At 66.5% G+C, this 57,671-nt stretch carries 29 protein-coding genes, 1 tRNA gene and 1 pseudogene (2 of these 31 cut by a window edge); 27 read left to right on the top strand and 4 right to left on the bottom strand.

What is annotated here, in order from left to right; genetic code table 11:
• From F4827_RS08700 to folE2, 3 genes are all read left to right on the top strand, one after another.
• Nucleotides 1-382 carry the 3' portion of a polyprenyl synthetase family protein gene (locus F4827_RS08700; RefSeq protein ID WP_183723586.1) on the top strand. The gene continues 500 nt to the left of window position 1, outside the view, so only the last 382 of its 882 coding nucleotides appear in the window; its start codon lies beyond the left edge, outside the window; it ends in the stop codon at nucleotides 380-382.
• Nucleotides 383-467: 85 nt separating this feature from the next.
• Nucleotides 468-2,375 carry a 1-deoxy-D-xylulose-5-phosphate synthase gene (gene dxs, locus F4827_RS08695; RefSeq protein WP_183723585.1) on the top strand — a complete coding sequence of 636 codons (1,908 nt, stop codon included), beginning with the start codon at nucleotides 468-470 and terminating at the stop codon, nucleotides 2,373-2,375.
• 170 nt (nucleotides 2,376-2,545) lie between these two features.
• Nucleotides 2,546-3,352: a GTP cyclohydrolase FolE2 gene (folE2, locus tag F4827_RS08690; RefSeq protein ID WP_183723584.1), complete on the top strand. Its 807-nt coding sequence runs from the start codon at nucleotides 2,546-2,548 to the stop codon at nucleotides 3,350-3,352.
• A 66-nt stretch (nucleotides 3,353-3,418) separates the two neighbouring features.
• Here folE2 and tsaD read toward each other — a convergent pair whose 3' ends face one another.
• On the bottom strand, nucleotides 3,419-4,447 hold the full coding sequence (gene tsaD / locus F4827_RS08685) for a tRNA (adenosine(37)-N6)-threonylcarbamoyltransferase complex transferase subunit TsaD (RefSeq protein WP_183723583.1): 1,029 nt from the start codon (nucleotides 4,445-4,447) through the stop codon (nucleotides 3,419-3,421).
• Between the two features lie 163 nt (nucleotides 4,448-4,610).
• Here tsaD and F4827_RS08680 point away from each other — a divergent pair, with 163 nt between their 5' ends.
• The 5 genes from F4827_RS08680 to dnaG all read left to right on the top strand — a co-directional run bounded on the left by F4827_RS08680 (nucleotide 4,611) and on the right by dnaG (nucleotide 10,032).
• Entirely contained in the window at nucleotides 4,611-5,843 is a 1,233-nt protein-coding gene (locus tag F4827_RS08680; protein ID WP_183723582.1) for an NAD(P)/FAD-dependent oxidoreductase, read from the top strand.
• A 120-nt stretch (nucleotides 5,844-5,963) separates the two neighbouring features.
• Nucleotides 5,964-6,941: a universal stress protein gene (locus F4827_RS08675; protein WP_183723581.1), complete on the top strand. Its 978-nt coding sequence runs from the start codon at nucleotides 5,964-5,966 to the stop codon at nucleotides 6,939-6,941.
• A 161-nt stretch (nucleotides 6,942-7,102) separates the two neighbouring features.
• Nucleotides 7,103-7,315, top strand: coding sequence for a 30S ribosomal protein S21 (gene rpsU / locus F4827_RS08670; RefSeq protein WP_027819095.1), 213 nt, complete (start codon nucleotides 7,103-7,105; stop codon nucleotides 7,313-7,315).
• A gap of 259 nt (nucleotides 7,316-7,574) precedes the next feature.
• Nucleotides 7,575-8,021, top strand: a complete 447-nt coding sequence (locus tag F4827_RS08665) for a GatB/YqeY domain-containing protein (protein WP_183723580.1) — start codon at nucleotides 7,575-7,577, stop codon at nucleotides 8,019-8,021.
• Between the two features lie 118 nt (nucleotides 8,022-8,139).
• Nucleotides 8,140-10,032, top strand: a complete 1,893-nt coding sequence (gene dnaG / locus F4827_RS08660) for a DNA primase (protein ID WP_183723579.1) — start codon at nucleotides 8,140-8,142, stop codon at nucleotides 10,030-10,032.
• Nucleotides 10,033-10,071: 39 nt separating this feature from the next.
• On the opposite strand, the gene F4827_RS08655 is transcribed toward dnaG, so the two are convergent.
• Complete coding sequence (locus F4827_RS08655; protein WP_183723754.1) at nucleotides 10,072-10,281, bottom strand: hypothetical protein; 210 nt, start codon at nucleotides 10,279-10,281, stop codon at nucleotides 10,072-10,074.
• Here F4827_RS08655 and rpoD point away from each other — a divergent pair.
• Together rpoD and F4827_RS08645 are read left to right on the top strand one after the other, a co-directional pair.
• Nucleotides 10,208-12,616, top strand: a complete 2,409-nt coding sequence (rpoD, locus tag F4827_RS08650; protein ID WP_183723578.1) for an RNA polymerase sigma factor RpoD — start codon at nucleotides 10,208-10,210, stop codon at nucleotides 12,614-12,616. The two genes, F4827_RS08655 and rpoD, sit on opposite strands and share 74 nt — an antisense overlap.
• 168 nt (nucleotides 12,617-12,784) lie before the next feature.
• Nucleotides 12,785-12,872 (top strand) — tRNA-Ile (locus tag F4827_RS08645).
• Nucleotides 12,873-13,071: 199 nt separating this feature from the next.
• Here F4827_RS08645 and F4827_RS08640 read toward each other — a convergent pair.
• On the bottom strand, nucleotides 13,072-14,730 hold the full coding sequence (locus F4827_RS08640) for a cyclic peptide export ABC transporter (RefSeq protein WP_260175065.1): 1,659 nt from the start codon (nucleotides 14,728-14,730) through the stop codon (nucleotides 13,072-13,074).
• Between the two features lie 238 nt (nucleotides 14,731-14,968).
• On the opposite strand from F4827_RS08640, the gene F4827_RS08635 reads away from it, so the two are divergent.
• The 15 genes from F4827_RS08635 (at nucleotide 14,969) to F4827_RS08565 (ending at nucleotide 55,659) form a co-directional block, all read left to right on the top strand.
• Nucleotides 14,969-17,125: an AMP-binding protein gene (locus F4827_RS08635; protein WP_183723577.1), complete on the top strand. Its 2,157-nt coding sequence runs from the start codon at nucleotides 14,969-14,971 to the stop codon at nucleotides 17,123-17,125.
• Nucleotides 17,125-25,464: a non-ribosomal peptide synthetase gene (locus F4827_RS08630; RefSeq protein ID WP_183723576.1), complete on the top strand. Its 8,340-nt coding sequence runs from the start codon at nucleotides 17,125-17,127 to the stop codon at nucleotides 25,462-25,464. The genes F4827_RS08635 and F4827_RS08630 overlap by 1 nt, the downstream gene beginning before the upstream one ends.
• A gap of 245 nt (nucleotides 25,465-25,709) precedes the next feature.
• Nucleotides 25,710-27,917 carry a TonB-dependent siderophore receptor gene (locus tag F4827_RS08625; protein WP_183723575.1) on the top strand — a complete coding sequence of 736 codons (2,208 nt, stop codon included), beginning with the start codon at nucleotides 25,710-25,712 and terminating at the stop codon, nucleotides 27,915-27,917.
• 51 nt (nucleotides 27,918-27,968) lie between these two features.
• A complete protein-coding gene (locus tag F4827_RS08620; protein WP_260175064.1) occupies nucleotides 27,969-28,763 on the top strand; it encodes an ABC transporter ATP-binding protein in 795 nt (264 codons plus the stop codon).
• On the top strand, nucleotides 28,760-30,802 hold the full coding sequence (locus tag F4827_RS35160) for an iron ABC transporter permease (RefSeq protein ID WP_260175063.1): 2,043 nt from the start codon (nucleotides 28,760-28,762) through the stop codon (nucleotides 30,800-30,802). The genes F4827_RS08620 and F4827_RS35160 overlap by 4 nt, the downstream gene beginning before the upstream one ends.
• Nucleotides 30,802-31,716, top strand: a complete 915-nt coding sequence (gene fhuF, locus F4827_RS08610; protein ID WP_183723574.1) for a siderophore-iron reductase FhuF — start codon at nucleotides 30,802-30,804, stop codon at nucleotides 31,714-31,716. The genes F4827_RS35160 and fhuF overlap by 1 nt, the downstream gene beginning before the upstream one ends.
• Complete coding sequence (locus F4827_RS08605) at nucleotides 31,661-32,659, top strand: iron-siderophore ABC transporter substrate-binding protein (protein WP_183723573.1); 999 nt, start codon at nucleotides 31,661-31,663, stop codon at nucleotides 32,657-32,659. The genes fhuF and F4827_RS08605 overlap by 56 nt, the downstream gene beginning before the upstream one ends.
• A 348-nt stretch (nucleotides 32,660-33,007) precedes the next feature.
• A complete protein-coding gene (locus F4827_RS08600) occupies nucleotides 33,008-41,236 on the top strand; it encodes a non-ribosomal peptide synthetase (RefSeq protein WP_183723572.1) in 8,229 nt (2,742 codons plus the stop codon).
• A gap of 55 nt (nucleotides 41,237-41,291) precedes the next feature.
• Nucleotides 41,292-50,144 (top strand): non-ribosomal peptide synthetase, encoded by an 8,853-nt coding sequence (locus F4827_RS08595; protein WP_221303636.1) that lies wholly within the window; start codon nucleotides 41,292-41,294, stop codon nucleotides 50,142-50,144.
• A complete protein-coding gene (locus F4827_RS08590) occupies nucleotides 50,141-51,559 on the top strand; it encodes a lysine N(6)-hydroxylase/L-ornithine N(5)-oxygenase family protein (RefSeq protein WP_260175062.1) in 1,419 nt (472 codons plus the stop codon). The genes F4827_RS08595 and F4827_RS08590 overlap by 4 nt, the downstream gene beginning before the upstream one ends.
• Nucleotides 51,560-51,679: 120 nt before the next feature.
• Complete coding sequence (locus F4827_RS08585; RefSeq protein WP_183723570.1) at nucleotides 51,680-52,783, top strand: GNAT family N-acetyltransferase; 1,104 nt, start codon at nucleotides 51,680-51,682, stop codon at nucleotides 52,781-52,783.
• Between the two features lie 227 nt (nucleotides 52,784-53,010).
• A complete protein-coding gene (locus F4827_RS08580; protein ID WP_183723569.1) occupies nucleotides 53,011-53,745 on the top strand; it encodes a thioesterase II family protein in 735 nt (244 codons plus the stop codon).
• Between the two features lie 13 nt (nucleotides 53,746-53,758).
• Complete coding sequence (locus F4827_RS08575) at nucleotides 53,759-54,745, top strand: TauD/TfdA family dioxygenase (RefSeq protein WP_183723568.1); 987 nt, start codon at nucleotides 53,759-53,761, stop codon at nucleotides 54,743-54,745.
• A 107-nt stretch (nucleotides 54,746-54,852) separates the two neighbouring features.
• The gene (locus tag F4827_RS08570; protein ID WP_183723567.1) at nucleotides 54,853-55,383 is read left to right on the top strand and encodes a sigma-70 family RNA polymerase sigma factor; all 531 of its coding nucleotides are present in this window, start codon (nucleotides 54,853-54,855) and stop codon (nucleotides 55,381-55,383) included.
• A 63-nt stretch (nucleotides 55,384-55,446) separates the two neighbouring features.
• Entirely contained in the window at nucleotides 55,447-55,659 is a 213-nt protein-coding gene (locus F4827_RS08565; protein WP_183723566.1) for an MbtH family NRPS accessory protein, read from the top strand.
• A 104-nt stretch (nucleotides 55,660-55,763) separates the two neighbouring features.
• Here F4827_RS08565 and F4827_RS35155 read toward each other — a convergent pair.
• Nucleotides 55,764-55,881 (bottom strand): annotated as a pseudogene (locus F4827_RS35155) (AsnC family transcriptional regulator); the annotation flags it as partial.
• Between the two features lie 279 nt (nucleotides 55,882-56,160).
• On the opposite strand from F4827_RS35155, the gene F4827_RS08560 reads away from it, so the two are divergent.
• Together F4827_RS08560 and F4827_RS08555 are read left to right on the top strand one after the other, a co-directional pair.
• On the top strand, nucleotides 56,161-57,081 hold the full coding sequence (locus F4827_RS08560; protein WP_183723565.1) for a nucleoside-specific channel-forming protein Tsx: 921 nt from the start codon (nucleotides 56,161-56,163) through the stop codon (nucleotides 57,079-57,081).
• A 43-nt stretch (nucleotides 57,082-57,124) separates the two neighbouring features.
• Nucleotides 57,125-57,671, top strand: partial view of a NupC/NupG family nucleoside CNT transporter gene (locus tag F4827_RS08555; protein ID WP_183723564.1) — the 5' portion only. Its footprint extends 728 nt past the window's final position; only the first 547 of its 1,275 coding nucleotides appear in the window; its start codon is at nucleotides 57,125-57,127; its stop codon lies off the right edge, out of view.

Below are 57,671 nucleotides of genomic sequence, written 5' to 3'. Positions count from 1 at the left end.
GCGCGAGCAGCTCGAAACCATGCACCGCCTGAAGACCGGCGCGCTGCTGCGCGCCTCGGTCCGCATGGGCGCGCTGGCGGGCGAGACGCCCTCGGCCGACGCGCTCGCCGCGCTGGACAAGTACTCTGCGGCGGTGGGCCTCGCCTTCCAGGTGGTGGACGATATTCTCGACGTGACCGCCGATTCGGCGACTCTGGGCAAGACCGCTGGCAAGGACGCGAAGGACGGCAAGCCGACCTACGTGTCGATCATCGGTCTGGATGCCTCGCGTGCCCTCGCGCAGCAGCTGCGCGCCGATGCACACGCGGCACTCGAACCGTTCGGTGCACGCGCCCAGCGCCTCGCCGAACTCGCAGATCTGGTTGTGAACCGGGTCAGCTGATTACGCCAACCCGCCCGCGCGCATGAACGGGAAGTAATGCGCGATAGAAGTGCGGGAGCGCCCGATTTCCTACAATGGAACGACGATGTACGACTTGCTGAAAACCATTGACGACCCGGCGGATTTGCGCCGCCTCGATCGCCGCCAGTTGCAACCGCTTGCCGACGAACTGCGTGCCTTCGTTCTCGACAGCGTGTCGCAAACGGGCGGCCACCTGTCGTCCAACCTCGGCACGGTCGAACTGACGATCGCGCTGCATTACGTGTTCGACACGCCGCGCGATCGCATCGTCTGGGACGTGGGCCATCAGACCTACCCCCACAAGATCCTGACGGGCCGCCGCGACCAGATGTCCACGCTGCGCCAGCTCGGCGGTATTTCCGGCTTCCCGAAGCGGGACGAATCGGAATACGACACCTTCGGTACCGCGCATTCGAGCACGTCGATTTCGGCGGCGCTCGGCATGGCCGTCGCGAGCAAGCTCAAGGGCGATAACGCCATGGGCATCGCCGTGATCGGTGACGGTGCGATGACCGCAGGCATGGCCTTCGAGGCGCTCAACAACGGTGGCGTCGAAGACGACGTGCCGCTGCTGGTGATCCTCAACGACAACGATATGTCGATCTCGCCGCCGGTCGGCGCCCTGAACCGCCACCTCGCGCGTCTGATGTCGGGCCGCTTCTACGCCGCCGCTCGTGCGGGCGTCGAACGCGTGCTGCGTCATGCGCCGCCGGTGCTCGATCTCGCCCGCAAGCTCGAAGAGCACGCCAAGGGCATGATCGTGCCGGCCACGCTGTTCGAGGAATTCGGCTTCAACTACATCGGCCCGATCGACGGTCACGACCTCGATTCGCTGATCCCCACGCTGCAGAACATCAAGGAGCTGCGCGGCCCGCAATTCCTGCACGTGGTGACGAGGAAAGGCCAGGGCTACAAGCTCGCCGAAGCCGATCCGGTCCTGTACCACGGTCCCGGCAAGTTCAACCCGGCCGAAGGCATCAAGCCGTCGACGACGCCCGCCAAGAAGACCTACACGCAGGTGTTCGGCGAATGGCTGTGCGACGCGGCGGAACTCGATTCGCGCGTGATCGGCATCACGCCGGCCATGCGCGAAGGTTCGGGCATGGTCGAGTTCGAGAAGCGTTTCCCGGATCGCTACTTCGACGTCGGCATCGCCGAGCAGCACGCGGTGACGTTCGCGGGCGGTCTGGCCGCTGAAGGCATGAAGCCGGTGGTCGCGATCTACTCGACCTTCCTGCAACGCGCGTATGACCAGCTGATCCACGACGTGGCGCTGCAGAATCTGCCGGTCGTGTTCGCGATCGACCGCGCGGGTCTGGTGGGCGCGGACGGTGCGACGCACGCGGGCGCGTACGATCTCGCCTTCATGCGCTGCATCCCGAAGATGATGATCATGGCGGCATCGGACGAAAACGAATGCCGTCAGATGCTCTACACGGCGCTCCAGCAGGACTGCCCGACGGCCGTGCGTTATCCGCGTGGTGCGGGCACGGGTGTCGCGACCGTCAAGCAGATGGCCGCGCTGCCGGTGGGCAAGGGCGAAGTGCGCCGCGAAAGCAACGCGCCGGCAGGCAAGCGCGTGGCAATTCTCGCGTTCGGCACGATGGTGGCTCCGTCGCTGGCTGCAGCGGAACAACTGGACGCTACCGTGGCGAACATGCGCTTCGTGAAGCCGGTCGACGCGGAACTCATCAAGCAGCTCGCCGAGACCCACGATTACCTCGTGACCGTCGAAGAAGGCTGCATCATGGGCGGCGCCGGTTCGGCCTGCGTGGAATCCCTGCTTGGAAGTGGGGTTATCAAGCCCGTACTACAATTGGGTCTTCCCGACACCTTCATCGATCACGGCGATCCGGCGAAGCTGCTGGCGGGCGTCGGCCTCGACGCGGCAGGCATCGCGAAGTCCATTCGCGAGCGCTTCCTCGATGGCGCGGCGAACGCGTCGGGCAAGTCGGTGATGCGCGTCGCCTGAGGGGCGGCGAACATCGAACCAGCCTGAAGCTGCGCTCTTTTTCAGGCGCAGCCGCTCAAACACCTTGAACCGTCGGAAGGGGCCTGTCGCCCCGTTCCGCCAGCAAGCGCCGGCTCATGCCGGCGCTTGCCATTTGCGCGCCACATTCTGCGCGACTTGAGGATAAGAATATGAATCAGATGAACCCGGCTTTCGTGATGCCGGACGTCCAGAGCTCCGTCGATACCCGTCAGATCCCGATCCAGCGTGTGGGTGTGAAAGGCGTGCGCCATCCGCTCACCGTGAAGACTGGCTCGGGCGACGTCCAGCCGAGCGTCGGCACATGGAACCTCGATGTTCATCTGCCTGCGGACCAGAAGGGCACGCACATGTCGCGCTTCGTGGCGCTGCTCGAAGAGAACAAGGCGCCGCTCGAACCGGCAACCTTCCGCGCGATGCTCACGGCAATGCTCGCGAGGCTCGAATCGCAGGCAGGCCGTATCGAAGTGTCGTTCCCGTACTTCGTGAAAAAGGTCGCGCCGGTGTCGGGCGTGGAAAGCCTGCTGGACTACGAAGTGACGCTCACGGGCGATGCGCGTGATGGCGTGACGCGCCTGTTCCTCAAGGTGCTCGTACCGGTGACGAGCCTGTGCCCGTGCTCGAAGAAGATCTCGCAGTACGGCGCGCACAACCAGCGCTCGCACGTGACGATGGATGTCGAGTTCGAAGGCGATCTGCCGGTGGAAGAACTCATCGTGATCGCCGAGCAGGAAGCGTCGTGCGAACTGTGGGGCCTGCTCAAGCGTCCGGACGAAAAGTTCGTGACCGAGCGCGCGTATGAGAACCCGAAGTTCGTGGAAGACCTCGTGCGCGACGTGGCCGTGCGTCTGAACGCCGATGCCCGCGTGATCGCCTATACGCTCGAAGCCGAAAACTTCGAGTCGATTCACAATCACAGCGCCTATGCGGTGATCGAGCACGACAAGCGCGTCGCTTGATCGATCTGCTTATGACGTAAAAAAGCCGCCTGAAAAGGCGGCTTTTTAATTTGAGCGATCGCGGCCTTACTGCTGCGAAAGCGCCGTCAGATCCCAGCGCGGCTTCACCGTGAAGGCATAATCGCGCGTGGCCTGATCGGGCCAGCGTTGCAGACGCAGCGCGCCCGCCAGTGCGATCATCGCGCCGTTGTCGGTGCACAGCGACAGATCGGGGTAGTGCACTTCGAAGCCGCGCTTTTGCGCCGCCGCCGATAGTTTCTCGCGCAACTGCTTGTTCGCGCCCACGCCGCCCGCCACCACGAGGCGCTTCATCTTCGTCTTCTTGAGCGCCGCCAGCGATTTCGCGGCCAGCACGTCCACCGCGGCATCCACAAACCCGCGCGCGATATCGGCCTTGCCCTGTTCGCCGATATTCGGCCCGAGCTTCTTCACATGCGTGAGCACGGCGGTTTTCAGGCCGCTGAAGCTGAAATCGAGATCGCCCGAATGCAGCATCGGGCGCGGCAGTTCGATTGCGCCCGGCGTGCCGAATTCGGCCAGACGCGAGACTTCCGGCCCACCCGGATAACCCAGGCCCAGCAGCTTGGCGGTCTTGTCGAAGGCTTCGCCGGCAGCGTCATCGAGCGTCTCGCCGAGCGTTTCGTACTCGCCCACGTCGGTCACGCGCATCAACTGCGTATGCCCGCCGGACACCAGCAGCGCCACGAACGGGAAGGGCGGCGGCGCGTCCACGAGCAGCGGCGAGAGCAGATGCCCTTCCAGATGATGGATGCCAACGGTCGGACGATTCCACGCCATCGCCAGCGCATTGGCGATGCTCGCGCCCACCAGCAGGGCGCCCGCGAGACCGGGGCCCTGAGTGAAGGCGATGGCGTCGATGTCGCTGCGCGCGGCGCCGCTTTTTGCGAGCACCTCTTCGAGCAGCGGCAGCGCGCGGCGGATATGGTCGCGCGAGGCCAGTTCGGGCACGACGCCGCCGTACTCGCGGTGCATGGCGATCTGCGAATGCAGCGCGTGCGCGAGCAGGCCGCGCTCGCTGTCGTAGAGCGCGAGGCCGGTTTCGTCGCAGGAGCTTTCGATGCCAAGAACAAGCATGGTGTGGCGTGCAACGGCGTCGTTTCGACAAAAACCGTCGCTAAATCAAAGTGAAAGGTAACCCCAAAGTATAGCAGCGTGCGTGAATCCTGGCGGAGGGCGGCCGGTGTGCGAAGGTCGAGGGCGGGCCACCGCGGCGCGGCGCGCAGGTAGAATGCGCGCCATGGAATCTTTCGACATCGCCGTGATCGGCGCAGGAGCCGCCGGCATGATGACCGCGGCGGTGGCGGGCCAGAAGGGCCGCCGCGTGGCGCTGATCGACCACGCCCCGCGTCTCGCGGAAAAAATCCGCATTTCGGGCGGGGGCCGCTGCAATTTCACGAATCTGCACGCCAGCCCGGCCAATTACCTCTCGAACAACCCGCATTTCTGCCGTTCCGCGCTCGCGCGCTACACGCCGCGCGATTTTCTGGCGCTGCTGCGCCAGTATCGCGTGACCTGGCACGAGAAGCACAAGGGCCAGTTGTTCTGCGATCAGTCCAGCGAAGCGATCATCGACGTGTTGCGCACCGAATGCGACGCGGGCAAGGTCGCGTGGCGTCGCCCGCTGCCCGTCGAGGACGTTGCGCATGCCGACGGCGCGGGCTTTACGCTTGGCACGCCGCAAGGCCAGATCCGCGCGAAGGCGCTCGTGATCGCCACTGGCGGTCTGTCGATCCCGAAGATCGGCGCGACGGATTTTGCCTATCGCGTCGCCAAACAGTTCGGCCACAAGCTGATCGACACGCGCCCGGCGCTGGTGCCGCTCACCTTCGCGGCGCAGGAGTGGGAGCCGTATGTGCCGCTCTCGGGCGTGTCGCTCGACGTTCATGTGGCGACCGGCGAGCGCAAGACCGGCGGCGCGTTCGACGAAGATCTGCTGTTCACGCATCGCGGTCTCTCGGGGCCGGGCGTGCTGCAGATTTCGAGCTACTGGCAGCCGGGGCAGCCGATCCGCGTCAACCTGCTACCCGATCGGGATGCCACCGAAGCGCTCATCGAGGCCAAAGGTTCGACTAAACGCCAGATCGGCAATCTGCTCGCCGAGTGGGTGCCCGCGCGCCTTGCGCACGCGTGGCTCGAAACGCATGGCGTGCCGCTCGACGCGCGCCTGGCCGATCTGCCGGACAAGACGCTGCGCCGCATCGGCGAGGGTCTGTCGCAGTGGACGCTCACGCCCACCGGCACAGAGGGTTACAAGAAGGCCGAAGTCACGCGCGGCGGCGTGGATACGCGCGAGCTGTCCTCGGCGACGATGATGAGCCAGCGCGTGCCGGGGCTTTACTTCGTTGGCGAAGCGGTGGACGTGACCGGCTGGCTGGGCGGCTACAACTTCCAGTGGGCCTGGGCGTCGGGCGTGGCGGCCGGCGAGGCCGCGGCGGAGTTCGCGCTCGCGGGCGCCGCTCGATTGTCGTAGCGCCTGCCACCTTCTGACGCACGCCTCGCAATCCCTTTGCGGCATTTGATGCCCGTCATGGCTGGCGCGGCATGCGAGGTCCACGCTTGAGAGTTCTTCCACTCAGGCAAGGACCAGAACGTGAACCAGAACGACCAGAACACTCCCGGCGTCAGGCCGATGCGGCGCATCATGATCGCGGTGGACGATTCGAACGCCTCGCGCCAGGCGCTGCGCTTCGCCGCGCGCATTGCGTCGCCGCAGGCCGAAGTGCGCATCGTCTGCGTGGCGGACCAGCCCGGAGCGTGGATCGCGGGCGGTGCGTTCACCGCCGGGGATGCGTGGATCACGGACACCATCGCCACCGCGCGCAAAAGCCTGCACGCCGAAGCCGAACTCACGCTCGAACAGGCGCTGGCCGCGTTCAAGGGGCGCTGCGCGGCGGTCGAAGGGCTGGTGGTCGGTCAGGGCGGCGAGAGCGGCGCGGTGGTGCAGGCGCTTGTCGCTGCGGCGCGCGACTGGCGCGCCGATCTGCTGGTCGTCGGCGCACGTCATCGCGGGCGCGTGAAGCGTTGGGTGGACGGCTCGGTGTCGGGGGCGCTGGCGGTTGCCGCGCCGTGTCCGCTGCTGGTCGTGCCGGATGAATATGCGACTCACGAGTCTCGCGCAGAGCTGGGTCTCGCGCGGGTGGTGCTGGCGACCGATGGCAGCGAGCCATCGGTCCATGCGATCGGCGCGGCCATGCGTCTGCTTTCGCCGCCCACGATTTTGCGCGCGGTCTATGTGGTCGATCGCAGCGGCGTGGCGGCCGATCCGGTGCCCGGCTCCGCTTTGCAGGAGGCGATGTCCGCGCAGGGCCGCAAGGCGCTCGCCGCCGCCGTCGGGCAACTGGCGCCATCCGGCTGCACCACTGAAACGCAACTGGTTGCGACCGCTCTCATTCGTGACGACGTCGCCCACGCGGTCCTGCGCGACGCGCAGGCCTGGGACGCCGATCTGGTGGTGCTGGGCACGCATGGCCGCCGTGGCGTGGCACGCTGGCTGCTGGGCAGCGTGGCGCAGCGCGCGGTGGAAGTCACGCACCTGCCGCTGTTGCTGGTTGGGCCTGCGCAAGCTTGAATCACGGCGCGTGGCGCAGCCGCGAATCCCGCCACCGGTAAGGCTGTGCGGGAAGTTGCCGGGGGCGCGTCTGGATTCGGGTTTTCCTGCCGGCGGCCTCACGATGCACAGGTATAGTTTTGCTATACTGACTCCCTTTACCCCCGATCCGTTATTGGAAAATGACGACCATCCGCGTAAAAGAAAACGAACCGTTCGAAGTTGCCATGCGCCGCTTCAAACGCACGATCGAGAAGAACGGTCTTTTGACCGAACTTCGCGCCCGTGAGTTTTACGAGAAGCCCACGGCTGAACGCAAACGCAAGAAGGCAGCGGCGGTAAAGCGCCATTTCAAGCGTATTCGCAGCCAGACGCTGCCAAAGAAGATGTACTGATTTCGGCGTCACTGTGGTTTCTCCGCCTTTGTCGGAAATCCCACAGCGACGCAAAGCAGCCGGTAGCCTGTGTGCCGCGCTGTCCTTCTGGTGTGGTCGCAACCAGCCGAACCCGCACCGACCCGCCTGGAAACGCTTCCAGGCGGGTTTTTGCATTCCTGCGATGCTTCGGTGTGAATTCGGTGCCAAATTCTGGCCAAGCGGCCGCGCTGCCCGGTGAATCCGGGATTGTGCAACCCCAACGCATTTCAGGTGAGTGATGAGCCTCAAAGACCGAATCAACGACGATATGAAAACCGCGATGCGCGCCCGCGAAACCGAGCGCCTCGCCACGATTCGTCTGCTGCTCGCCGCCATCAAGCAACGTGAAGTCGACGAGCGCATCACGCTCGACGACGCCGCCATCACGGCGGTCATCGACAAGATGATCAAGCAGCGCAAGGATTCGATCAGCCAGTTCGAAGCCGCGGCCCGCGCCGACCTCGTGGAAAAGGAGCAGGCCGAGCTGGCCGTGCTGAGCACCTACATGCCCGAGCAGCTTTCGGACGCGGAAATCGCCGCCGAAGTGCAGGCAGCCGTGGCTGAAGTCGCCGCCGCGGGCCCGCAGGATATGGGCAAGGTCATGGGCGTGCTCAAGCCGAAGCTCGCCGGTCGCGCCGACATGACGGCCGTTTCCGGCCTCGTCAAGGCCGCGCTTACGAAGTAAGGGCCCCGCGCGGGCTCCATGCGCTGCCTTCAACGGCGGCGTGCGGGGCTTGCGTCGGGCGCGCGCCGAACAGGCCAACGCACCCAGCCCATCAGAAACAAACGAGCGACCCAGCCCAATGATTCCGCATTCGTTCCTGCAGGATCTGCTTAACCGCGTCGATATCGTCGACGTGGTGGGACGCTTCGTGCAGCTCAAAAAGGGCGGCGCGAATTTCATGGGCCTGTGCCCGTTCCACAACGAGAAGAGCCCTTCCTTTACCGTTAGTCCAACGAAGCAGTTCTATCACTGCTTTGGTTGCGGCGCGCACGGTACGGCCATCGGCTTTCTCATGGAGCACGCGGGCCTGTCGTTTCCCGAAGCCGTCAACGATCTCGCCCAGTCGGTCGGCCTGAGCGTGCCGCAGGAACCGTCGCCCGTGCGCGGCGGCTACGGCGGCAGCCGCGGCGGTCAAGGCGAAGGCGGCGCTTACGCGCCCGGCGTCTCGAAAGCCGTATCCAACGCGCTGTCCGACGTGATGCAGACCGCCTGCGATTACTACCGCAAGCAGCTGCGCAGCGCGCCCAATGCGATCCAGTACCTCAAAAAACGCGGCCTGACCGGCGAAATCGCGGCCCGTTTCGGGCTCGGTTACGCGCCGGATGGCTGGCAGAACCTCGAATCCGCCTTCGAGGACTATCGCGACGATTCGCTGGTCGAATCGGGTCTCGTGATCGTCAGCGAAAAGCAGGACGCGCAAGGCCAGGCACGCCGCTACGACCGCTTCCGCGACCGCGTGATGTTCCCCATCCGCAACGTGAAGGGTCAGGTGATCGGCTTCGGCGGCCGCGTGCTGGACGGCGGCGAGCCCAAGTATTTGAATTCCCCGGAAACGCCGCTATTTAACAAAGGTAGCGAACTGTACGGGCTGTTCGAGGCACGTCTGGCGATCCGCGAACAGCATTACGTGCTGGTGGTGGAAGGCTATATGGACGTGGTGGCGCTGGCGCAACTGGGCTTCCAGAACGCCGTGGCGACCCTGGGCACGGCCTGTACGCCGATCCACGTCCAGAAGCTGATGCGTCAGACCGATACGGTGATCTTCAGCTTCGACGGCGATTCGGCGGGCCGCCGCGCCGCGCGGCGCGCTCTGGACGCCTGTCTGCCGCACGCGGCGGACAACCGCACGATCCGCTTCCTGTTCCTGCCGTCCGAGCACGATCCGGACAGCTACGTGCGCGAATACGGCGCCGAAGCCTTCAAGGAACAGGTCGAGCGCGCCATGCCGCTCTCGCAGTTCATGCTGAATGAAGTGATGGCCGGCAAGGAGCTGGACCAGCCCGAAGGACGCGCCCGCGCGCTGTTCGACGCCAAGCCGCTGTTGCAGGCGCTGCCGGCGAATGCGCTGCGTGCGCAGATCATGCACATGATCGCGGACCGTCTGGACGTGCCGTTCGAGGAAGTGGCGGGGCTGTGCGAGGTCGACGCCCGTATCGCCCAGGCGGCGCGCCGTGCGCCTGCCCGCAAGGACCGCCATCTGGTGACCGGGATCGAGCGCAAGGCGCTGCGCAACCTCGTGATGCACCCGCGCATCGTGGCGCAGCTCGACGAGGAAGCCGAACAGGCGCTGATTACGCTCACGCGACACGGCGAACTGTTCGAGGAAGTCACCACGCATGCCCGTGCGCTGGGCGAGGCGGCTGAATTCCAGCTGTTGTCGGACCTCTTGAGAAATGGGGCCAATGCCCCAACCTTCGAGGAGATTTTTCGGGAAATTCTGGACTATGATGAAAACGTTCGGGATCTGCTGATGAAAAACCCCGAAGATGGCGCCGTGCTGGAGGAGCGCCGCGAGCAGGAGCGGCTCGTTAGCGAGGAATTGGCGGCGGCAATCCTGAAGATGCGTTTCGACGCCTGCAGCGAGCGCCTCAACGTACTGACGAAGCAGTCGCGGCATACGCCGGAAGAGATGTCGGAACTCGTGAAGTTGAATCAGGTGCGGGCTGACATGAAGCGTCAGCTCGGGCTGTAGGCAGGGAGGATCGCGCTCGGGCAGAGATTTCCGTGCGTGCTAAACTCGAAGGTTTTCAGCGGTTTGTTTTTGTTGTTTTTGTTTTTTCCGGGCGGGCAGCACACGTATCACTCGGAGGCCATTTCGCCGGGTGATGCCGAAAGGTGTCCAGTTTCCAGCAAGGGGCGGAATGGCAATGGCAAAGACTACAGGCGCAAAGAAGGCGGCAGGCGACAGCTCGACGGAGCAGACCATCAGGTCACAGGCCACGCATCCCTCTTCCGCCGGTTCCCGTCGCAACGCGGCAACCGCCAGTCATGAAGTTCCCGCAGTCCCGAAGAAAACCCGGACTGTTTCGGCCGCGAGAGCGGTGCCTGCGAAGGCGGCGAAAGCTGTCGCGCATCCGGCAACGAAGCGCTCCGGTGGTCCGAGTAGTGCAAGGCAAGTGCCTGCCGTTGCGGACGATGCGGCAGAGCGCGAGGCTCCAGTATCCACGGTTCAAGAGGCTGTTGTCCAACAGCCCCGAGTCGAGACTACAGCCGGTACGGCGAACTCCATGACGAAAAAGCTGAATGAAGTGTCCGTCGATGACGACGCAAACCAGAGCGAAGAAAGCACGCCCGCCGCGGGCAAGGGTGAGAAAACCACCCGTGCGCGCGACCGGCGAGCGAAAGAGAAGGCGCTGCTGAAAGACGCGTTCGCCTCCTCGCAGCCCGGGACCGTCGAGGAACTCGAAGAGCGGCGCAACAAGCTGCGCGCGCTTATCAAGCTTGGCAAGGAGCGCGGCTACCTCACCTACGCCGAAATCAACGATCACCTTCCGGACAACTTCACGGAAACCGAGGCGATCGAAGGCATCATCAGCACGTTCAACGACATGGGCGTAGCCGTCTACGAACAGGCGCCCGATGCCGAAACGCTGCTGCTCAACGACAACGCCCCCAACGCCTCTTCCGACGACGAAGTCGAAGAAGAAGCGGAAGTGGCGCTCTCCACTGTCGATTCCGAATTCGGCCGCACGACCGACCCGGTGCGTATGTATATGCGCGAAATGGGCACGGTCGAACTCCTCACGCGCGAGGGCGAAATCGAAATCGCCAAGCGCATCGAAGACGGCCTCATGCATATGGTCATGGCGATCTCCGCCTGTCCGACCACCATCGCCGATATTCTCGCCATGGCCGAACGCGTCGCCAACGACGAGATTCGCGTGGATGAACTGGTCGATGGCCTGATCGATCCGAACGCCGAAGACACCGATGGCTTCAACGCCAAGGAAGCGGAAGAGATCGAGAACGAAGAGGCGAGCGCCGAAGAGGAAGAAGAGGAAGAGGGCGAAGAAGAGGAAGACGACGGCGCGGCGCAGGCGACGGCCAATGCGGCGCAGCTCGAAGCCCTCAAACGCGCCTCGCTCGAAAAGTTCGCGCTCATCAGCGAATGGTTCGACAAGATGCGCCGCGCTTTCGAAAAGGAAGGCTACAAGTCGAAGGCCTACCTGAAGGCGCAGGAAACGATCCAGGCCGAGCTGATGTCGATCCGCTTCACGGCGCGTACCGTCGAGCGTCTGTGCGACACGCTGCGCGCGCAGGTGGATGAAGTGCGCCAGGTCGAGCGTCAGATCCTGCATACGGTGGTCGACAAGTGCGGCATGCCGCGCTCGGAGTTCATCACGCGCTTTCCGGGCAACGAAACCAATCTGGACTGGGCCGACAAGGTCGTCGCGGAAAGCCACCCGTACAGCGCGATTCTTTCGCGTAACGTGCCGGCGATCCGCGAACAGCAGCAGCGCCTGCTCGACCTGCAGGCGCGTGTGGTGCTGCCGCTCAAGGACCTCAAGGAAACCAACCGCCAGATGGCGGCCGGTGAACTGAAGGCGCGCCAGGCCAAGCGCGAAATGACCGAGGCCAACCTGCGCCTCGTGATCTCGATTGCGAAGAAGTACACCAATCGCGGCCTGCAGTTCCTCGACCTGATCCAGGAAGGCAACATCGGCCTGATGAAGGCGGTGGACAAGTTCGAATATCGCCGCGGCTACAAGTTCTCGACCTACGCGACGTGGTGGATCCGTCAGGCCATCACGCGCTCGATCGCGGACCAGGCGCGCACGATCCGCATTCCGGTTCACATGATCGAAACGATCAACAAGATGAACCGCATTTCGCGGCAGATCCTGCAGGAAACCGGTCTTGAGCCGGACCCGGCAACGCTGGCCGAGAAGATGGAAATGCCGGAGGACAAGATCCGCAAGATCATGAAGATCGCGAAGGAGCCGATCTCCATGGAAACGCCGATCGGCGACGACGACGATTCGCATCTGGGCGACTTCATCGAGGACAACAACACGGTGGCGCCCGCCGACGCGGCGCTGCATGCGTCGATGCGCGATGTCGTGAAGGACGTGCTCGACTCGCTCACGCCACGCGAGGCCAAGGTGCTGCGCATGCGCTTCGGTATCGAAATGAGCACCGATCACACGCTGGAAGAAGTGGGCAAGCAGTTCGACGTCACGCGCGAGCGGATCCGCCAGATCGAGGCGAAGGCGCTGCGCAAGCTGCGTCACCCGAGCCGTTCGGACAAGCTCAAGTCCTTCCTTGAAGGCAATTGATGGCGCTTGCTTGCGCTTTGTGCGTGGCGGAACGCATGCGGCGCAAGTAAAGGCGTGTGATGGATGGCCAGGCCGGCCCAGTTTCGTGTAGTATGTCGGCCTGCCGTCGGAAAGCCCGGCTCTAATCAGACCGGGCTTTTTTGTTGGCAACTCTTGCTTTAACTCCGTGGGCTGGACGCCGTGTTGGTTGCAGGCAGTGGACTCATAATCCACCGGAGAAATCCCATCGTGGGTTCGAACCCCACCCGGCCCACCAGTCTATATTCCACTGAAATCCAGGCTGTTCTGCTCGACTGCCTGAGATCCTTATCCAGCGCGCTCTTCCTTGGACCGCGCATCTGAGAACGGTCCTCAAGTCCAGGACTTCACAGTCCACTCGATGAGTTTTCGCGGCGCGCGTCCACGGCGAGCCGCAATCGCTAGCCGCCCGCTCCAGCCGCAAACAAACGCCAACCTCAAACCGTCGCCTGCTCCCTGACCCGCACGTTCTCGACGATTTGCCCATCCTCCAGCTTGATGCGCCGGTCGGCGAGATGGAAGTAACGGTCGTCGTGACTGATGGCCAGCACCGTCTTGCCGCGCGCGCGCAGGTCCGGCAACAGCACCTGATAGAACACATCCTTGAATGCCGGGTCCTGATCGGCGGCCCATTCGTCGAATACATAGAACGGCCGGTCTTCCAGATACGCGACCACGAGCGCGAGCCGTTTGCGCTGACCTTGCGACAGATCGCGCGTCGAAAACGCGCCGTCGTTTACGCGCACCTTGTGATCCAGATGCAGACGCTTGAGCAATTCGTTGCCGAGTCGATCGAGCCCTTCGCGCGGCAGGCCGACCAGCGAATCGAACAGATGGAAGTCGGAGAAAATCGCGCTGAATTGCTGCCGATACGCGTCGCGCGACGTATCGTCGACGAGATGGCCGTCGATGCGCAACTCGCCTTTCTCCGCGACATATAGCCCGGTGAGCAGCTTGGCGAGCGTCGTCTTGCCGCTGCCGTTGCCGCCGACGAGGAACACGATCTCGCCCGGCGTGAACGACAGTTCGATCGGCCCAAGCTGGAAGATCTCGTCGGCGCGCTCGTGGTAGTAGCTGTGCTGCAAACCGTTCACGTCGATGCGCGAGAACGCCGGCGCGGCACCGTTGTCGAGCGCGGGCGTTTCGGCATTGCGCATCTGCTGCACGGCGTTTTCGATGCGCTCCAGCGCGACGCGCGCGAGCTGCACCTGTGGCAGGTTGTTCAGCAGACTGTCGAGCGGCACCATCAGATAGAGAAACACGACCACGAAGCCGGAGCTCGTATGCGCGTCGAGCCCTGCATAGCGCGTGAAAAAGAACGTCGTCACGCCGATGATCACGTACAGCAGAAACAGCCCGAAGTTGCTCGCGCCGCTATAGATCAGCATGCCGCGCACGCGGGTCGAGCGCACCGATTCGAGCGCGGGGCTCAGCACCTTGTCGAGAAATTCGTCGCCGCGCTTGCGGTTGAGCTTCAGCTCTTTGGCGCCGGCGATCAGCGAGCCGAAGTAACCCAGCGATGCATCCTGCAACGTGCCCGCCTTGCGCAGATAGACCATCGCGCGGCCATGCGCGAGGTGGAACGCGAGCGAGCCGAGGCCGAGCGCCGCCGCGACGAACAGCAGCGTGCGCCACGACAGCATGCCGAGATACACGAGACTGCCCGCGACGATCGCGCCGTTCATCACGATGATCGGCAGGCTGGCGAACAGGGTCGCGACGAGCGCGGCGTCGTCGCTGGCAAGCGACTGCAGGCGTGCCGCACCGATCGTTTCGATCTGCCGGTACGGCGCGCTGCGGATATGCGTCGACAGATGGCGGCGCAGGCTCGCGAGCGTCGTCTGCGTCAGGTTGACGAACACCGACACCGCGACGAGCCGCAGCACTAGCGCCGCGCTGCAGACCACAAGGAAGCGCCAGCCGAGGCCGGGCAGCTCGGCGGCCTGGACGTTGAGCGCCGTGTTCAACAGCGCGACGAGCGCGACGCCCGCGAGGCCGCTCAGAATGCTGGCGCCGGTGGCAAGCGCGAGCCGGCCGCGCACCTGGCCGATCAGCATGGCCAGCGTGCGCGGGGGATTAGGTGCGTTGGATCTCATCGAATTCCTGTCTGCTGAGGGTGGGACGCCATGCCTGCATGGCCTGCTCGCGGCCCGTCCATCACGTCCAGGACCTTCGGAGCGGCGTTAAGCGCAAGCCAGACGCGGCGTGTTGCTCATTAGACGAACGAGCGCGAAAAAAAAATAGGCCCCGGCCGGGCTGTACATTTTTGCCCGCCGTTCGTCATGAGGATGTCGCTGCTAACTTGCTCTCTTGCCGGCCTTGCGCCGGACTGACATGGCCATCCAAACCGCACCCACCGCACCCACCGCATCCACGCATCTCTCGTCGGGCTCTACGATTTCCGGCGCTGTCACCATGAACGCCATGAACGCCGGGTCGCCGCGCCCGCGTCCGCGGCCGGTCCACGAACTGATCCGCGAGCGCGCGCGGCAACGCCCGGACGCGCTTGCCATCGTCGACGGCGAGCGCCGTCTGAGCTTCGCCGAACTCGACGCCGCCTCCGACGCACTGGCCGCACGGCTGGCCGCGCGCGGCGCAGGGCCCGAAGTGCCGGTCGGCGTCAGCGTCAAGCGCTCGGCCGAGCTGTTTGTCGCGCTGCTCGCCGTGATGAAGTCCGGCGCGGCCTTCGTGCCGCTCGATTGCGCGTATCCGCGCGAGCGCCTCGACTACATCGCCGCCGATGGGGGCATCGCGCTGTGGCTGGTCGGGCCTGGCATCGCGGCGTCGGAGGGTTTCGATCCGGCGCGCGTGATGGCCTTCGAGACGCTCGACCCGGGCGCATCGAAGACCGCGTATTCCCCGACCGCTGACGCTGCCACCGCTCACGCGCCCGTCGTCGCCGATATCCACGAGCGGCAACTGGCTTATCTGATCTACACCTCGGGCTCGACCGGCGCACCCAAGGGCGTCGCTGTCGAACACGGCCCGCTGTCGATGCATTGCCAGGCGATCGTCGAGCGCTACGGCGTCGTGGATAACGACGTCGTGCTGCACTTCGCGTCGGTCAATTTCGACGGCGCGCACGAAGGCTGGCTCGCGCCGCTGATCGCGGGCGCGGCGATCGTCGTTAGCGGCGACAAGCTGTGGGACGCCGCGCAGACCGTCGATGCGGTGCAGCGCGAAGGGATCACGGTGCTCGCGTTCCCGCCGGCCTATCTGCGCCAGGTCGCCGAATGGTGCGCGGCGCGCGCGATCCGGCTGTCGGGCGTGCGTTCGTACACGACGGCCGGCGAGGCGATGTCGCGCGAGACGCACGCGGTGATCGAGGCGGCGCTCGCGCCGCCTCGTCTGGTGAACGGATACGGTCCTACTGAAACGGTGATCACGCCGCTGCTGTGGACCAGCGACGATGTCGATGGTCTTGGCGACAGCGCCTATCTGCCGATCGGCACGCCGGTTGGCGAGCGGCATGTCGCGCTCGATCCGCAGGACGATGGCGAATCGCGAACGGCCGGCAAGCGAGCGGCTGGCCCAGGTCAGCCGGCGCAAAGCAGCAACGATGCGAACGGTTCGCGCAACGCGGGCCTTTCGAGCGCGGCAGGCGTCGCACAGGCTTCGCTTCAAACAGCGGCGACGCCAGCCGACCCCGGCCGCCGCGAGATCCGCCGAGGCGAACTGCTGATCGGCGGCTACGGCCTCGCGCGTGGCTACCACCGCCGCGCGGCGCTGACCGCCGAGCGCTTCGAACCGGACCCGGACGGCGCGCCGGGCTCGCGACGCTATCGCAGCGGCGACATCGTCGAAGCGTTGCCGGGCGGCGGCTATGCATACCTCGGCCGCACCGACGACCAGATCAAGCTGCGTGGCCTGCGCATCGAGCCGGGCGAGATCGAACGTTGTCTGCTCGGTTGCGAAGGCGTGCGCGAAGCGGCCGTCGTGGTGCGCGAAACCGCGGCGGGCCGTCAACTGGTCGGCTATCTGGCCGCGGGCGTCGCCACTTCCAACGAAGCCGAAACCGAAGTCGCATTGCCCAACATCGAAGCCGTCCGCGCGCGCCTCGAAGCCCAACTTCCCGCGCACATGATCCCCGCGAGCCTCGTCGCGTTGCGCGCGTTGCCGCGCATGCCGAACGGCAAGCTCGATCGCGCCGCGCTGCCCGCGCCGGAGTTGCCGCGCGCGCCGTATCGCGCGCCGTCAGGCGAAGTCGAGCAGACGCTCGCCGGTTTCTGGTCGACCCTTCTGAACGTCATGCCGATCGGCGCCGAAGACCATTTCTTCGAACTCGGCGGCAATTCGCTGCTGGCCGCCAGCTTGCAGGCGCGCGTGCGCGAGCGTCTGCAGGCGGACTTCGCGATCGAAACCTTGTTCGAAGCGCCGCGGCTGGCCGATCTCGCGCGCCGCATCGACGGTAAACGCGATGTCGCGAACGACGAGCAGGCGCGTGCGCTGGCCGAGATCGATGCCCTGTTGAGCGAAGAGGAGCGCAACTGATGCAGCAGTTCGATAAACACGCGCTGGCGCATCGTATCGCCGCGCTCGCGCCGGATGCGCGCGGCCGTTTGCTGACCGCTCTGGCGCAAAGAGGCATCGATTTCGCGATGCTGCCGATCGTGCCCGCGAAGACGCTGCACGCGCAGCGTCCGCTGTCGTTCCAGCAGCAGCGGATGTGGTTCGTATCGCGCCTCGGCGGCGCGGAATCGGCATTCCATATCTCCGGCCTGCTGCGCATGGACGGCGCGCTCGATCGCGCCGCGCTGCAACGCAGTCTCGATCTGCTGATCGCGCGTCACGACACGCTGCGCAGCCGTTATGCGGAAGACACGGCCGGCGTGCCGTGGCAGACGGTCGTGCCGCAGGTCGACGCGCCGCTCGCGTTCAGCGATCTGCGCGCGTTGCCCCAAGCGGAGCGCGAGGCGCAAGCCGAGGCGCTCGCGCGCGAAGACGCCAACCGTGCGTTCGATCTGGCCGCGCCGCCGCTGTTGCGCGCGCGCCTGATCGCGCTGGCGCACGATTGCCACTGGCTCGCGCTGACCATGCATCACATCGTGTCGGACGGCTGGTCCGGCGAGGTGATGCTGCGCGAACTGTGCACGGTGTACGCGGCGCTGACCGGGTCGGATGCCGATGCAGGCGCGGCGCAAGCAGCGGCGACATCGCTGCCGGCCTTGCCTGTCACGTACGCGGACTACACGCTGTGGCAACGCGATCTCGCGGGCACGGGGGTGTTCGAACGTCAGCTTGGCTACTGGCGCAAGCAGCTCGGCGCGAATGAAACCGATGATGCGGGTGGTGCGGGTGGTGCGGGTGGCGCGGGTGGTGCAGGAAACGCAAACAGCGCAAGCAGCGCAAACGGCGCGCGCCTGCCGCTCGCGACCGATCGTCCGCGCGGCGCGGTGCAAAGCTTCGTCGGCGCGCGGCTGCGTTTCACGTTGCCCGCTGCGTTGTCGGCGCAACTGCGCGCGCTGGCGCTCGCGCACGACACGACGCTCTTCAACGTGCTCTTGACGGTGCTGCACGCGGTGCTCGCGCGCTTGAGCGGCGAGACCGACATCCGCGTCGGCGTGCCGAGCGCGAACCGCGCACGAGCCGAACTCGCGCCACTGGTCGGGTTTTTCGTCAACACGCTGGTGATTCGCGCGACGCCCACGCCGGAGCAATCGTTCGACGCGCTGCTCGCCGCCACGCATCAGGCGATGCTCGACGCGCACGCCAATCAGGACGTGCCGTTCGAACAGATCGTCGAAGCGTTGCAGCCGGATCGCAGCCTGTGCGCGAATCCGCTGTTCCAGGTGAAGTTCACGCAGCAGTTGCCGCTCGTCGCGCATACGTTGCCGGGCGGCCTGACGATGACGCCGCTCGCGCTCGACGACGACGCGACCCGCTTCGACGTCGGTCTCGACGTGACCGATCTGCCGGACGGCATCGAAGGCGTGGTGAGTTACGCGAGCGAACTGTTCGATCGCGCGACGATCCAGCGTCTCGCGGATGCGTTCGCGGGCATCGCCGCGCAGATCGCCGCCGAGCCGCGCACGCCGGTCGGCAAGCTGACGCTGCCGGGCGCGCGCGACGGCGCGACCGGCGCGGCGCGCGCGTGGCCGCATGGCGACGTGCTGTCGGCGTGGCGCGCGCTGGTCGCTGCCGATGCCGATGCGCCGGCCTTGCATACGGATGCGGGCGGCGAGGTATCGCGCGCCGAACTGAATGCCGCCACCGATCGCATCGCGCAACGGCTGATCGCACTCGGCGCGTGCGCCGACAAACGCATCGCGTTGTGCGCGCCGCGTTCGGCGGCTTTCGCGATGGGCCTGCTCGCGATCATGAAGAGCGGCGCCGCGTATGTGCCGCTCGATCCCGCCGCGCCGCCCGCGCGTCTGGCGGAGATGCTCGCGGACAGCGGTGCGATGTGCGCGCTCGGTTTCGGTGAAGGTGTCGATGCGTTGCGCGCGGCGGGCAGCGCGCCGTTGGTGTTGACGGGTGTAGCGGCGAGTCCGCTGGCCGATGAGGCTGTTTCTCATGCAGCGCCGTCGCCGGATCGACACGCTGCGGACAACACCGCTTCGAACGGCAATGCACAGCCGCATGACGCCGCGTCGGACGAAGCCCCGTTCATCGCGCCGTCCATCCACCCGCATCAGGCCGCGTACCTGATCTACACCTCGGGCTCCACCGGCAAACCCAAAGGCGTCGTGGTCAGCCACGGCGCGCTCGCCGACTACACCCAGGGCGTGATCGAGCGCTTTGCATGGGACGCGAGCCTGCGCATGGCGATGGTCTCGACCGTCGCCGCCGACCTTGGCCATACCGTGCTGTTCGGCGCGCTGTGCAGCGGCTCCGTGCTCTATCTGCCCGACGCCGATTGCGCGTTCGATCCGGGCCGCTTCGCCGATTACATCGCGCGTCATCGCATCGACGTGCTGAAGATCGTGCCGGGTCATCTGGGCGCGCTGCTGCAGGCCGAATGCGCGGCCGACGCGTTGCCCGCCAGGGCGCTGGTGCTCGGCGGCGAACCGCTGCCCGCGTCGCTGGTCGAGCGGGTGCGCGCGCTGAAGCCCGCGTGCCGGATTTTCAATCACTACGGGCCGACCGAAACGACGGTTGGCGTGCTGGCCACCCAGGTCGGCGAGGGCAACCCCGGCGCGGAAGTGCCGATCGGGCGGCCGTTGCCGAACGCGTATGCGCAGATTCTCGATGCGCGTCTCGAACCGGTGCCGGTGGGCGTCGAAGGCGAGTTGTATCTGGGCGGTCCGGGTGTCGCGCGCGGCTATCTCGGACGGCCGGATCTGAGCGCCGAGCGTTTCGTGCCGGACCCGCGCGGCACCGGCGAGCGTCTGTATCGCAGCGGCGATCGCGCGCGCTGGACCGCCGATGGCTCGGTGTTGTTCGTCGGCCGCGCGGACGATCAGGTCAAGATTCGCGGCTATCGCGTCGAGCCGCGCGAGGTCGCTCATGTGCTGCGCGAACATCCGGACGTCGCGCAGGCCGAAGTGATCGCCGCGACGCGCGACGACGGCGCGTATCAACTGCTCGCGTACGTGGTCGGCGCGGCGGGACGGCAGACGGAACCCGCCGCGTTGCGCGCGCACCTCGCCGCGCAGTTGCCGGACTACATGATGCCCGCGCATGTGATCGCGATCGGGCGCATGCCGCTCACGCCGAACGGCAAGCTCGACCGGCGCGCGTTGCCGGCGCCGCAGCCGAGCGTCGAAACCACGCCCGGCGACGAGGCGCCGCAAGGCGACACCGAACGCACGCTGGCCGATATCTGGCAGCAGGTGCTGCGTTTGCCGTCGGTCGGCCGTCATGCGAATTTCTTCGACCTCGGCGGCGACTCGATTCTCAGCTTGCAGATCATCGGACGCGCGCGGCGCGCGGGGCTCAAGCTCACGCCGCGTCAGGTGTTCGAGCAGCAGACGATCGCGGCGTTGGCGCAGGTGGCGGTGCCGCTGGCGGCGTCTGCCGCGGGTGCCAAGGCGAAGTCGGGAGTGGCGCAACACGCGGTTGCGCAGACGGCGTTGACGCCCGCGCAGTCGCGCTTCTTTGCGCTCGATCTGCCGAATCCCGCGCACTGGAATCAATCTGTGTTGTTGCGTTGTTTGACGCCGCTCGATCCGCGTGCGCTGGATGCGGCGTTTGCGGCGCTGATCGCGCGTCATGATGGGCTGCGCGCGCGCTTTGTCCGTGGCGCGGATGGGCGTTGGCAGGCGCAATCGCGCGCGGATGCGCAGGCGGGTGCGTCTTGCATTACTCACGTTTCTGCCGTCGATGCGCGCGATTTGACGCGTCAATGCGATGCTGCTCAGCGCAGTCTGGATCCGGCTAATGGCGTGTTGTTGCGGGCGTTGCATGTGAGCCTGCCGCCGCTTGCTGTTGAAGGCTTTGAGAGCGGCAATAGCAACGGCAACCGAAGCGAGCGCCTCTTCGTCGCGATCCACCACCTCGCTGTCGACGGCGTGTCCTGGCGCATCCTGATCGACGAACTGGAGCAGACATACCGCGCGGCACTGGCGGGCCGCGCCGCCGACCTGCCTGAACCGGGCATCGGCGCGCAAGCCTGGGCAGCCGACTGGCAACGACGGCTGGCGAGCGGCGCACTGAATGCATCGGCCGATGCATGGCTCGCGGCAGGCGAGGGCGTCACACCCTGGCCGCTTGATTCGCTTGATTCGCTTGATGCGACCCGGCGCGAACAGGCCCATGAAGGCGATCGCGACCGCCGCCACTCAAGTCGTCACGAAAGCAGCGAGGGCAGTGGCCACGAAGGTGCCCACGAAGGCGACCTCGAACACGCCCACACCGCACGCGCCGAAGCACCGCTCGCCGCCGTACGCGTTGTGCTCGACGCCGTGGCGACGCACGAGTTGCTCGCATTGCCCGGCATCGACCGTCGTCTGCATATCGACGATCTGTTACTGACCGCGTTCGCACAAGCGCTCGCGCGCGTCGCCGGAACCAAGGACGCAACCGTCTGGACTGAAGTCGAAGGCCACGGCCGCGACGAGCTCGCGAGCTATCGCGACGCACCCGACGCGGCCCGCAGCGTCGGCTGGTTCACCAGCCTCTATCCGGTCGCGCTGCACGCCGATGGGGATCTCGCGACGGCACTCGACCGTAATCGCCAGCGCCGTCACACGCTGCCCGATGACGGCGTGAGCTTCGGCCTGTTGCGCGAACTCGGCGATCCGACGACACAGGCGCGACTGCGCGCATTGCCGTTGCCGACGCTGCGTTTCAACTACCTCGGGCGCGTCGATGCCGGTGTCGATAGCTCAGGCCTGTTCGCGTTGAGCGACGAGCCGCGCGGCGCCGAGCGCGATCCGCTGGCGCCGCCGCCTGTCGCGCTCGCGCTCGATGCGCGCGTGCAGGGCGGTCAGCTTCACGCCGACTGGACTTTCGACACCAGACGGTGCGCGCAACCGCAAATCGAAGCGGTCGCCGCAGCGTTCCTCGCGTCGCTGCGCGAACTGATCGCGCTTTGCACGCAGGATGGTTTCGCGACGCTCGCACCGGTGGATTTCCCGGCCGCGCCGCCTGGTTTCATACAAGCGGCCCAGGCAACCCAAGTCGCAGCCCTGCCCGCATCACGTGCCCGCGTCGAGGACCTTTACCCCCTATCGCCCATGCAACGCGGCATCCTGTTCGAAGTGCAGTACGCACCGGACGAAGCCCGCTATCTGAATCAGTTCGCGCTGACGCTGGAATCGCTCGACATCGCGCGTTTCGAAGCAGCGTGGCAAGCGACCTTGCAGCGTCATCCCGTGCTGCGCACTGCGATTCGCGCGACGTCGGGCGTGATGGATGCCGACGGCGACGAGATTGCGCTGCAATGGGTGGACCGCGCCGCGCGCATGCCGATCGAGCGGCACGACCTGAGCGCATCGACGCATGCGGCCGCCGATCTCGCGCGTCTCGCGAAAGAACATCGCGAGACGCCGTTCGACCTGGCCCGCGCGCCGTTGATGCGCGCCGCGCTGGTCCTGCTGCCGGACCGGCGTCACCGTTTCCTGTGGACGCGCCATCACCTGCTGCTGGACGGCTGGAGCAGCGCGCGCGTGCTGGCCGAAGTGGTCGCGCGCTATCGCGATCCCGACGCCGCCATGGGGTCCGCGCCGATGCCGCGCTATCGCGATTACATCGGCTGGCTGAGCGTGCAGCGTGCATCGCTCGACGAGGCAGGTCGCGAGTTCTGGCGTGCTCGTGTGAACGCGCCATCCGCGCCGACGCTGCTGGCGGCGGCGTTGCCGACGCCGGTGAGCAAACTCGACGAACTCGACAAGCCGGCCGACGCCGCTCGCCACGACCACGTCGACATCAACTGGACCCAGACCCAAACCGACGCGCTCGCCGCCTTCGCGCGCACCCGGCGCATCACGCTCAACACGCTGCTGCAGGGCGCGTGGCTCGTGCTGCTGCAACGCTATACCGGCCAGACCGCGGTCGCGTTCGGCGCGACTGTCGCCGGCCGTCCCGAAGCGTTGCCGGGTGCACAGGAGATGGTCGGCCTCTTCATCAACACGCTGCCGATCGTGCGCGAGGTCGCGCCTGCCGAACATCGCGATGCATGGCTGCGCGCGTTGCAGGACGAAAATCTCGCGCTGCGCGAACACGAACACATGCCGCTCGCGGAGATCCAGCGTCTGCGCACCGGCGGCGGCGTGCTGTTCGATACGCTGCTGGTGTTCGAAAACTATCCGCTCGACAGCTCGCTGCACGAGCACGCCGAAGACCCGCGCGCGTTGCGCTACAGCGAAATCGCGACCGTCGAGACGACCGGCTATGCGATGAGCGCCGTCGCGACCGTCGAACCGGAACTGCGTGTGCGGCTCGGTTTCGACACGACGCGCTTCGAGCGCGCGGCGGTCGAGCGGCTGGCCGTGCAGCTGCGGGAAATCGCCGCGCAGCTCGCGGACCCGTCGATCGTTTCGCTCGGCGAGATCGGCCTGCTCGACGCGGCGCAGCGTGCGGTGTTCGAGCGTGACAGCGTCGGCCCGCGTCTCGCTGCGGTGAGCGAGCCGGTGCATCGGCTGATCGCGCGGCGTGCGCAGGCTGTGCCGGCGGCGATCGCCGTCATGTGCGGCGACGTGCGGCTCGACTATGCAGAGCTGGAGCGGCGCAGCGATCGTCTCGCGCATCGGTTGCGCGCGTTGGCCATCGGCAAAGAGGATCGCGTCGCGATCGCGATGCAGCGGTCGGCCGACATGCCGGTCGCGATGATGGCGGTGTGGAAGGCGGGCGCGGCATACGTGCCGCTCGACCCCGAATATCCGCTCGACCGGATCGCGTACGTGCTGGAGGACGCCGGCGTGCGCGCCGCGATCGCCGACGAGGTGGGCCGCGCGCGTTTGCCTGCGTCGCCTGCGGTCCTGATCGTCTCGCCGGATGGAGCGGTCGATGAAACGCTTGCGACCGAAACCGAAACCGAAACCGAACCGCTACCCGCATCGGTCGCCCTCTCTCAAGCCGCGTACGTGATCTACACGTCCGGCTCGACCGGACGTCCGAAGGGCGTCGTCATCACGCACGACACGCTCGCCAACTTCATGCAGGCGATGCAACTGTCGCCGGGCCTCACCGCCGCCGACACGTTGCTCGCGGTGACGTCGCTATCGTTCGACATCGCCGTGCTCGAACTCGTGCTGCCGCTGATCGTCGGCGCCCGCGTGCATCTCGCGCGACACGACGAAGCGCGCGACCCCGCGTTCCTGATGCGCGCGCTCGCCGACGCCACCGTCATGCAGGCCACCCCCGCGACCTGGCGGTTGCTCGTCGAAGCCGGCTGGCAGCCGTCGCCCGGCATGCGGATGTTCTGCGGCGGCGAAGCGCTGCCCGCCGATCTCGCCAGCGCGCTCGCGCTGCCCGGCGCGCAACTGTGGAACCTGTACGGTCCCACCGAGGCGACCATCTGGACCAGCGCGGCGCGCATCGACACGGTCGATCCCGTCAATCAATCGATCGGCCGGCCGATCGCCAACACCACGCTGTACGTGCTCGATGCGGCGCTGCAGCCCGCGCCGGTAGGCGTGGCCGGCGAGTTGTACATCGGCGGCGCGGGGCTCGCACGCGGCTATCACCGGCGCGCGGCATTGAGCGCCGAGCGCTTCGTGCCCGATCCGATCGCGTGCGCGACGACGCCCGGCGCGCGCATGTATCGCAGCGGCGACCTGGCGCGCTGGCGCGCGGACGGCGGCGTCGAGTATCTGAGCCGGATCGATCAGCAGGTGAAGGTGCGCGGCTTCCGTATCGAGCCCGGCGAGATCGAAGCCGTGCTCGCGGCTGAACCCGGCGTGCGTCAGGCGGCCGTGATCGCGCGCGAAGGGGCGGGCGGCTTGCGTCTGCTCGCCTACGTGTGCGCAAGCGCCGACGCGACGCCCGACGTGCCGTTGTTGCGCGCCGCGTTGGCGAGCCGCTTGCCGGCTTATATGCAGCCGTCGCACATCACGATCCTCGATGACATGCCGCTCACGCCGAACGGCAAGCTCGACCGTCGCGCGCTGCCCGAACCGGCGGACGACGCGAGCCGCGCCGACGCCGTCGACGAACCGCGCACTGCCTTCGAGGACGAGATGGCGCAGATCTGGCAGACGCTGCTCGGCGTCGCGCCGGTCGCGCCGGGCGACGACTTTTTCGCGCTCGGCGGCCACTCGTTGCTGGCCACGCGTCTGGTCGCGCGCATCTCGGCGAGCTTCGACGTCGAATTGCCGCTGCGCACCGTATTCGAGGCGCCGACGTTGCGAGCCTTCAGCGCGAATGTGGAGAGCCTGCGTGGTAGATCCACAACGGCTGCGTCGCTCGACAAGCTCGATGCGTTGCTCGATGAGTTGAGTCTCGATTGACCCGTATTTAAAGGGCCATCGCGCGTCAACACGCGCTTGCGCGCGCGGCGCAAACGATTCGCCGACACGACGCACGGACCTGAATTCCAACCAGAGTTTGGGTCCGTTCGTCATTTTATTATTGATAATGAGAGTGATTTGTATTTAGAATTCGCATTAGCTTTGAATAAAGACGGGCGTAGAGGCTTGAGGCATCGGATCGCATGCGCCTCGGGACATGGGTTGCCAGACCACACGGGAAAAAAATGACAGCAGGGTTTCAGAAGAAGACATTGGCCATCCTGGTCGGGATGATCGTGGGCACCGTGCCCGCCTGGGCAGCGGACGCGACGTCGACAACGACGACCACGCCTGGGTCGAACGACGGCGCCGCCAAGGCATCGACGACGCCGGCCGGCAGCACGCTGCCGGACATCAAGGTGCATGGCGCGCGCGAACGCGCGGACGGCCCGGTGAACGGCTACGTGGCCAATGTAGGCAGCGGCGCGACCAAGACCGGCACGCCGATTCATGAAACCCCGCAATCGATTTCGGTGATCGGGCGCGATCAGCTCGACGACCGCAACGTCACGACCCTGAACGACGCGCTGCACTACACGGCGGGCGTCGCGACGTACTACAGCAACGACACGCGCAACGACGCGATGAACATTCGCGGCTTCAGCTCTGACTTCTTCTACCTCGACGGTTCGCGTCTGCCGGCCGTGCCGGGCCGCGCGCTCGACCAGTGGCGAGTCGATCCGTACACGCTCGAACGCATCGAAGTGGTCAAGGGACCGTCGTCGGTGCTGTACGGCCTGGGCGAACCGGGCGGCGTGATCAGCATGGTGTCGAAGATGCCGACCGACTACACGCGCGGCCAGGTCGATCTGCTGGCGGGCAGCTACAACCACTATGGTATCGGCATCGACACGTCGGGCCCGGTGGATGCCGACAAGCGCCTGCTGTACCGCTTCATCGCACAGCAAACGTATAGCCAGAACCAGGTCGACTCGGTGCACGGCAATCGCACGCTGGTCGCGCCGTCGGTCACGCTGCGGCCGACCAACGATACCTCGCTCACCTTGATGGCGACGTATCTGCACGACAACACGATGGACTCGAACAACTTCCTGCCGTACTACGGCACGGTTGCGCCGACCATCTTCGGGCAGCACATCCCGACCAGCCTCGCGACCAGCAACCCCGGCTACGAAAACTACGACAAGACGCAGTACTCGTTCTCGTATCTGTTCGAACATCATTTCGATCCCAACTGGACGTTCAAGCAGAACTTCCGCTACTCGCACCTGGACCTGAACAACCAGGCGCTATTCGGCTATGCCTTGAGCGCGGATCAGCAGACCATCCAGCGCGCGGCGATGAACCTGAAGTCGAGCTACAACGACATCGACGTCGACAATCAGTTGCAGGGCAAGGTGAAGACCGGACCGGTCGATCACACGGTGCTGGCGGGTTTCAACTTCACCAACCAGAACTATATGGACAACGAAGGGTATACGTACACGGGCTACGCCCTGAACCTGTATAACCCGACCGCGCTGAACGCACCGGTGATCGCCCCGTCGTTCAACGATACGCAGATGCGTCAGGTGCAGCGCCAGTTCGGCCTGTACGTGCAGGACCAGATGAAGTTCAACAAGCTGATCCTGGTGCTGAGCGGCCGTGAGGACTGGGTCTCGTCGACCACCCTCAATAATTTCGACGGCTCGTACGTCGCGCAGCACAACAGCGCATTCAGCGGCCGGGCGGGCCTGATGTATCTGTTCGATTCGGGTATCGCCCCGTACGTCAGCTACTCGACGGCGTTCACGCCGGTGATCGGCAACGATGCGTACGGTAACCCGTTCACGCCGTTGCGCTCGAAGCAGGTCGAAGTCGGTGTGAAGTATCAGCCGACCTTCATGAACGCGACGTTCTCCGCGGCGCTGTTCGATCTGCGTGAGAACAACGCGCTGACCACCGCGCCGGATCCTGCGCTCAGCGGCAGCGTGCAGACCGGCCAGATCCGCAGCCGCGGTCTCGAACTCGAAGCGAGCGCCGAGTTGACCGAGAACCTGAAACTGCTGGCCGCATACACGTTCCAGAACGTGGTCATCACCAAGGGCAGCGCGCTCGATCCGACGGTCGGCCTGAACCCGACGGCGACGCCGCGCAACTACGGTTCGCTGTGGCTCGACTACTCGCTGAAGACGGGCCCGCTGCGCGGCCTCGGTTTCGGCGCGGGCGTGCAGTACGTCGGCTCGACGTACGCGACCTCGGATAACTCGCTGAGCGTCGGTTCGTTCACCGTCGCGGATGCGTCCGTGCACTACGACATCCCGCACTGGCGCTTCGTGCTGTCGGCGAACAATCTGTTCGACCGCACTTACGTGGCCCGTTGCGGCAACACCACCCGTTGTCAGTATGGTGAACGCCGTAACGTGCTCGCGACTGCCCGGTATACGTGGTAAGCAACACGTCACACAGTGCTCGCAAGCCGCCGCCAGGGAGCCGTTATGCGGATGAATGAAGTCCAGGCCGCGGCTGCGCTGCGCGCCGAAAATCTGAGCGTCAGACTCGGTGTGCGCACCGTGCTCGACGGATTGTCAGTCGCGTTCGAAGCCGGTCGCATCACCGCGTTGTGCGGTCCGAACGGTTGCGGCAAGAGCACCTTGCTGCGCTCGCTCGGCGGCCTGCTGAAGCCGGCTGGCGGCGAGGTCTGGCTCGACGGCCGCCCGCTCGGCGGCTTCGCGCCGCGTGAGCGGGCCCGGCGTCTGGCCATGCTCGCGCAGAATCCCCTCGTGCCCGAAGGCATGCTCGTCGAGGAACTCGTCGCGACGGGCCGCTATTGCTACACGGGCATCGGCGCGCGGCCCGGCCCCGAGGACCGCGCCGCGATCGAGCGGGCCATCGAGCGCACGCAACTGCAAGCGCTGCGCAAGCGCGATCTGGTGCATCTGTCGGGCGGTGAGCGGCAACGCGCGTTCATCGCGATGGCGCTCGCGCAAGGCGGCCGCGTGCTGCTGCTCGACGAACCCACCACCTTCCTCGATATCCATCACCAGGTCGAAGTGCTGACGCTGATCCGCGATCTCGCGCGGGAAATGTCGCTGACCGTGGTGTGGGTGCTGCACGACCTGAATCAGGCGGCTTTTTTCAGCGACGAAATCATGCTGATGAAGGACGGCCGGATTCGCGCGCGTGGCGCTCCCGAAACCATCATGCAGCCTGACGTGCTCGAAGCCGTCTTCGAGACGCCGATGCGCCGCCTCACCGTCGACGGCGAAGCGATCTGTCTGCCGAGGATGGCGCCATGAGCACCGCCGGCGCAACGCATGCGGGCGCCATGCGGCCGCGGCGCGATCTCCATCGCTATCTGGCCGCGGGCGGTTTCGTCGCGCTGGCCGCGATGCTTGTGTGGAACACCTTATTCGCGTATGGCGCGGCGGCATCCGGCTCATCCGCCGTCAGCGCCGATTCCGCGTCCATCGCGCGTTTGCTGTTCATCGATCTTCATTTGCCGCGCGCGCTCGCCGGTGCATTGGCGGGCGCTGCGTTCGGCATGGCGGGCGCGCTGCTGCAAACGGTCACGCACAACCCGCTCGCGTCGAGCGATCTGCTCGGCGTGACGACCGGCGCGCAGCTCGGTCTCGTCGCTACCTTCATCTGGAGCGCGCTGCCGGTCGCGCTTACCATCTTTGCCGGCGGCCTGATCGCCGCCGCGCTCACCTTCGCCGTCGCGGGCGGCTGGCGCGCGTCGCCGCTGAGAATGACGCTCGCGGGCGCGGCCACCGCACTTGCGTTGAATGCGGTGCTCATGCTCGTCCTCACGATCAGCGACGACTCCGCCGTCAGCATCGTGCAATGGAGCACGGGCTCGTTGCAGCAGATCGGCTCGCACGGCATCGCGACAGCGGCGTGGCTCGCGGCGCCGGTGCTGGCATTGGCCTGGCTGCTCGGCCGTGGTCTCGATCTCATGCGTCTCGGCGACGAGCAGGCGAGCCTGCTCGGGCTGCGTCCGCAAGTGCTGCGCGCGGCCTGCGTGTTGCTGGCCACGTGGCTCACGGCTGTCGCGATCGGTCGTGCGGGGCCGGTCGGTTTCGTCGGTCTCATTGCGCCGAATCTGTTGCGCTCGGCGGGCATGCACCGGCCGTCGCGACTGATTCCGCTGTCCGCGCTGTGGGGCGCGGTGTTGCTGCTGATCGCGGATGCCGTGGTGATCGCCGCGGGTGACGACGGTCTGCTGCCGCTCGGCGTGATGACCGCGCTGATCGGCACGCCGGTGCTGCTGGTGATTCTGCGTCGCAGCGCCGCGCCGGGTTCCGCGCGTTTGACGCTGAGCGCGAGCGATGCCGCGCCGCGCATCGGATCGCCGCAGCGTCTCTTCTGGACAGGCGGCGCGGTATTGCTCGCGCTGTTGTTCGTCACCGCATCGCACGATTCCAGCGGCATGTCCTTGTCCGCGATGCTGCACGGCGTACTGAACGGCGATCCGCGAGCGCTGGCGATTGCCGGGTTGCGCGTACCGCGCACGCTGATTGCGATGCTCGGCGGCGCGCTGCTCGCCGCGAGCGGCACGCTGTTGCAAGGCATGACCCGCAATCCGCTGGCCGGTCCCGAGATGTTCGGCGGCACGGCGGCGGCCAGTCTCGCGATGCTGCTGATGATGCTGCTCGTGCCGTCAGCCGCCACGTCGATGGCGTTCTGGGGCGTGCCGCTCGCATGGGCTGCATCGGCCGCCGTGCTGGGTTTCGTGATCGTGCTGAACTGGCGCGGCAATCTTGAGCCGATGCGCGTGACGCTCACCGGTCTCGCCTGCTCGGCGTTGCTGGGCGCGTTCCTCAACGTCGTGTTGCTGCAGTTCCACGTACATATCACGCAGGCGTTGAGCTGGCTCGTCGGCAGCACGTATGCGCAGGGCTGGGCCGCGCTCGTCGCGATGCTGCCGTGGGCGATCCTCAGCCTGCCGTTCGCGTGGCGCGCGGGGCGCTGGCTCGAATTGCTGTCGCTCGGCGATGCGTCGGCGGCTTCGCTTGGGCTCGACGTGTCGCGCGTGCGCTTCGCGCTGCTCGCGCTCGCGAGTCTGATGACGGCGACCGCCGTGTCCGGCACCGGACCGGTGGCGTTCGCCGGTCTGATCGCGCCGCACGCCGCGCGTCTGATCGGCTTGCGCGGACAGCGTCAGCAGATCGGCGCGTCGATGCTGATCGGCGCGTTGCTGCTGGGGCTTGCCGACTGCATCGGACGCGTGGCGTTTGCGCCGCGCGATCTGCCGCTCGGCATTCTCACCGCAGCGCTCGGCGCACCTTATTTTCTATGGCTGCTGGCACGCAGCTATTTGCGGCGTACCGCGTGATGGCTACTGCACTGAATTTCGAAGCGTTGCTCGCGCGCCCCGCGCTCGCCGAATTGCGCGACTACTGCGCATTCGACGACGACGGCCAGCGTCGCGTCCCCGGTTCCATCCTGCTCGATCCGGCTGCGTTCGCGCTGGAGTTGCAGCGTTGCGCGGCGCGCGATCGGCAAGCGGGGGTGCGGGTGGTTGGGGATGCGTCGATTGACAACGACGCCGCGCGCGTCAGCCCTGCGATGATGCGCGCGTATGCATCCGAGTGGTCGATCTATCTCGCGGGCACGCTGCTGTATCTGGTGGCCGTGCCCGCGCTGCTCGTGAACGCGGTGCCGGATCTGTCGCTCGCGAATCTGTCGTTCGTGCCGCAGGGGTATCCGAAGAGCGTGCGGCTCGCGCGCGAGTTGAAGCCGGTGACGGCCGATCCCGCCGATCCCGCCGAACGCTACGGCGTCTTGCTTGGCGAAGTGTTTCCCGCGCTGGTGACGGCATTGCAGCGGACCAGCGGTATTGCCGCCGATATCCTGTGGGTGAATCTCGCGACGCGCATCGACACGGTGTTCGTTGCGCTGGCCGGGCATCTGCCTTCGCATGCGCAGGCGGCGCTCGCGCAGCGCGATGCGTTGCTGTGCGCGCCGCTCGCGCTGGATGGCGTGAGTCCGAATCCGTACCGGCAGGCGTTCCGGTTTCAGCACGATGTGCATCCGCTGGCGCCGGAGCCGTTGCGCGTGCGGCGCAATTGCTGTCTGCGCTACGCGTTCGACGATCACTACAAGTACTGCACGACGTGTCCGCTGCTGCGCAAGCTGCCGATGGTGGAGCGCGACGCGCACTTCGAGCGGCTGGCGGCGTATGAGCGTGATCATGACCATGACCACGGACATGACCACGACCACCGGCACGACTCACGCCATGAATAACACTCGCCGCCGCTTGCTGGCCGCATCGCTGGCACTGCCGCTCGTCGCTTGCATGCGTTCGAACGCGATCGTGCCGACGCCGCTCGGCGCGAGCTCGCCGACGCTGCCGACCGACGCGCGCCGTATCGTCTCGCTGGAATTCGTCTTCACCGAATCGCTGCTCGGTCTCGGCCGCGCGCCGACGGGCGCCGCCGATCCGGACGTCTACCGCCGCTGGGTCGGCATCGACGCCGACGCGCTGCGCGATACGGTTTCCGTCGGCACGCGTCAGCAACCGGATCTCGCCGCGATTGCCGCGCTGAAGCCCGACCTGATCGTCGGCTACGCGCAGCGCCACGCGCGGATCGCCGGGCGGCTCGCGAGCATCGCGCCGACCGTGATCTACGACCTCGAACCGCCGCCCGGCGAAGACGACGCGTACACGCGTCTGCTGCGTGTCTACGACGATCTCGCGAGCCGCGTCGGCGCGCAGCAGGCAGCGGGCGCGTTGCGCGCGAAGCTCGATCAGGCGATCGCCGCGACGCGCGCGCAAGTGCAGGCGCACGGCCTCAGCCATCGACCGACCGCACTGATGTCGCCGCTTGCGGGCGATTCCGGTTTCTGGGGCTTCGACCGCCGCAGCTCGGTGGGCGCTTTGCTGGATCACGTCGGCCTGAGCAACGCATGGTCGACGACGTCGGTGCGCCGGATGGGCGTGCGTCTGGGCTTCGACGCGCTGTACGACCATCCGGACTGGATGTTGTTGCTGCTCGACAAGCCGGACCAGCCGCTCTACGCGCAGCGCTTGTGGCGTGGTTTGCCTTCGGTGCAGGCCGGACGTATCGGTTATCTGCCGCGCGCTACGTGGACCTTCGGCGGTCCGGTGGCGATGACGACTTTCGTCGAACGGGTCGGCGCGGCGTTGCCAACGCTCGAACCGAACAAGGTTCGGGCTGCGGGCTGATCGCCGCGGTTCTACTGGAGTCGACCTGTACAACTCGATGCGGGTCTTTTGACATATCGGGTCTTTCGACTGATCGTTACTCGCACTGAGTCAAACCGATCGCGCATCCGTCGTACTGCATTACACACTCGCCTCATCCACGAGGCATACCGCATCTTCGATCGCCTCAGCACCTGCCGCGCTCGCGGCCGTGCGCGTTCCCTCGAAGCGTGCGCATCGGCGACGATCACCCTGCTGCAACCCGCCCGTTACATCCGCCTGAACAATTTCCGGTCCCATTCGTCAAGCAGGTAAGACGCAATAGCCGCGGCAACGCGGCGCGCCCCCGACGCTTATCACGATGCAACCATGAACCAGCCACCAGCTCAGGACAACGCGGGCCAAACCGCCGCAGCGCGCGACCGTCGCGCGATCTCCGCCAGGTACGCCGCGTTGAGCGCGGACAAGCGAGCGCAGTTGCGCAGCCGTGTCGGCGAACTGAACATCGATCCCGCGCAGTTGCCGATCGTGCCGATCGCCGCGCGCAGCGGCGAGGAGGCGGGCCACGCGCCGCTCTCCGACAGCCAGACCCAACTGTGGTTTCTCGCGCGGCTCGAACCGGACAGCGCCGCTTACCACATGAGCGGCGGCGTGCGTCTGGACGGCGCGCTCGACCAAGCGCGTCTGCGTGCCGCGGTCGCGGCGCTTGTCGAACGTCATGAGACGTTGCGCACGCGGATCGTCGAACGTGACGGCGAGCCGCTGCAGATCGTCGACGATTTCGACGCCGCGCAGGCAGCCGGTCTGTGCGAGTTCCACGATCTGCGCGGCGCAAGCAGCGAACCGGAAGTCACCGCAGGCACCGTGGCCCCCCAATCCCGCATCGACGCTTTCGCGCAAACCTTCGCGCTGCGCCCGTTCGACCTCGAACGCGGTCCGCTGTGGCGCATCGCATTCCTGACGATCGGCACCGACGCGCATCTGCTGCTAGTGACGATGCATCATCTGATCTCCGACGGCTGGTCGATGGGCGTGCTGGTCAAGGACTTCGTCGCGGGCTACGCGGCCGGCGCGACGCAATCGCGCGATGCCTTGCCGATCCAGTTCCGCGATTACGCGGTGTGGCAACGCGAATGGCGCGACGAAACGCGCGACGCGGCCGACCTCGACTACTGGCGCAGCCGCCTCGGCGAGCCACAGGACCCGCTCGCGCTGCCGTATGACCGCGCCCGCAACGGCGCGCGCAACACGCATGGCGCACGCGTGATACGCGTGCTCGATACGCGGCAGGCGCAGGCGTGGCGCGCATTCGTGCGCAGCCGGCGCGGCACGGTATCGGCGGCGATGCTGGCGGTCTTCGACGTGCTGCTCGCGCGTCACAGCGGCCAGCGCGATCTGCGCATCGGCATGCCGCTCGCCAATCGCGATCGCGCGGAAACCGCCGGCTTGATCGGCTGCTTCGTCAACACCGTGGTGATCGACGCGCAACTGGACAGCGCCGCGCCGTTCGATGCGCTGCTGGCCCAGGTGCAACAGCGCGTCACGCAGGCGCTTGCGCATCAGCAGGCGCCGTTCGCGCGCGTGGTCGAAGCACTGCGCCCGCCCGCGATCGTCGGCGTCACGCCGGTGTTCCAAGCGATGTTCAATCTGCTCGACGTGTCCGGCGAGGGGATGCCCGCGCTGCCGGGGCTGCGTGCGTCCGAGTGGCGTGGCGAGCAGCCGGTCGCGCGCTTCGATCTGACGCTCGACATCCGCGACGACGCCGACACCTTCGAATGCGCGTTCATCTATGCGACCGACGTGTTCGACGAAGTCACCGTCGCGCAACTCGCCGACGACTTCGTGAGCCTGATCGCGCAGATCGTCGCGCAGCCGGAAAGGGCATTGGGGAATCTGCGCGTGGGACCGGGCGGCGCGGCATCGGCTGAAACCGCTGCAACCACGCTCGCGACGTCGTATCCCTTTGTCTCGCTGACCGAGCGCCTGTTCGCGCTGGCGCAATCGCAACCGGCCGCCCGCGCCGTGCATGCGCAAGACCGGCAGCTCGACTACGGGCAACTCGCGTCGGCGGCTCGCGCGGTTGCCGCGCGTTTGCTCGAAGCCGGCGTACAGCGCGAGGAACGCGTCGGTCTGTGCGTGCAGCGCACGGCCGCGTTGCCGGCCGCGCTGTACGGCGTGCTGGCGAGCGGCGCGGCTTACGTGCCGCTCGATCCGGGCTATCCGGTCGAACGTCTGCAATACATCATCGCGGATGCGGGCATTCGCCGCGTGGTCGCGGACGCCGGATCGCGCGACAAGCTCGCCGCGTTGCTCGCGCCGCTCGATTGCATCGTCGTCTCGCTCGACAGCGAGGCGAACGATGAAGACAACCAGGACCGCGGTCTCGTCTTCCCGGCTCTGCACCCCGATCAGCTTGCCTACGTGATCTACACGTCCGGCTCGACCGGTCAGCCGAAGGGCGTCGGCGTCACGCATCGCAATGTCACGCGTCTGCTCGATGCGACTCACGCGCAATTCGGTTTCGGTCCCGCCGATGTGTGGAGCTGCTTCCACTCGTATGCGTTCGACTTCTCCGTCTGGGAATACTTCGGCGCGCTGTCGTTCGGCGGCGTCGCGGTGGTGGTCCCGCATTGGGTCGCGCGCTCGCCGCAGGATTTCCACGCGCTGCTGCGCGAAACCGGCGTGACGATCCTGAATCAGACGCCGTCCGCGTTTGTGCCGCTCACTCAGGTCGAACTCGATCTGAACGCGCCGTTGCCCGCGTTGCGCTGCGTGATCTTCGGCGGCGAAAAACTCGAACCGGCGACGCTGTCGCGCTGGCTCGCATGGCGCGGCGCACGCGCACCGCGCGTCGTGAACATGTACGGCATCACCGAGACGACGGTGCACGTCACCGCGCGCGACATCACGCTGGCCGACACCGTAAGCGGCGGCGCAGCCGGCACTGAAGCCGCCGGCGCGCCGAGCCTGATTGGCGCACCGATCGCCGATCTGAGTCTGCACGTGCTCGACGCGGTTCTGAACCCCGCGCCGTTCGGCGTATGCGGTGAGTTGTGCGTCGGCGGTGCGGGTCTCGCGCGCGCTTACCTCGGCCGTCCGGGTCTGACCGCGAGCCGCTTCGTGCCGGACCCGTTCGGGCCGCCGGGCGCGCGCCTCTATCGTTCGGGCGACGTTGCGCGGCGGCGTCGCGATGGCGAACTCGAATACCTCGGCCGCAATGATGCGCAGGTCAAAATTCGGGGCTTTCGCATCGAACCGGGCGAAATCCAGGCGGTGCTGATCGAGCATCCGTCGATCCGCTCGGCGGTTGTCGTGCCGGGAGCCGACCCGCAGGGCGGTTTGCGTCTGATCGCCTACTACGTCGGCGTGAATGCCGATGCGGCCGCGTTGCGTGAGCACCTTGCCGCGCGTTTGCCCGCGCATATGGTGCCAGCCGCGCTCGTGCGACTGGACGCGCTGCCGCTGACGCTGAACGGCAAGCTCGACGTGCGCGCGTTGCCCGCGCCGGATGAAGTCGCGGTCGAACGTTCGCGTGTCGCGCCGCGCACGCCGCAGGAAATCGCGCTGGCCGAAATCTGGCAGGACGTGCTGGGCGGCGCGTTGCCCGGCGCTGACGACGACTTTTTCGCGCTCGGCGGTCACTCGCTGTCGGCCGTGAAGGTGGTGGCGCGCGTGCGTCAACGTCTCGGGGTGAACTTGCCGTTGCAGAGCGTGTTCAGCCAGCCCGTGCTGTCGCGACTCGCGCGGAGCATCGAGGAAGCCGCAACCGCTGACGGCGGATCGGCATCGGACGCAAGCGCAGGTGCAGGCACTCACGCAAGCGCGCATGCAAGCGCACATGCAAGCGCACATGCAAGCGCCCATGCAACCGCAAACACCGCGCCGATCACGCGCCGTCCCACGGACGCATCGCCGGACAATCTGCCGCTCTCGTTCGCGCAGGAACGTCTGTGGGTGCTGTGGCAACTGGAACCGCAAAGCGCCGCCTATCACGTGCCCGGCGCGGTACGTTTGAGCGGCTCGCTCGACACCGCTGCCGTGCGCGCCGCATTCGACACGATCGTCGCGCGCCACGAAGCCTTGCGTACGACCTTCGTCGCGCTCGACGGCAAGCCGGTGCAGCGTATTGCGGATGCAGTCCGCTACGACTGGCGCGCGGCCACGCTGGACTGCGCTGATCCGCGCGCGCTGGCCGCCGTCTTGCACGACTGCGTGAGCGAGCCGTTCGATCTCGAACACGGCCCGTTGCTGCGCGTCGCGTTGCTGTCGTCGAGCGACACCGAACACGTGCTCGCGGTGGTGATGCATCACATCGTCTCCGACGGCTGGTCGATGGACGTGCTGATCGAAGAGTTTTGCGCCTGTTACGAAGCGTCGCGACGCGGCTTCGCGCCGGAACTGCCGCCGCTGCCGATCCAGGGCGCGGACTACGCGCACTGGGAGCGCGCCGAAGGCGGCCGCCGCGAGGCCGATCTGCGCTGGTGGTGCGAGCGTCTCGCGGGCGAACAGCCGGTGCTGAACCTGCCGTTGTCGCGCGCGCGGCCCGCTCAGCGCAGCGCGGCCGGCGGCCGCTGCCTGCGCCGCATCGATGCGCCGACGACGCGCGCGCTGCGCGAGCTGTCGCAGCGCGAGGGAGTGACGCTCTTCATGACGCTGCTCGCGTGCTACCAGGCGCTGCTGCATCGCTATAGCGGGCAGAACGATATCCGCATCGGCATTCCGGTCGCCAATCGCGATCGGCTCGAAACCGAATCGCTGATCGGCTTCTTCGTCAACACGCTGGTGATTCGCGGCGAGGCTGCCGGGCATTGTCCGTTCGACACGCTGCTGGCTGCCACGCGGGCGGAAGTGGTCGCGGCGCAGGCGCATGCATCGGTGCCGTTCGCGCAACTGGTGGACGTCGTGCAGCCGCAGCGCGATCTCGGTCTGACGCCGTTGTTCCAGACCATGTTCAACCTGCAGGTCACGCCGCCCGAACAGTTCGCGAACCTGAGCGGCATCACGGTCGGCGCGCTCGATCTGCCGGAACTCGGCGGCGAGACCGCGCAGTTCGATCTCACGCTCGACATCACCGATCAGGGCGACGCGTTGCGCGTGTCGTTCGGCTATGCGAGCGATATTTTCGATCGCGTCGTGATCGAGCAGATCGCGGATCACTATCTCGAACTCGTCTCGCAGGTGTTGGCCGCGCCTCGCCAGGCGCTGGCCGCGATTGCGCTGACGCTGGCCACGGGCGCATCCGCGGCGGCGGATCGGCCTTATGTCGCGGTGCTCGAACGTTTCATGCGCGTGGCGCGCACGCAACCCGGCGCGCCCGCGTTGCGCTCGCCGGCCACGCCCGCCGAAGCCGCGTTCGATTACGCGACGCTCGCCGCTCGTGCGCTGCGTGTCGGTGCCACGCTGCACGCGGCCGGTGTGCGCGACGAAGCGCGCGTCGGTCTGTGCGTGTCGCGTTCGCCGTCGATGGTGGCCGCGCTGTTCGGTATCTGGAGCGCGGGCGCGGCCTTCGTGCCGCTCGATCCGCAATATCCGCCCGAGCGTCTCGCGCAGATCGTCGCCGATGCGGGCATCGAGCATGTCGTGGTGGATCGCCTCAGCGCCACGCGACTGAGCGGGGTGCTGCAAGGACGCACGCTGCACGCGCTGGAGGAGATGGAAAACAACGCGGCTTCGCTATCGTCGCCGTCGTGGTTGAATTTCACGCCGCGTATGCCGCTCGCGCCGCAACTCGCCTATGTGATGTACACGTCCGGTTCGACCGGCGTGCCGAAGGGCGTCGCGATGACGCACGCCGCGCTGTCCGTGCACGTCGATGACGTGATCGCGCGCTTCGGCGTGCACGCGGGCGATTGCGTGCTGCAGTTCTCGACCATCAATTTCGATGCGGCGCTTGAGCAGTTGCTGCCCGCATTGTGCGTCGGTGCACGCGTGGTATTGCGCGGTCCGGATCTGTGGAGCTGGCCGGAATTCAACGCGGTGCTGCGCGACGAAGCGGTGAGCGTCATCGATCTGCCGACCGCGTTCTGGCAGCAATGGTTGCGCGATTTGCCGGCGGCGCTGCCCGCGTTGCGTCTGGTGACGATCGGCGGCGAAGCGCTCAACGGTGCGGCGCTCGCGCAATGGCGCGCCAGCGGCTTGCGCGACGTGCGTTTCGAAAACACCTACGGCCCGACCGAAGCGGCGATCTCGGCGCTGAGCCGCCGCACAGAAGCGGTGGATATCGAGGCGCCGGTCGTCACGATCGGCTTGCCCTATCCCGGCCGTATCGCGCGTTTGCTCGACGCATGGAGCAACCCGACGCCGCCGGGCGCGGCGGGTGAGTTGTGCATCGGCGGCGCTGCGTTGGCGCGCGGCTATCCCGGCCGGCCGGCGACGACCGCCGAGCGCTTCGTGCCCGACCCGTTCGGGCCGCCGGGCTCGCGCCTCTATCGCACCGGCGACGTGTGCGTGCAGCGCGCGGGCGATGCGGGCCATGGCTTCGATTACGTGGGACGCGACGACCGGCAGGTGAAGCTGCGCGGCTATCGCATCGAGTTGTCGGAAGTGGAGACCGCATTGCGCGCGCTGCCCGGCGTGCGCGAAGCGGTTGCGATGATCAGCGGCGCGGACGACGCGCGCAAGCTGCTCGCCTACGCGGTGATCGACGATGCGGATAACGAGCAGGTCGGCGCGGCCTTGCATGCGGCGCTCGCGCAACGTTTGCCCGCGTACATGGTGCCCGCCGCGGTGGTGCCGCTCGCGGCCTTGCCGCTCACGCCGAATGGCAAGGTCGACAAACGCGCGTTGCCGCAACCGTTGCTCGACAACGCCGGCACGCCGCGCCAACTGAGCGCCGCTCGCGATGAACGCGAAGCGCGTCTGCTCGCAATCTGGCGCGCGGTGTTGGGCCGCAACGAGATCGGCGTCGACGATAACTTCTTTGCGCTCGGCGGCGATTCGATCCTCGCGATTCAGGCGATCAGCCGCGCGCGTGCCGAAGGCATGGCGCTGAGCGTGCGCGAACTGTTCGAGCATCAAAGCGTGGCCGCGTTGGCGCAATGCGTGCCGCAAGCGGCGCCGATGCGTGCCTATCGCGAGATCGCGGGACCGCTCGCGCTGACGCCGATCCAGCGCTGGTTCTTCGACGAGCATCCGGATGGTCCGGCGCACTGGAATCAATCGGTGCTGCTGGCGGCGGATGAGCGTTTGTCGGCGGCCGCGCTGCAGGCGGCGGTGCTGGCGGTGATGCAGCGTCATGACGCGCTGCGTCTGCGGTTTTCACGCGACGCTTCGCATGACGCATCGCGCAATGATTCGCGCGACGCGCATGGCGGATGGACCCAACGGTGCGTGGCACGCGATGTAGCTTGCGACGCCGACGCAGTCGACGCGATCGGCTACATCGATCTCACCGGCGAAGCCGACTGGCAGTCGGCGTTGTCCGCGCATGGCGCGCGGGTACAGGCGTCGCTCGACATCGAGCGCGGTCCGTTGTGGCGCGCGGTTAGCTTCGATATACCGGGCGGCGGCTCGCGTCTGCTGCTGGTCGTGCATCACCTGAGTATCGATGGCGTGTCGTGGCGCATTCTGCTCGAAGAGCTGGGCCAGGCGTACGAGCAGGCGCTCGCCGGACAGCCGGTCGTGTTGCCCGCGCAAAGCCTCAGCTGGGGCGAGTGGACCGAAGCGCTGTCAGCTCACGCGCGGCGCGACACCGTCCGCAATGAGCTGACTTACTGGCAGCGACAACTGTCGGCGGCATCGGCCTGGGACGACGCGGCGCGTGCGCGCGGCGGCTTGCCGCTCGCGGCGCGCCTCGAAGAAGTGGACCGCACGCTGGGCGCAAGCAAGGTGTTGCGCCGCCAGCTCGACGAAACGCGTACGCGTGCATTGCTGCAGGAAGCGTCGTCGGCGCAGCAGGCACGCGTGGAGGAACTGTTGCTGGCCGCGCTCGTGACTACGCTCGCGGGATGGAGCGGGCGCGCGGGCGTGCTGATCGAACTGGAAGGCCATGGCCGCGAGGAAGTCATCGACGGCGTGGACCTGACGCGCACAGTGGGTTGGTTCACGACGCGTTATCCGATGTGGTTCGACGCCGCCAACGCCTCGGCAGCCACAAGCGCAGACAAGGCCGCATCGAACACGCTCGTCTCGGTGAAAACCACGCTGCGCAACGTGCCGAACAAGGGCATGCACTACGGCGTGCTGGAGTCGCTGGGCAGCGAGTCCGAACGTGCCGCGATTGCCGCGTTGCCACGCGCGCAGGTGAGCTTCAACTACCTCGGCCAATTCGGCCAGAACAACGGCAACGGCGGCGCGCAGAACCGCATGCGGATCGCGACCGGCGAACACGCGGGCCAGGCGGCCGGTGCGCATACCGTCTGCTCGTACGCGCTCGAACTGAACGCGTTGATCGTCGACGGTGCGTTGTCGATCGACTGGCGCTATCTGCCGGGCCTGATCGACAGCGCGCGCGCGCAGATGCTCGCCGATACGTTCGATGCGCAGCTCGACAGGCTGCTGCAAGCGCGCAACGGCAACGATGCGGCAACGCTTCACGGCTTCGATAGCGATCTCGCCGGCGAAGACCTCGACGCCTTGCTCGACCAGCTCGACGACTGAACCGGACCGCCCACGGGCGGCTTGCTCCGACAAAAAATAGTAGTGATTCTCATTTATGAGTGAAGCCATCATGACGACGAACCCGGATTTCCGTCGCAAGAGCAACATCGAATCCGTGCACCGTCTGCTCGGCGTGCAACCGGGCCTGTTGACCCAGGCATTGCAGGCGGGCAGCGACGATCCGTATTACTCGCAATACGTGTTCGAACTGGAAGGCGCGCTGTCGATCGACGCATTCGACGGCGCGTGGCGCGACGTGGTCGCGCGTCACGAGATTCTGCGCGCGGATTTCCGCTGGGAAGGACTCGCGCAGCCCGCGATGATCGTCTACCGCGAAACCGATGCCGCTTGCGAATGTGACGATTGGCGCGGGCTGAGCGAAGCGGATCAGCACGCGCGTCTCGCGCAGGCTTGGGACGCACGGCGCGCGGAAGGTTTTCATCTGGCGCGTGCGGCCTCGTTGCAACTGCAATTGATCCGGGTGGCGGAGCAGCGCTTCTGGTTCGTGTGGCGCATGCATCACGTGCAGCTCGACGGCTGGAGTCTGCCGATCGTGCTGCGCGAAGTGATGGCGCGTTATGCCGCGCGCAGTGCCGGGCCTGGCGAGCCGCTTGCGCCCGCGCCGGGTTTGAAGGTGTATCGCAGCTGGCTCGACGCGCAGGACCGCGACGCCGCCGAGGCGCGCTGGTGCGCCGCGCTCGCCGGCCTCGACGTGCCGACGCCACTGCCCGCAAGCACCGCGCAGAGCGATGCGCGGCGTCGCTATGCGGAGCTACGCCTGCGTCTCGATCCGGCCGCGAGCGCGGCGCTGGTCGAATTCGCGCGCACGCAGCGCGTGACGCTCGGCTCGGTCGTGCAGGCGGCGTGGGCGTTCCTGCTCGCGCGTCGCGCGGATCGCGAGGAAGCCGTGTTCGGCGTGACGGCGGCGGGCCGGCCGGCCGAGATCGACGGCATGGACGCGATGGTCGGCGTGTTCATCAACACGGTGCCGATGCCGGTGCGCCTGTCGGCATCGCAATCGGTCGGCGACTGGGTGCGCGCGCAACAGGCGCGGTCGTTTGCGTTGCGCGCGGTCGAGCATGTGCCGCTCGCGCGCATCCAGGCGGTGGCGAACGGCGGACGCGCCTTGTTCGAGAGCATCGTCGTGATCGAGAACTATCCGGTCGATTCGAGCGGCGCGCGTGCGGGCGATCTGCAGGTCCGGATGCTGGGCGCGGCTGATATTCACGAGCCCGGCATGCGTTATACCGATGGCCGCAACCCCTATGCGCTCAGTCTGATCGTCGCGCCGGGCGCGCAGTTCGAATACGTGCTCGCGTATGACACGCGACGCTTCACGCACGCGGCCATCGAAGTGATCGGCGCGCAGTTGCGCGATGTGCTGGCGGCGTTTGCCGCCCAGCCGGAGCGAGCGTTGGGCGAGCTGGGATTGCGCGCGCAGGCGGCCGCCAATGGGGATGCCGCGAATGGGGATGCCGTGAACGACGCGCAGTCGGCGCCGCGCGCATCGGCACCCTATGCGCCGCTCGCTGCCGGCGACACCTTGCTGGCTCGCATCGCGCAAATCGTGCGCACGCGGCCCGATGCCCAAGCGCTGGCGGACGGCGCGCAATCGCTCGACTGGCGCGCGGTGTGGAACGCATCCGGACGACTCGCGCAGCGTCTTGTCGATGCCGGCGTGAAGCGCGAGTCGCGCGTGGCGCTCGTGTTGCCGCGCGGCGTCGAGTTCGTGCTCGGCGTGCTGGCGGTGTGGCGCGCGGGCGGCGCTTATGTGCCGCTCGATATCGCCGCGCCCGCCGGGCGTCTCGCGTGGCAGGTGAGCGATAGTCACGCGCAGTGCGCGATCGCGCGAGACGATGCCGATGCGTGGCTGCCGTCCGGTACGACGCGGATCGATCCGGCGGATGCTCTGGCGGTATCGGATGACAACGCAGCATCGAACCTCGACATCGCCTTGCCGCTCCCCGGCCAGCTCGCGTACCTGATCTATACCTCCGGCTCGACCGGCCGTCCGAAGGGCGTGATGATCGCGCACGACGCGCTGAGCGCCTATCTCGACGCGTTGCTCACGCGCGTGCCGGATGGCATCGAACGCGCGGCATGCCTGTCGACGCCCGCCGCCGACCTCGGTCACACGACGCTGTTCGGCGCGCTATGGGCCGGCTGGACGCTGCATATGCCCGCCGAAGCCTTGAGCTTCGACCCCGACGCATGCGGCGATTATCTGCGCCGTCATCGCATCGACATCCTGAAGATCGTGCCGTCGCATCTCGGCGGCTTGCTGCAGGCCGCGCAACCCGAGCAGGTGCTGCCCGCGCGCTGCCTCGTGCTGGGCGGCGAGGCCGCGAGCGGTGCGCTGATCGAGCGCATCGCGACGCTCGCGCCGCACTGCGTGGTGCTCAATCATTACGGCCCGACCGAAACCACCGTCGGCGCGCTGACGTGGCGCAAGCCCGCCGCCGATCTCGCGAGCCTGCCGCTCGGGTATCCGCTGCCGCACGCGAACGTGCAGTTGCTCGACGCGCACGGCAATCCCGCGGGCGACGCGGCCTATGGCGAAATCTGTATCGGCGGCGCGTCGGTGGCGCGCGGTTATGCGGGGCGGCCGGGGCTGACCGCCGAGCGCTTCGTTCCCGATCCGTCGGGTCACGGCGCGCGCGTGTATCGCACCGGCGATCGCGGCCGTATCGACGAACAGGGACGCTTTGTGTTCCTCGGCCGTCGCGACGATCAGGTGAAGATTCGCGGCTACCGCGTCGAGCCGGAAGAAGTCGGCGCGTGCCTGCGCGCATTGCCCGGCGTGCGCGACGGCATCGTGATTGCGCGTGAGGACGACGCGGGCCGCGTGCAACTGCACGCGTTCGCCAGCGGGATCGACCTGCGCGCCGACGTGTTGCGCGCGGCGCTCGCGCAGACCTTGCCGGATGCGCTGGTGCCCGACACCTTCACCGTGCTCGACGTGTTGCCGCTCACGGCGAACGGCAAGATCGACCGTCGCGCGCTGACGCCAATGGAAGCGGGCGTGGGCGCCGATGCGCGCGCCGTCGTCGCGCCGCGCACGGATGCGCAAAAGACACTGCTGGCGATCTGGCAGGCCGCGCTCGGCCGCGAGGATATCGGCGTTACGGATAACTTCTTCGAGATCGGCGGCGACTCGATTCTCAGCCTGCGGATCATCGCGAAGGCCCGGCAAGCTGGGCTCGGGCTCACGCCGAAGCAGGTCTTCGATCATCCGACGATCGAAGCGGCCGCGGCGGTTGCGCGTCCTGTGACGCCGAAAGCGCCGCGTGCGAGCGGCGCGGCCTCGGCTTCGGCCTCGGGTTCGGGTGCTGCGGTGAATGCATCGAACGCTGCGGCGAACGCATTGGCCAATCTGCCGCTCACGCCGATTCAGGCGCGCTTTTTCGCCGAGCATCCGGGCGGTCCGAATCACTGGAATCAATCGATGCTGCTCGCCGCGAACGAGCGTCTGTCGCTGGATGCGTTGCGTACCGCCGTGCAAACCGTGATGAGCAGTCACGACGCGCTGCGTCTGCGCTTCACGCGCGAAGGCAACAACGGCAACGTCGATGCCGCAGCGACAGGCCGCTGGACTCAACGCTGCGCAGCGTCCGAAACAGGCACGGTGGACTACGTCGATCTGCGCGAAGCAAGCGACTGGCAAGCCGCCATGTCCACCCGCGGCGCGCAGATACAAGCGTCGCTCGATCTCGCGCAAGGTCCGGTATGGCGCGCGGTGTTGTTCGATGTACCGGGCGGCCAATCGCGTCTGCTGCTGGTCGTGCATCACCTGAGTATCGACGGCGTATCCTGGCGCGTGCTGCTGGAAGATCTCGGCGACGCCTACGAACAGGCGCTGGCTGGCCGCCCCATCACGTTGCCCGCGCCGGGTCTCAGCTGGGGCGAATGGACGGCGGCGTTGTCGGCGCATGCGCAGCGTGACGCAGTACGCAGCGAAATAACGTACTGGCGCACGCAATGGTCGAACACCGCGAACTGGGACGACGCAACCCGCGCAGCCGGCGGTTTGCCGCTCACGGCGCGTCTCGACGACATCGACAGCACGCTCGGCGCGAGCCGCACGATTCTGCGTCGGCTCGACGCCGCACGAACCCGTGCGTTGTTGCAGGACGTGCCGGGCGCGTACCGCACGCGCATCGACGAAGTCCTGCTCGCCGCGCTGGTCGACACGCTTGCGCGCTGGAGCAAAACGCGAGGCGTGCTGGTGGAGCTGGAAGGCCACGGCCGCGAAGACGTGATCGACGGCGTCGACCTGACGCGTACGGTCGGCTGGTTCACGACGCGCTACCCGGTCTGGTTCGAAGCGACGCACGACGACGGCGTGCAAACACTGGCCGCCGTGAAGACCGCGCTGCGCGGCGTGCCGAACAAGGGGCTGCATTACGGCGTGCTCGAATACCTCGGCGGCGCGGCCGAACGAGCGGCCATCGCCGCGTTGCCGCGCGCGCAGGTGAGCTTCAACTATCTTGGCCAGTTCGGTCAGAGCGACGATGCGGATCGAGGCCGCATGCGTATCGCCGCCGACGAACATGCGGGTCGGGCCGCGAGTCCGCTCGAACGCTGCGGACATGCGCTCGCGTTCAACGCGTGGATCGTCGATGGCGCGTTGTCGATCGAATGGCGGCATGTGCCCGGTGCGCTGACGCCGGCCGTCGCCGATGCGCTCGCCACTGCGTTTGACACGCATCTGCGAGCCTTGATCGATCACTGCGCGAGCGCGCCGCGCGCGGCGACATCGGCGGATTTCCCGCTGTCCGGTCTCGACGAAGCAGGTCTGCGCGCGCTCGCGCTGCCGCTCGATAAGGTCGACGACATCTATCCCGCGACGCCGTTGCAGCAAGGCTTGATCTTCCACGCGCAACTGCGTCAGGGCAGCGGCACCTATGTCAATCAATTACGCTTGACGCTGAACGGCGCGCTGGACGCCGAATGCCTCGCCGATGCGTGGCGCGCAACGCTCGCGCGTCATGACGTGCTGCGCACCGCGTTCCGTTATCGCGGCGACGGCGAGTTGCTTCAAGTGGTCTATCGCCACGCCGAATTGCCGGTGGCCTTCCACGCATGGCACGGCGAACACAACGGCGTGCGCTACGACGATCGTCTGCATGCATGGTGCGCGGAGGATCTCGCGCAAGGCGTCGAGATCGAAAGCGCGCCGCTGATGCGCGTGAACGTGTTCGCGCGTCCGGACGGCGCGCACGATCTGATCTGGACCAGTCATCACGCGTTGACCGATGGCTGGAGCAGCTCGCGTCTGCTCGACGAAGTCGGCGCGCACTATGCGGCGGCGAAGCGCGGCGAGACCGCGCGGCTTGCGCCGCCGGGACGCTATCGCGACTACGTCGCGTGGCTCGGTGCGCAAGGTTCGGAGGAGGCGGCGCAGGCCGTGTGGCGCGAACGCTTCGACGGCTTCGACGATCCGGTGATGCTTGAGGCCGCGTTCGGCCGCACCGCGCAGCCGCGTCAAGGGTTGTTCCATGTCGAACAGCGCGTGTCGGCCGAGGTCGAGCAGGCGCTGCGTGCTGCCGCGCAGCGCGCGCAGGTCACGCTCAATACGCTGATCCAGGGCGGCTGGGCGCTGCTGCTCGCGCGCTATGGCGGCCGGGACGCGGTGATGTTCGGCGTGACGACATCGGGACGCAGCGCGGGCAACGAACGCGTGCCCGGCATCGACGCGATGCTCGGGCTCTTCATCAACAGCTTGCCGCTCGGCGTGCGTGTGCCGGCCGATCGCGCGGCGGCGGACTGGCTGCGCGATCTGCAACGCGCGAATGCGGAACTGCGCGAGCACGAGCATGTGTCGCTCGCGCAGGTGCAGCGTTGGCTGGGACGCGGCGGCAGCGCGTTGTTCGACACGCTGCTTGTTTTCGAGAACTACGACACGGGCGAGCGTCGCGAGGATGGCGTTGCCGAAGCGGGCGGCCTGACGGTCAGCGCGGCGGCGGCGGTCAACCGCACGCACTATCCGCTGACGCTGAGCGTGACGCCGGGTCAGGCGCTGTCGTTCGAATGGGCGTGGGATGGCGAGCATCTCGATCGCGCGACCATTGGGCGGCTCGCGGCGGATTATCTCGACTTGCTGACGCAACTGGCCGAGGCGGCGAGCGTCGCAAATGCGACGATGGTCGGCGCGATCGGTGTGCGCCATCAGGCGCACCATGCAACGTCGGGCGATGCATCGACGAATGGCTTTGCTCCGGCGCATGTAAACAGTGATGCAAACGGTGATGCAAACAAGCCACCTTTCGCGATCGAGCCTGCCGGCGCATTGCCTGCACGCGTCGCGCAAATTGCATCGCTGGATGGCGCGCGCATTGCGATCGCCTGTGGTGACAAGCAGCTCGACTACCGTACGCTGGTCGCCCGTTCCCAGGCGCTCGCGCGCAATCTGCTGCTTGCAGGCGTGCAACGCGAAGCGCGCGTCGGCGTGTGCGTCGCGCGTTCGGAGCAACTGCCGCTCGCGTTGCTCGGCGTGCTGACAAGCGGCGCGTGCTATGTGCCGCTCGACCCCGACTATCCGGCCAGCCGTCTGCAACTGATGATCGAGGACGCCGGCATTCAGAGCGTCGTCACCGATGCCGTTACGCGCGCGCGCTTTGCCGATCCCGGTTCGCTGTTCGACGGCCTGAAGCTGATCGACGTCGAGACCGCGAGCCGCGAGGCTGACGATGTCAGCGATGTCAGCGACGTCGGCGGCACGGCAGCACCGGATCTGCCGGCGCTGCTGGCCGACCAGTTGGCCTATGTGATCTACACATCGGGCTCGACCGGCCGTCCGAAGGGAGTCGCGATCAGCCACGGCGCGCTCGACCGCTTCCTCCAGTCGATGACCCGCGCGCCCGGTCTGACACGTGACGACATACTGTTGTCCGTCACGTCGCCGTCGTTCGACATCTTCGCGCTCGAAGCGTACGCGCCGCTGCTGCTCGGTGCGCGTGTCGAGATCGCGACGCGCGCCGACGTGGTGGATGGCGAGCGCCTTGCCGCGCGTCTCGTGCAGACCGGCGCAAGCGTGATGCAGGCCACCCCGAGCGGCTGGAAACTACTGCTTGCCACCGGCTGGCAAGCGAGCGCCGGGTTCCGCGCGCTGTGCGGCGGCGAAGCGCTCGCGCACGATCTCGCCGTGGCGCTGCGCGCACGCGGCGTCACGTTGTGGAACATGTACGGGCCGACAGAAACGACCGTGTGGTCGAGCGTGGCGCGCATCGACGGCACAGCGCCGATCACGCTCGGCGCACCGATCGACCATACCGTGTTGCGCGTGCTCGACACGCACGGTCATCAAGTGCCGCGAGGCGGCGCGGGCGAGCTGTACATCGGCGGGGAGAATCTGGCGCGCGGCTATCTGGGGCGCGCCGCGCTGACAGCCGAGCGCTTCGTGCCCGATCCGTTCGGCAAGCCGGGCGCGCGTCTGTACCGCACCGGCGACGCGTGCCGCGTCGACATGGATGACCAATTGCGTTACCTCGGCCGTCTCGACCAGCAGGTGAAGCTGCGCGGCCATCGCATCGAAATCGGCGAGATCGAAGCCGTGCTGCGTGCGCAACCCGGTGTGCGCGACGCCGCCGTTGTATTGCTCGACGGCGACGGCCAGGCCGCCCGTCTTGCCGGCGCGCTGGTGCCGGCCGATGGCGCCGGACTCGCGCTCGACGCCTTGCAGCAAGCGGTATCGGCGGCGTTGCCGTCGCACATGGTGCCGACGGTATGGCGCGTGTGCCAGGCCCTGCCGCAGACGCCGAACGGCAAGCTCGACCGCCGTGCGCTCGCCGATGCGTGCGCGGCCGAAGCCGCACCCGCAGCCGCGCTGCGCACCCCGCGCACCCCGCTCGAAGCGACGCTCGTGGATACATGGCAGCGCGTGCTGGGACAACGCGCGATCGGCATCGACGACGACTTCTTCCAGCTCGGCGGCGACTCGCTCGCGGCGATGCGCGTGATGGCGCAATTGCGCGCGGCCGGCGTCGGCGCGTGCTCGCTCGAAATGCTGTTCGTGCAACGCACGCCCGCCGCGCTTGCCGCGGCGATCGAAGAAGGCGCGGCGGACTGGCCCGGCAACCTGGTCGCATTGAACGCCGCGCCGAAGACCGCGGCCACGACGCTGTTCTGCATTCATCCGGGCTTCGGTCTCGTCAACGGCTATGCGCCGCTCGCCGCCGCGTTGCCGTGCGACGTGCGCGCGATCGGCGTGCAGTCGCCGCGCTACACGGATGCACACTGGCAACCCGCCGACTTCGCCGCGTGGATCGCCGACTATGTCGCGCGAATTCGCGCCGCGCAACCGCACGGTCCGTATCGTCTGCTCGGCTGGTCGCTCGGCGGTCTGCTCGCCGCGCACATCGCGCAGGCGCTCGAACGCGCGGGCGAAACGGTCGCCTGGCTCGGCGTGCTCGATACCGATCCGGACCCCGCGCCGGTCGATTGCAACGCGAGCGTGCTCGATCTCGACACGCTGCGCGACTACCTCGCGCCGCGTTCGCCGCAACGCGCGGCCGCGCTGGACACGCTGCACGCAACCGGCGACGACCCCGCCGCGCTGCTCGACAGCGCGCGCGCCGCGGGCCTCATCGACGCCGACGAACAGGCCACATTGCTCAGCCTCGTCGAGGTGGTGCGTTTGCAGCGTCGTTTGCTGACGAGCCGTCGCGCGGCGCATGTGCGTGCCGACATCGACGTGTGGCACGTCAGCGGCAACGACGCGGCGCGCCGCGACGCCACCGCGTGGCGCGTCATGACCAGCGGCGTCGCGCACACCGTCGCCGCGCCCGCGACGACACACGCGGCCATCGTTCATCACCCGTCGGTACTGGATGCTGTCGGCGCGCGTTTGCGCGCGGGCAGCGCCACGGTCGGCGACATCGATTCAGTAGACAACGGAAGGCCGCAATGAGCGGCCGCTCCATTCCGAATCATTTCCAGAAGGAGTGCGTAAGCATGGCCGTCGATCATCCTGTTTCTCTGCCGGCGCTCGACCTGCTCGGCATCGGTTTCGGTCCCTCGAACCTGGCGCTCGCCATCGCGCTCGACGAGCAGGCCCGTGCCAATGGCCGTCGTCTGAAGACCGGCTTCATCGAAAAGAAGCACGGCTTCGCCTGGCATAGCGGCATGCTGCTGCAGGACAGCCGCATGCAGATTTCGTTTTTGAAGGACCTCGTCACGTTGCGCAATCCATGCAGCCCGTTTTCGTTCCTTCAGTATCTGCAAACGCAGGGGCGTCTCGAAGATTTCGTGAACCTGCGCAGCTTCCTGCCGACCCGCATCGAGTACGACGGTTATCTGCGCTGGGCCGCGTCGTCGTTCAACGATCAGGTGCATTACGGCGAGGCGGTGCTGAGCGTGAAGCCGCGCAGCGCGGGCGGCAAGGTGCGCGCGCTGGAAGTCGTGTCGCGTCGCGCGGACGGCAGCGAGACCACGCGCCTCGCGTCGAATCTGGTGATGGCGGTGGGCGGGCGTCCGTCGCTGCCGGCGCCGCTTGCGGCGCTCGCCGGGCAGAACTCGCCGGCCGCGCGCCGGCTCGTGCATTCGTCCGGCTATCTGCCGGAAATCGACACGGCGTTGCGCGCGAGCCGCGCCGAAGCGCAGGCGGCCGGCCGCCGCGTGCGCGTGGCCGTGCTGGGCGGCGGGCAAAGCGGCGCGGAGATTTTCCAGGACCTCGTACAGCGCGGCAGCCTCGACGACGATCTCGACGTGACGCTGGTGATTCGCGGCAGCGCGCTCAAGCCCGCCGACGACAGCCCGTTCGTCAACGAGATCTTCCACGCGGACTTCACCGATTCGATCTATCACCGCACGCCGCAAGCGCGCCAGCGGTTCTTGGACGAATACCGCGGCACCAACTATTCGGTGGTCGATGTCGATCTGCTCGAACGTCTCTACGCACTCTTCTACATGCAGAAGGTGAGCGCGCAGCCGCGTCACGCCCTGCTCACGCAACGTCAGTTGACCGCCGCGGCACCGGGGCGTCACGGTCTCGCGCTGACCTTCGAGGACCTCGCGCGCAATGTCGCTGAAACCAGCGAGTTCGATGTGGTGGTGGCCGCGACGGGCTATCGCCGCGACGATCATCGCCGTCTGCTCGAAGGGCTCGCGCCGTATCTCGGCGAGTTCAAGGTCGGCCGCGATTACCGCATCGAAGCGCGCGACGACTTCCTGCCAGGCATCTGGCTGCAAGGCGGCTGCGAGGCGACGCACGGTTTGAGCGACACGCTGCTGTCGATTCTCGCGACGCGCTCGGCGGAGATCTGCGCGTCGCTGCATGACGCGTACGAAGCGCTCGCGCAACAGCGCACGCATGCGGTGGCTTGAGCGTGGCTTGAGCGTGAGCTGAGCGTGAGTTGAGCGCGGCGGCATCGGAAAGACACATACGGCACCTGAGCGTCGATTGAACGCCCGGCGCCTATTTTTGACTATCAACGGAACACCATCATGGACCAGGCTGCAAGCGATGCGCCGATCTCCTCGACGATCGATATCGTCGGCGCGGGCGGCAATGAATTTTCCTCGTTTTCCCACACATTGCCCGATGGCCGCGTGTGCTGCGTGCAGGTACTCGCGGGCGGCAGCGTGGCGCTGCACGTCGACGGCGAAGCGCAGGCGCTGCTGAGCGCGCGCTTCGATACCGCGCACGTGTCGATCGACAATCCCGGCGACGCGCAAAGCATCGGCCGTCAGCCGCCGGAAATTTTTCTGCCGCTGCTGGCCGAGTATTTCGCGCGTCCGGCGCAGGTATCGACAATCGAGATTACGTTGCCGGTGAACCGCGCATGGGCCGTCGATGCCGTGCGCAACGGCATCTTCGACGAGATCGAGGAAACCTCCGGCGGCTGCCGTCTGCGCTGCCGCCGCGCGAGTTTCTGGCAGCATCCGGCGATGTGGCTGCGGACCACGCCGAGCCGCGGCTTCGCGCAACGCTACACGCTGACGAATCATCACCGGCATCCGGTGCGACCGCCCAAGCCGCGCGGCGTCGTCTACGAGCGGCAGCTTCCGCATCTCGATCTGATGTTTTCGCTGCGCACGATCCAGGGCGAGCAGGACCTCGAACTGTTTAATCGCTGGATGAATCTGCCGAACGTCGCGAAGGTCTGGGATCAGGCCGACGACACCATGACACACGCGCGCTTTCTCGCCGATCAGGAAGCCGACCCGCACACGCAGACGCTGTTCGGCTGCTTTAACGGCGAGCCGTTCGCATACTTCGAGGTGTACTGGGTGAAGGAAGATCGTCTGTCACCGTTCTGCAATGCCGGCGATTACGACCGCGGCATCCATATTCTGGTGGGCAATCGCCGTCATCAAGGGCCGGCGAAGCTCGAAGCGTGGTTGCGTTCGCTATTCCATTACGTGTTCCTCGATGAACCGCGCACTCAAACGATTTACGGCGAACCGCGTATCGATAATGCGCGCTGGATCGACTACATGCAGGAACAGGGCGGCGTGAAGCAGAAGGAATTCGACTTTCCGCATAAACGCGCAGCCCTCGTCAGTCTCGCTCGCGAGACTTACTTCGAACACTTTGGTCCGCGATAGCAGCACGATGCAAACAGAAGAGGGCGCTTCGGAGCCCTTTTTGCATGTGGGGCACAAGCATTCAAGGAAACGTCACTTGACATGCCTGGGGTGAACACTTTTAAATACGAATCATTATCAGTATCATTTGCAAAGATGATTTCACAGAGAGAGTTGCATTCGATGACGCATCGACAGCCTGCATTGATTCGTTTCGCCTGCGCGCCTGCCGTTGCGGCATTCCTGCTGTGAGCGTCGCGTTGAATCTGTTCTGCCTGCCCTTTGCAGGCGGTAGCGCGGCGGTATTCAAGCCGTGGCGAACGCTTGCGCCCGCCGCGTTGCGCGTCACGCCGATGGCCTTGCCCGGACGCGGCGCGCAATGGGGCGAACCGTTGGTCGCCGACTGGGCGCCGTTGCTCGACCGGCTGTATGCGCAGGTCACGCCGTATGCGCGTCAGCCGTACGCGTTGTTCGGGCACAGCATGGGCGCGCTGCTCGCGTTCGAGCTTGCGCATCGGCTGCGTGCGCACGGCATGCCGGCGCCCGCGCTGCTGATCGTGTCGGCGACGCGGCCGCCGCGCGAGGATCACCGGTTGTCGGGCATCGACTGGCGGCGTTGCGCCGACCAGCAGGTGCTCGACACGCTGTTCGGCATCAGCGGTAGCGATCCCGCATGGGAGCACGCCGAACTGCGCGAATTGATGTTGCCGATCGTGCGCAACGATTTTCAGTTGTGCGCGGATTACCGCTATCGCAAACGCGCGCCGCTGGCCGTGCCGATTCATGTGCTGGCCGGCCGCGACGATCACGCTTGCCCGTTCGCGCCGGCCTTCTCGGCATGGCGAGACGAGACCAGCATGACGACGACCGGCCGTGAAGTCGATGGCGGCCACCTGTTTCTCCGCGACGATCCGGCTGCCGCTTTCGCGGCGGTCATCGACGCCTTCGACGCTTTGCAGCGCGAACCTTTTCACTCAATTTAGTCAGGAGCCAGGCATGTCGACCGACATCCGGGAAGCAGCCGCTGAAATCCAGCTCGCCGAAACCGTGTTCCAGAAGGGCGGCACGCGCCTGCCCGTGATGCACGCACCCGCCGACGCCAGCGACATCCTCGATCGCGGCTGGCACGCAACGATCGCGAAACATCTCGCGCGCGACGGCGGCGTGCTGCTGCGCGGTTTCGCGGACATGAGCATCGACCGCTTCCATGAATTCGCGAAGAGCTTCGGCTCGCCGCTGCTGTCGTACGAATTCGGTTCGACGCCGCGCAGCGAAGTGCACAAGGGCGTGTATTCGTCGACCGAGTACCCCGCGCATCAATGGATTCCGCAGCACAACGAACAGGCCTACACGACCAACTGGCCGATGATGATCTGGTTCTACTGCGACGTTCAACCGGGCGATCGCGGCGAAACGCCGGTGGCCGATTCGCGCGTCGTGTATCGGGGCATCGACCCGGCGCTGCGCGAGCGTTTTGCGAGCCGCAAGCTGATGTACGTGCGCAATTACGGCGGCGGTCTCGATCTGACGTGGCAAAAGGTCTTCAACACCGAAGACACCGCGGTCGCCGAAGCGTATTGCCGCAAGCATCAGATCGAGTGGGAGTGGAAGGAGGACGGCAATCTGCGCACGCGCCAGATCTGCCAGGCGGTCGCGCGTCATCCGCGTACCGGCGAGGACGTGTGGTTCAACCAGGCGCACCTGTTCCACGTATCGGCGCTGGAAGAAACGACGCGCGAGGCCCTGCTCGACATCGTCGATGAAGAAGATCTGCCGCGCAACGTGTACTACGGCGATGGCTCGCCGATCGCCGACGAGGAACTCGACAGCGTGCGCGCGGTGTACGACGCGCATCGGCTCGATTTCGCGTGGCAACGCGGCGACGTGATGATGCTCGACAACATGCTGATGACGCACGGACGCGCGCCGTTCTCGGGACCGCGCCGGATCGTCGTCGCGATGGCGCAAGCGCACGGCGCGTGAGCGCGGCGCACGTTGCGGATGTCTTTGCACAAGCATTTGCAATCGCGCCTGCAAACGTTTCACGCGCCATCCCATTCGTTTGAACGAACCAGAGAAGAGGTCCCATCATGCAGGAACCGATGCCCATGCAGAAGCAGGCGCTAGCGCATGCGCTGATGACATCCCGGCGCACGCTGATCGATACCGCTTCGCGCATCGTCGGCTGTCGTCGCGGCGGCGAGGATGTCGTGCACGACATCTGGCTCAGGCTGGAAGAAGCCGACGACTTCGGCGAAATCCGGCAGCCGGGCGGCTACATCGCTCGGATGGTCCGCAATCATGCGATCGACCGTTGCCGTCGTCTGAATCTCGAAGCTTTCTACTGCGCGCCGGAAGAAGCGGCGCTCGATGTCGCGTGCGAAGAGCCGTCGCCGGAACAGGCGAACATGAATTGCCAGGCTATGTGCATGTTGTCCGATGCGCTCGACGCGTTGCCCGAACGCTCGCGCACCGCGTTTTGCCTGTACTACGTGTACGGCTATACGCAGAGAGAAATCTCGGATCACCTCGGCGTATCGTCGACGCTCGTCAATTGCATGGTGCGCGACGCGACCATGCATTGCCGCGCGCGTCTCGAAGCCTATCGTCCGGGCCAATGAATCCGCTCCGGGCGGCATCGCTGCCCGGACTCACCCAGTCAAGCTAACCAGGAGAAGTGAACCATGAGTTTCGATAACGACGACGCGATCTACCAGGTGGTCATCAACCACGAAGAACAGTATTCGATCTGGCCGGATTTCAAGGAAGTGCCGGCGGGCTGGAGCAAGGTGGGCGTGCAGGGCAACAAGCAGACCTGTCTCGAACACATCGAAAAAGTGTGGACCGATATGCGTCCGCTGAGCTTGCGTCAGGCGTTGGCGCAGCAGTCGGCCTGAAGGTAGGCACGATATGGAAATGTAGGCGCGAATGTTTTGCGCCTCATGAACTGCGGGCGGGTAGCGATTGTGTCGACGATTGCAACGCGCCCGCTGTTTTTCATTCACACCGCGATCGGCGCAATGCTCTTCATGCAGCGCAGCGCGAACATCGACCGGCTGTGACGGATGCCGGCGATCCGGTAGAGCTTCTCGCAGAAAGCGCTGGTAGGCCGCGGTGCCGGCCCACCAAGAGTTTCAGCGATTCGTCCGTCCTCTCTATCCCTCCCGCGTCTGCGCTACCGCAAATCTCGCGCAATCCCGCCGATTCCTCTGGGTTTTCCCTGACTCTCCTGGGACACACATTTTTGATAATGTTATAAACATAACAAATTGTGTTCCGATGATCTCATAAGCATGAGATATTCAAGACAGATAAGGAAGCAGACCGTGGACCCAAGGAGGAGACCGTGGCGCACAGCTCCGCAGGCATCGCCATGTCGTACCCATCGATTCGGCCTGATGGCCGCAGCGGCGCTCGCGCTTGCATTGAGCGCCGCTCAAGCACGCGCCGACACACTGGCCGAAAGCGGCGGCACGCCGCCTGAACTGAATACGACCGCCGTCATGGGCACAGCGGCCTCGCAGCCCGCGCCGCGCTATCTCTCGGACTGGCTGCACCAGAGCATCGGCGTGATCGGGTCGAAGGACATTCGCTTCGGCCCGTACACGACCAACGACGTGTATCTGGAGTACGAATACTTCGGCCGCAAAGGGCCATTCGATTTGTACGGCTACGTCGACGTGCCGCGCGCCTTCGGTGTGGGCAATGGCTACGACACGGGTATCACCAACAAGGGCTCGCCGCTCTTCTCGGAGCAGGAGCCGCGCGTGTCCATCGACGATCTGCTCGGCAAGCATCTGGGCTTCGGGCCGTTCAAGGAGTGGTACGCCGCGTTCGACTGGATCTACGATCAGGGGCATAACGTGTCGGGCCGCCAGAACACGCTCTATATGGGCCTGGGCACCGATATCGCCACGCCGCTGCCGGTCTATCTCTCGGCGAACTTCTACGTGCGCCGCCAGTGGGAAAACTACGGCGCGGCCAACGCGAACAGCTGGGACGGCTATCGCGCGCAGATGAAGCTTGCCTATCCGATCGGCACTTTTAGCGGCGGCAACCTCACCTTCGTGAGCTTTTTCAATTACGACTTCGGCTCGCGCCTGGCCGAAGAGACCGGCGGCAACACGCGCAGCGATACCGCATTCGTGTCGACCAACGTGTTGATCTACGAGTTCAAACACTGGCGTTTCTGGACCGCGGCGCGCTATTTCCACAACGGCGGACAGTGGAATGGCAGCACGCTGAATTTTGGCAGTGGACCCTTCCAGAACCGCTCGACCGGCTGGGGCTATTACGCCAGCGTCGGTTACCGGTTCTAAAGCAAGGCTCCAACGCAACGCCCTCATTCCTCTAGGATTCGATATGGATATCCTGCGCAGTCTATGCGGCATTCTGGTGCTGCTGGTGTTTGGCTACTGTCTCTCGATGGATCGCGGCGCGGTGCGTGCGCGCACGGTGCTGGCCGCGCTCGCGGCGCAGATCGTGATTGGCGCGCTCGTGCTGTTCGTGCCGATGGGCCGCCATGTGCTGGCGCTGGTCGCCACGGCGGTGAACGGCGTGCTCGAAATGGGCCAGCACGGGCTGACTTTCCTGTTCGGCGGGCTGGTCGGCGACAAGATGTTCGCGCTGTTCGGCGCGGATGGTTTCGCGTTTGGCCTGCGCGTGCTGCCGATGATCATCTTTGTCACATCGCTGATCGCCGTGCTGTACTACCTTGGCGTGATGAAGTGGATCATCGCGATTATCGGCACGGTGGTGTCGAAGCTGCTGGGCGTGAGCCGCGCCGAGGGCTGCTCGGCGGTGGCCACGATTTTCCTGGGCCAGAGCGAGATGCCCGCCTTCGTGAAACCCTTCGTGCGCCGTCTGTCGGGGCCGGAGATTTTCGCGGTGATGTCGAGCGGCATGGCGT

This window comes from Paraburkholderia bannensis, from assembly GCF_014200455.1.
In the GTDB taxonomy this organism is placed as follows: Bacteria; Pseudomonadota; Gammaproteobacteria; order Burkholderiales; family Burkholderiaceae; genus Paraburkholderia; species Paraburkholderia bannensis_A.
The sequence above is the reverse complement of the archived record's forward strand: the minus strand, read 5'-3'. Positions and strand labels throughout refer to the sequence as shown.

Bases quoted from the DNA above. Each gene is read 5' to 3' on its own strand.
- fhuF (WP_183723574.1), top strand. From the start codon at position 30,802: ATGGCTACTGCACTGAATTTCGAAGCGTTGCTCGCGCGCCCCGCGCTC.
- F4827_RS08635 (WP_183723577.1), top strand. From the start codon at position 14,969: ATGGCCATCCAAACCGCACCCACCGCACCCACCGCATCCACGCATCTC.
- F4827_RS08570 (WP_183723567.1), top strand. From the start codon at position 54,853: ATGCAGGAACCGATGCCCATGCAGAAGCAGGCGCTAGCGCATGCGCTG.
- F4827_RS08605 (WP_183723573.1), top strand. From the start codon at position 31,661: ATGACCATGACCACGGACATGACCACGACCACCGGCACGACTCACGCC.
- F4827_RS08630 (WP_183723576.1), top strand. From the start codon at position 17,125: ATGCAGCAGTTCGATAAACACGCGCTGGCGCATCGTATCGCCGCGCTC.
- F4827_RS08565 (WP_183723566.1), top strand. From the start codon at position 55,447: ATGAGTTTCGATAACGACGACGCGATCTACCAGGTGGTCATCAACCAC.
- F4827_RS08680 (WP_183723582.1), top strand. From the start codon at position 4,611: ATGGAATCTTTCGACATCGCCGTGATCGGCGCAGGAGCCGCCGGCATG.
- F4827_RS08600 (WP_183723572.1), top strand. From the start codon at position 33,008: ATGAACCAGCCACCAGCTCAGGACAACGCGGGCCAAACCGCCGCAGCG.
- F4827_RS08575 (WP_183723568.1), top strand. From the start codon at position 53,759: ATGTCGACCGACATCCGGGAAGCAGCCGCTGAAATCCAGCTCGCCGAA.
- F4827_RS08560 (WP_183723565.1), top strand. From the start codon at position 56,161: ATGGCCGCAGCGGCGCTCGCGCTTGCATTGAGCGCCGCTCAAGCACGC.
- F4827_RS08620 (WP_260175064.1), top strand. From the start codon at position 27,969: ATGAATGAAGTCCAGGCCGCGGCTGCGCTGCGCGCCGAAAATCTGAGC.
- F4827_RS08585 (WP_183723570.1), top strand. From the start codon at position 51,680: ATGGACCAGGCTGCAAGCGATGCGCCGATCTCCTCGACGATCGATATC.
- dnaG (WP_183723579.1), top strand. From the start codon at position 8,140: ATGATTCCGCATTCGTTCCTGCAGGATCTGCTTAACCGCGTCGATATC.
- F4827_RS08590 (WP_260175062.1), top strand. From the start codon at position 50,141: ATGAGCGGCCGCTCCATTCCGAATCATTTCCAGAAGGAGTGCGTAAGC.
- rpsU (WP_027819095.1), top strand. From the start codon at position 7,103: ATGACGACCATCCGCGTAAAAGAAAACGAACCGTTCGAAGTTGCCATG.
- F4827_RS35160 (WP_260175063.1), top strand. From the start codon at position 28,760: ATGAGCACCGCCGGCGCAACGCATGCGGGCGCCATGCGGCCGCGGCGC.
- F4827_RS08625 (WP_183723575.1), top strand. From the start codon at position 25,710: ATGACAGCAGGGTTTCAGAAGAAGACATTGGCCATCCTGGTCGGGATG.
- F4827_RS08665 (WP_183723580.1), top strand. From the start codon at position 7,575: ATGAGCCTCAAAGACCGAATCAACGACGATATGAAAACCGCGATGCGC.
- dxs (WP_183723585.1), top strand. From the start codon at position 468: ATGTACGACTTGCTGAAAACCATTGACGACCCGGCGGATTTGCGCCGC.
- tsaD (WP_183723583.1), bottom strand. From the start codon at position 4,447: ATGCTTGTTCTTGGCATCGAAAGCTCCTGCGACGAAACCGGCCTCGCG.
- F4827_RS08640 (WP_260175065.1), bottom strand. From the start codon at position 14,730: ATGAGATCCAACGCACCTAATCCCCCGCGCACGCTGGCCATGCTGATC.
- folE2 (WP_183723584.1), top strand. From the start codon at position 2,546: ATGAATCAGATGAACCCGGCTTTCGTGATGCCGGACGTCCAGAGCTCC.
- F4827_RS08595 (WP_221303636.1), top strand. From the start codon at position 41,292: ATGAGTGAAGCCATCATGACGACGAACCCGGATTTCCGTCGCAAGAGC.
- rpoD (WP_183723578.1), top strand. From the start codon at position 10,208: ATGGCAAAGACTACAGGCGCAAAGAAGGCGGCAGGCGACAGCTCGACG.